53 protein-coding genes and 1 riboswitch (2 of these 54 cut by a window edge) are annotated in these 55,590 nt (G+C 73.1%); of the genes, 28 read left to right on the top strand and 25 right to left on the bottom strand.

Going from position 1 to position 55,590, the window contains the following annotated elements; translation table 11 throughout:
* A protein-coding gene (tkt, locus tag ACFYZS_RS30130; protein ID WP_389019254.1) for a transketolase crosses the window boundary here: on the bottom strand, positions 1-817 show its 5' portion. The gene continues 1,271 nt to the left of window position 1, outside the view; only the first 817 of its 2,088 coding nucleotides appear in the window; the start codon lies at positions 815-817; its stop codon lies beyond the left edge, outside the window.
* Positions 818-1,072: 255 nt separating this feature from the next.
* Between tkt and ACFYZS_RS30125 the strand changes: the two genes are divergently transcribed.
* The 3 genes from ACFYZS_RS30125 to ACFYZS_RS30115 all read left to right on the top strand — a co-directional run bounded on the left by ACFYZS_RS30125 (position 1,073) and on the right by ACFYZS_RS30115 (position 3,638).
* Positions 1,073-2,020, top strand: coding sequence for a heme o synthase (locus tag ACFYZS_RS30125; RefSeq protein ID WP_382991370.1), 948 nt, complete (start codon positions 1,073-1,075; stop codon positions 2,018-2,020).
* Positions 2,021-2,059: 39 nt separating this feature from the next.
* A complete protein-coding gene (locus tag ACFYZS_RS30120) occupies positions 2,060-2,404 on the top strand; it encodes a hypothetical protein (RefSeq protein ID WP_389019252.1) in 345 nt (114 codons plus the stop codon).
* Positions 2,405-2,510: 106 nt separating this feature from the next.
* The gene (locus tag ACFYZS_RS30115) at positions 2,511-3,638 is read left to right on the top strand and encodes an amidohydrolase family protein (RefSeq protein WP_389019249.1); all 1,128 of its coding nucleotides are present in this window, start codon (positions 2,511-2,513) and stop codon (positions 3,636-3,638) included.
* 30 nt (positions 3,639-3,668) lie between these two features.
* Here ACFYZS_RS30115 and ACFYZS_RS30110 read toward each other — a convergent pair whose 3' ends face one another.
* The 4 genes from ACFYZS_RS30110 to ACFYZS_RS30095 all read right to left on the bottom strand — a co-directional run bounded on the left by ACFYZS_RS30110 (position 3,669) and on the right by ACFYZS_RS30095 (position 7,586).
* Positions 3,669-4,658: a heme A synthase gene (locus ACFYZS_RS30110; RefSeq protein ID WP_389019247.1), complete on the bottom strand. Its 990-nt coding sequence runs from the start codon at positions 4,656-4,658 to the stop codon at positions 3,669-3,671.
* Between the two features lie 4 nt (positions 4,659-4,662).
* On the bottom strand, positions 4,663-5,811 hold the full coding sequence (locus ACFYZS_RS30105; RefSeq protein ID WP_389019244.1) for a hypothetical protein: 1,149 nt from the start codon (positions 5,809-5,811) through the stop codon (positions 4,663-4,665).
* Between the two features lie 84 nt (positions 5,812-5,895).
* A complete protein-coding gene (locus ACFYZS_RS30100) occupies positions 5,896-6,663 on the bottom strand; it encodes an ABC transporter permease (protein ID WP_389019241.1) in 768 nt (255 codons plus the stop codon).
* Positions 6,660-7,586 (bottom strand): ABC transporter ATP-binding protein, encoded by a 927-nt coding sequence (locus ACFYZS_RS30095; RefSeq protein WP_389019238.1) that lies wholly within the window; start codon positions 7,584-7,586, stop codon positions 6,660-6,662. Before ACFYZS_RS30095 ends, ACFYZS_RS30100 begins: the two co-directional genes overlap by 4 nt.
* Positions 7,587-8,002: 416 nt before the next feature.
* Between ACFYZS_RS30095 and ACFYZS_RS30090 the strand changes: the two genes are divergently transcribed.
* The 9 genes from ACFYZS_RS30090 (at position 8,003) to ACFYZS_RS30050 (ending at position 16,165) form a co-directional block, all read left to right on the top strand.
* A complete protein-coding gene (locus ACFYZS_RS30090) occupies positions 8,003-8,746 on the top strand; it encodes a metalloregulator ArsR/SmtB family transcription factor (RefSeq protein ID WP_030160379.1) in 744 nt (247 codons plus the stop codon).
* Positions 8,743-10,158: a Fe-S cluster assembly protein SufB gene (sufB, locus tag ACFYZS_RS30085; protein ID WP_376009596.1), complete on the top strand. Its 1,416-nt coding sequence runs from the start codon at positions 8,743-8,745 to the stop codon at positions 10,156-10,158. Before ACFYZS_RS30090 ends, sufB begins: the two co-directional genes overlap by 4 nt.
* A gap of 77 nt (positions 10,159-10,235) precedes the next feature.
* Entirely contained in the window at positions 10,236-11,414 is a 1,179-nt protein-coding gene (gene sufD / locus ACFYZS_RS30080; protein ID WP_389019234.1) for a Fe-S cluster assembly protein SufD, read from the top strand.
* Positions 11,414-11,731 (top strand): bifunctional 3-phenylpropionate/cinnamic acid dioxygenase ferredoxin subunit, encoded by a 318-nt coding sequence (locus tag ACFYZS_RS30075; RefSeq protein WP_030858990.1) that lies wholly within the window; start codon positions 11,414-11,416, stop codon positions 11,729-11,731. The genes sufD and ACFYZS_RS30075 overlap by 1 nt, the downstream gene beginning before the upstream one ends.
* A 7-nt stretch (positions 11,732-11,738) precedes the next feature.
* Positions 11,739-12,503 (top strand): Fe-S cluster assembly ATPase SufC, encoded by a 765-nt coding sequence (sufC, locus tag ACFYZS_RS30070; RefSeq protein ID WP_048476703.1) that lies wholly within the window; start codon positions 11,739-11,741, stop codon positions 12,501-12,503.
* Complete coding sequence (locus tag ACFYZS_RS30065) at positions 12,500-13,756, top strand: cysteine desulfurase (protein ID WP_030858993.1); 1,257 nt, start codon at positions 12,500-12,502, stop codon at positions 13,754-13,756. Before sufC ends, ACFYZS_RS30065 begins: the two co-directional genes overlap by 4 nt.
* 22 nt (positions 13,757-13,778) lie before the next feature.
* Positions 13,779-14,240 carry a Fe-S cluster assembly sulfur transfer protein SufU gene (gene sufU / locus ACFYZS_RS30060; RefSeq protein ID WP_030292254.1) on the top strand — a complete coding sequence of 154 codons (462 nt, stop codon included), beginning with the start codon at positions 13,779-13,781 and terminating at the stop codon, positions 14,238-14,240.
* Entirely contained in the window at positions 14,237-14,584 is a 348-nt protein-coding gene (locus ACFYZS_RS30055) for a metal-sulfur cluster assembly factor (RefSeq protein ID WP_030160393.1), read from the top strand. The genes sufU and ACFYZS_RS30055 overlap by 4 nt, the downstream gene beginning before the upstream one ends.
* A gap of 210 nt (positions 14,585-14,794) precedes the next feature.
* On the top strand, positions 14,795-16,165 hold the full coding sequence (locus tag ACFYZS_RS30050; protein ID WP_389019230.1) for a DUF3616 domain-containing protein: 1,371 nt from the start codon (positions 14,795-14,797) through the stop codon (positions 16,163-16,165).
* 54 nt (positions 16,166-16,219) lie between these two features.
* On the opposite strand, the gene ACFYZS_RS30045 is transcribed toward ACFYZS_RS30050, so the two are convergent.
* A complete protein-coding gene (locus ACFYZS_RS30045; protein WP_389019227.1) occupies positions 16,220-17,095 on the bottom strand; it encodes a winged helix-turn-helix transcriptional regulator in 876 nt (291 codons plus the stop codon).
* Positions 17,096-17,180: 85 nt separating this feature from the next.
* Here ACFYZS_RS30045 and ACFYZS_RS30040 point away from each other — a divergent pair, with 85 nt between their 5' ends.
* Positions 17,181-18,455, top strand: coding sequence for an MFS transporter (locus ACFYZS_RS30040; protein WP_389019224.1), 1,275 nt, complete (start codon positions 17,181-17,183; stop codon positions 18,453-18,455).
* Between the two features lie 9 nt (positions 18,456-18,464).
* The gene (gene dapD / locus ACFYZS_RS30035) at positions 18,465-19,445 is read left to right on the top strand and encodes a 2,3,4,5-tetrahydropyridine-2,6-dicarboxylate N-succinyltransferase (protein WP_389019221.1); all 981 of its coding nucleotides are present in this window, start codon (positions 18,465-18,467) and stop codon (positions 19,443-19,445) included.
* A gap of 129 nt (positions 19,446-19,574) precedes the next feature.
* Here dapD and ACFYZS_RS30030 read toward each other — a convergent pair whose 3' ends face one another.
* The 3 genes from ACFYZS_RS30030 to ACFYZS_RS30020 form a co-directional block, all read right to left on the bottom strand.
* Positions 19,575-19,829 carry a hypothetical protein gene (locus ACFYZS_RS30030; protein ID WP_389019219.1) on the bottom strand — a complete coding sequence of 85 codons (255 nt, stop codon included), beginning with the start codon at positions 19,827-19,829 and terminating at the stop codon, positions 19,575-19,577.
* Positions 19,830-19,951: 122 nt separating this feature from the next.
* On the bottom strand, positions 19,952-20,425 hold the full coding sequence (locus tag ACFYZS_RS30025; protein WP_389019216.1) for a GNAT family N-acetyltransferase: 474 nt from the start codon (positions 20,423-20,425) through the stop codon (positions 19,952-19,954).
* 71 nt (positions 20,426-20,496) lie between these two features.
* Positions 20,497-22,338 carry an endonuclease/exonuclease/phosphatase family protein gene (locus tag ACFYZS_RS30020; RefSeq protein WP_389019498.1) on the bottom strand — a complete coding sequence of 614 codons (1,842 nt, stop codon included), beginning with the start codon at positions 22,336-22,338 and terminating at the stop codon, positions 20,497-20,499.
* 374 nt (positions 22,339-22,712) lie between these two features.
* Between ACFYZS_RS30020 and ACFYZS_RS30015 the strand changes: the two genes are divergently transcribed.
* Both ACFYZS_RS30015 and ACFYZS_RS30010 read left to right on the top strand, forming a co-directional pair.
* Complete coding sequence (locus ACFYZS_RS30015) at positions 22,713-24,221, top strand: hypothetical protein (RefSeq protein WP_389019214.1); 1,509 nt, start codon at positions 22,713-22,715, stop codon at positions 24,219-24,221.
* A 224-nt stretch (positions 24,222-24,445) separates the two neighbouring features.
* Positions 24,446-25,885, top strand: a complete 1,440-nt coding sequence (locus tag ACFYZS_RS30010) for an alkaline phosphatase PhoX (RefSeq protein ID WP_389019212.1) — start codon at positions 24,446-24,448, stop codon at positions 25,883-25,885.
* Positions 25,886-25,924: 39 nt separating this feature from the next.
* Here the strand turns inward: ACFYZS_RS30010 and ACFYZS_RS30005 are convergent, their stop codons facing one another.
* From ACFYZS_RS30005 to ACFYZS_RS29990, 4 genes are all read right to left on the bottom strand, one after another.
* Complete coding sequence (locus ACFYZS_RS30005) at positions 25,925-26,110, bottom strand: hypothetical protein (protein ID WP_389019209.1); 186 nt, start codon at positions 26,108-26,110, stop codon at positions 25,925-25,927.
* A 112-nt stretch (positions 26,111-26,222) separates the two neighbouring features.
* On the bottom strand, positions 26,223-27,467 hold the full coding sequence (locus ACFYZS_RS30000) for a TerD family protein (RefSeq protein ID WP_389019206.1): 1,245 nt from the start codon (positions 27,465-27,467) through the stop codon (positions 26,223-26,225).
* A 62-nt stretch (positions 27,468-27,529) separates the two neighbouring features.
* Positions 27,530-27,751, bottom strand: coding sequence for a hypothetical protein (locus ACFYZS_RS29995; protein WP_389019202.1), 222 nt, complete (start codon positions 27,749-27,751; stop codon positions 27,530-27,532).
* A 42-nt stretch (positions 27,752-27,793) separates the two neighbouring features.
* Entirely contained in the window at positions 27,794-29,323 is a 1,530-nt protein-coding gene (locus ACFYZS_RS29990) for an aldehyde dehydrogenase (NADP(+)) (RefSeq protein WP_389019199.1), read from the bottom strand.
* A gap of 147 nt (positions 29,324-29,470) precedes the next feature.
* Here ACFYZS_RS29990 and ACFYZS_RS29985 point away from each other — a divergent pair, with 147 nt between their 5' ends.
* The 7 genes from ACFYZS_RS29985 (at position 29,471) to ACFYZS_RS29955 (ending at position 36,157) form a co-directional block, all read left to right on the top strand.
* Entirely contained in the window at positions 29,471-30,331 is an 861-nt protein-coding gene (locus ACFYZS_RS29985; protein WP_389019197.1) for an IclR family transcriptional regulator, read from the top strand.
* A 93-nt stretch (positions 30,332-30,424) separates the two neighbouring features.
* Positions 30,425-31,372 (top strand): hypothetical protein, encoded by a 948-nt coding sequence (locus ACFYZS_RS29980; protein WP_389019194.1) that lies wholly within the window; start codon positions 30,425-30,427, stop codon positions 31,370-31,372.
* Positions 31,372-32,658 (top strand): sensor histidine kinase, encoded by a 1,287-nt coding sequence (locus ACFYZS_RS29975; protein ID WP_389019191.1) that lies wholly within the window; start codon positions 31,372-31,374, stop codon positions 32,656-32,658. The genes ACFYZS_RS29980 and ACFYZS_RS29975 overlap by 1 nt, the downstream gene beginning before the upstream one ends.
* Complete coding sequence (locus ACFYZS_RS29970) at positions 32,655-33,326, top strand: response regulator (RefSeq protein WP_389019189.1); 672 nt, start codon at positions 32,655-32,657, stop codon at positions 33,324-33,326. Before ACFYZS_RS29975 ends, ACFYZS_RS29970 begins: the two co-directional genes overlap by 4 nt.
* Before the next feature lie 62 nt (positions 33,327-33,388).
* Positions 33,389-34,837, top strand: a complete 1,449-nt coding sequence (locus tag ACFYZS_RS29965) for a peptidoglycan D,D-transpeptidase FtsI family protein (RefSeq protein ID WP_389019186.1) — start codon at positions 33,389-33,391, stop codon at positions 34,835-34,837.
* Between the two features lie 62 nt (positions 34,838-34,899).
* Entirely contained in the window at positions 34,900-35,409 is a 510-nt protein-coding gene (locus ACFYZS_RS29960) for a GNAT family N-acetyltransferase (protein ID WP_389019183.1), read from the top strand.
* A gap of 43 nt (positions 35,410-35,452) precedes the next feature.
* The gene (locus ACFYZS_RS29955; protein ID WP_389019180.1) at positions 35,453-36,157 is read left to right on the top strand and encodes a DsbA family oxidoreductase; all 705 of its coding nucleotides are present in this window, start codon (positions 35,453-35,455) and stop codon (positions 36,155-36,157) included.
* A gap of 153 nt (positions 36,158-36,310) precedes the next feature.
* Here ACFYZS_RS29955 and ACFYZS_RS29950 read toward each other — a convergent pair whose 3' ends face one another.
* Complete coding sequence (locus ACFYZS_RS29950) at positions 36,311-37,378, bottom strand: pyridoxal-phosphate-dependent aminotransferase family protein (protein ID WP_389019178.1); 1,068 nt, start codon at positions 37,376-37,378, stop codon at positions 36,311-36,313.
* 78 nt (positions 37,379-37,456) lie between these two features.
* Between ACFYZS_RS29950 and ACFYZS_RS29945 the strand changes: the two genes are divergently transcribed.
* Both ACFYZS_RS29945 and ACFYZS_RS29940 read left to right on the top strand, forming a co-directional pair.
* The gene (locus ACFYZS_RS29945) at positions 37,457-38,545 is read left to right on the top strand and encodes an amidohydrolase family protein (RefSeq protein WP_389019175.1); all 1,089 of its coding nucleotides are present in this window, start codon (positions 37,457-37,459) and stop codon (positions 38,543-38,545) included.
* A gap of 295 nt (positions 38,546-38,840) precedes the next feature.
* A complete protein-coding gene (locus tag ACFYZS_RS29940) occupies positions 38,841-39,764 on the top strand; it encodes an SCO1860 family LAETG-anchored protein (RefSeq protein WP_389019172.1) in 924 nt (307 codons plus the stop codon).
* A 28-nt stretch (positions 39,765-39,792) separates the two neighbouring features.
* On the opposite strand, the gene ACFYZS_RS29935 is transcribed toward ACFYZS_RS29940, so the two are convergent.
* Both ACFYZS_RS29935 and cobC read right to left on the bottom strand, forming a co-directional pair.
* Complete coding sequence (locus tag ACFYZS_RS29935) at positions 39,793-41,031, bottom strand: CapA family protein (RefSeq protein ID WP_389019169.1); 1,239 nt, start codon at positions 41,029-41,031, stop codon at positions 39,793-39,795.
* A 140-nt stretch (positions 41,032-41,171) separates the two neighbouring features.
* A complete protein-coding gene (cobC, locus tag ACFYZS_RS29930; protein ID WP_389019166.1) occupies positions 41,172-42,602 on the bottom strand; it encodes an Rv2231c family pyridoxal phosphate-dependent protein CobC in 1,431 nt (476 codons plus the stop codon).
* A gap of 86 nt (positions 42,603-42,688) precedes the next feature.
* Between cobC and ACFYZS_RS29925 the strand changes: the two genes are divergently transcribed.
* A complete protein-coding gene (locus tag ACFYZS_RS29925) occupies positions 42,689-43,414 on the top strand; it encodes a ZIP family metal transporter (protein WP_030163119.1) in 726 nt (241 codons plus the stop codon).
* Positions 43,415-43,416: 2 nt separating this feature from the next.
* Here ACFYZS_RS29925 and ACFYZS_RS29920 read toward each other — a convergent pair whose 3' ends face one another.
* The 7 genes from ACFYZS_RS29920 to ACFYZS_RS29890 form a co-directional block, all read right to left on the bottom strand.
* Positions 43,417-44,817: a cobyrinate a,c-diamide synthase gene (locus ACFYZS_RS29920; protein ID WP_389019163.1), complete on the bottom strand. Its 1,401-nt coding sequence runs from the start codon at positions 44,815-44,817 to the stop codon at positions 43,417-43,419.
* Positions 44,811-45,410 carry a cob(I)yrinic acid a,c-diamide adenosyltransferase gene (gene cobO / locus ACFYZS_RS29915; protein ID WP_383346876.1) on the bottom strand — a complete coding sequence of 200 codons (600 nt, stop codon included), beginning with the start codon at positions 45,408-45,410 and terminating at the stop codon, positions 44,811-44,813. Before cobO ends, ACFYZS_RS29920 begins: the two co-directional genes overlap by 7 nt.
* Positions 45,410-47,521 carry a putative cobaltochelatase gene (locus ACFYZS_RS29910; RefSeq protein WP_389019160.1) on the bottom strand — a complete coding sequence of 704 codons (2,112 nt, stop codon included), beginning with the start codon at positions 47,519-47,521 and terminating at the stop codon, positions 45,410-45,412. The genes cobO and ACFYZS_RS29910 overlap by 1 nt, the downstream gene beginning before the upstream one ends.
* Positions 47,522-47,612: 91 nt before the next feature.
* On the bottom strand, positions 47,613-49,196 hold the full coding sequence (locus ACFYZS_RS29905; RefSeq protein ID WP_389019158.1) for a cobyric acid synthase: 1,584 nt from the start codon (positions 49,194-49,196) through the stop codon (positions 47,613-47,615).
* A complete protein-coding gene (locus ACFYZS_RS29900) occupies positions 49,193-50,152 on the bottom strand; it encodes a cobalamin biosynthesis protein (RefSeq protein ID WP_389019155.1) in 960 nt (319 codons plus the stop codon). The genes ACFYZS_RS29905 and ACFYZS_RS29900 overlap by 4 nt, the downstream gene beginning before the upstream one ends.
* Positions 50,153-50,189: 37 nt before the next feature.
* A riboswitch (cobalamin riboswitch) is annotated at positions 50,190-50,341 on the bottom strand.
* A 135-nt stretch (positions 50,342-50,476) separates the two neighbouring features.
* Positions 50,477-50,698 (bottom strand): hypothetical protein, encoded by a 222-nt coding sequence (locus tag ACFYZS_RS29895; protein ID WP_389019153.1) that lies wholly within the window; start codon positions 50,696-50,698, stop codon positions 50,477-50,479.
* Between the two features lie 28 nt (positions 50,699-50,726).
* Positions 50,727-52,007 (bottom strand): anion permease, encoded by a 1,281-nt coding sequence (locus ACFYZS_RS29890; protein ID WP_389019150.1) that lies wholly within the window; start codon positions 52,005-52,007, stop codon positions 50,727-50,729.
* 355 nt (positions 52,008-52,362) lie between these two features.
* On the opposite strand from ACFYZS_RS29890, the gene ACFYZS_RS29885 reads away from it, so the two are divergent.
* Positions 52,363-53,493 carry an alpha/beta hydrolase family protein gene (locus tag ACFYZS_RS29885; protein WP_389019148.1) on the top strand — a complete coding sequence of 377 codons (1,131 nt, stop codon included), beginning with the start codon at positions 52,363-52,365 and terminating at the stop codon, positions 53,491-53,493.
* Positions 53,494-53,610: 117 nt separating this feature from the next.
* The gene (locus tag ACFYZS_RS29880; RefSeq protein WP_389019145.1) at positions 53,611-55,065 is read left to right on the top strand and encodes a hypothetical protein; all 1,455 of its coding nucleotides are present in this window, start codon (positions 53,611-53,613) and stop codon (positions 55,063-55,065) included.
* Between the two features lie 54 nt (positions 55,066-55,119).
* Here ACFYZS_RS29880 and ACFYZS_RS29875 read toward each other — a convergent pair whose 3' ends face one another.
* Together ACFYZS_RS29875 and ACFYZS_RS29870 are read right to left on the bottom strand one after the other, a co-directional pair.
* Positions 55,120-55,515 (bottom strand): VOC family protein, encoded by a 396-nt coding sequence (locus ACFYZS_RS29875; protein ID WP_389019143.1) that lies wholly within the window; start codon positions 55,513-55,515, stop codon positions 55,120-55,122.
* 60 nt (positions 55,516-55,575) lie between these two features.
* On the bottom strand, positions 55,576-55,590 hold the 3' portion of the coding sequence (locus ACFYZS_RS29870) for a neutral zinc metallopeptidase (protein WP_389019140.1). It continues 876 nt past the right edge of the window; the window shows 15 of its 891 coding nt (coding positions 877-891); the start codon falls outside the window, past its right edge — the gene reads right to left on this strand; it ends in the stop codon at positions 55,576-55,578.

Below are 55,590 nucleotides of genomic sequence, written 5' to 3'. Positions count from 1 at the left end.
CGTGCGGGGCCGGCCAGGCGATGATCGAGCGCATCGCGATGAAGGACGGGCGGCCGGTCTCGGCCTTGGCCGCGGCCAGGGCCTCGAAGAGCGCCTTCGGGTCGAGGTCGCCGTTCGGCTGCTGGGCGACGCGCTGGACGTGCCAGCCGTAGGCCTCGTACCGCTTGAGGGTGTCCTCGGAGACGGCCGTCTCGGTGTCGCCCTCGATGGAGATGTGGTTGTCGTCCCACAGCAGCACCAGGTTGCCGAGCTTCTGGTGGCCGGCCAGGGCGGACGCCTCGTGGGAGATGCCCTCCTGGAGGCAGCCGTCGCCCGCGATCGCGTAGACCATGTGGTCGAACGGGGAGGCGCCCTGGGCGGCCTCCGGGTCGAACAGGCCGCGCTCGTAGCGGGCGGCCATGGCCATGCCCACCGCGTTGGCGATGCCCTGGCCCAGCGGGCCGGTGGTGGTCTCGACGCCGGCCGTGTGGCCGTACTCCGGGTGGCCCGGAGTCTTGGAGCCCCAGGTGCGGAAGGCCTCGAGGTCGGCGAGCTCCAGGCCGAAGCCGCCGAGGTAGAGCTGGGTGTAAAGAGTGAGGGACGAGTGCCCCGCGGAAAGCACGAAACGGTCGCGGCCGACCCACTCGGGGTCAGCCGGGTCGTGCCGCATCACCTTCTGGAAGAGGGTGTACGCGGCGGGGGCCAGACTCATCGCCGTGCCGGGGTGGCCGTTGCCCACCTTCTGGACCGCGTCGGCGGCCAGGATGCGGGCGGTGTCGACGGCCCGCTGGTCGAGGTCGGTCCAGTCGAGCTCTGTAGTCGTCGGCTTGGTGCTCACCGTGGGTCAGGGCTCCTCTCCACATGTCTGTTACCCGGTGACGAACGGTGCACCGGCGCGATTCCGAGCCTACCCCCGTGACGGCGTGCAGCTATTCGAGTGCCCGCAGTCCGTCACAACGTCGGCGGCTCCGATCGGACCAACACGAGGCGACCCCCGCGCAGGGCGACGTAAGTGCAACGTCTACAGTGGCGTGGTACGTGCGAGCCTTCAGCGGACCTTTATGTCCGGAGCTTGCTGGTTTCTCTGTCAGGGGTGTGCGTGACGGCCGTCGAATCCCGTCCAGCGGGGGTGCTCGGGACGAGCCCCGTCCACCGGCCGTTCGGGGCCCGGGTCATGGCTTTCGTGGCTTTGACCAAGCCGCGGATCATCGAACTTCTGCTGATCACCACAGTGCCGGTGATGTTCCTCGCCGAGCAGGGCGTGCCCTCGCTGTGGCTGGTCCTCGCCACCTGCTTCGGCGGGTACTTGTCCGCGGGCGGCGCCAACGCGCTGAACATGTACATCGACCGCGACATCGACGCGCTGATGGACCGCACCTCGCAGCGGCCGCTGGTGACCGGCATGGTGAGCCCGCGCGAGTGCCTGGCCTTCGGCATCACGCTCGCGGTGGTCTCCACCCTGTTCTTCGGGCTGCTCGTCAACTGGCTGTCGGCCGCGCTCGCCCTCGGCGCGCTCCTCTTCTACGTCGTCGTCTACACGATGCTGCTGAAGCGGCGCACGGCGCAGAACATCGTCTGGGGCGGCATCGCGGGCTGCATGCCGGTGCTCATCGGCTGGTCGGCCGTCAAGAACGAGGTCTCCTGGGCCGCCGTCATCCTCTTCCTCGTCATCTTCTTCTGGACGCCGCCGCACTACTGGCCGCTGTCCATGAAGGTGAAGGAGGACTACGCGCGCGTCGGCGTGCCGATGCTGCCGGTGGTCGCGGGCAACCAGGCCGTGGCGCGCCAGATCGTCCTCTACAGCTGGGTGATGGTGGCGGTCTCGCTGCTGCTCACCCCGCTGGGGTACACCGGCTGGTTCTACACCGCGGTCGCGCTGGCGGCCGGCGGCTGGTGGCTGTGGGAGGCGCACGCGCTGCACGCGCGGGCCAAGGCGGGCGTGACGGGCGCGAAGCTCAAGGAGATGCGCCTGTTCCACTGGTCGATCACGTACGTGTCGCTGCTGTTCGTGGCGGTGGCCGTGGACCCCTTCCTCCGCTGACGCTTCCTCCGATGATTACCCGCCGGTAGCATGCTGTCCATGGCAGACACCACGGCGGACACCGCAGACAAGAAGCAGGACCGGAAGGCCGCGAAGCTGGCCCGTCAGATCGGCGCGTTCGCCAAGCACCACGGCGGCGCCGAGGGCCAGATCGCGCACATCGGCCAGGCCGGCACCCGGATCGTCCTCGTCGGCACGGACGGCGGCTGGGGCGACCTGGTGGCCCCGACGTACTCGGTGGCCCAGCTGGCCGCCGAGAAGGCCGGCCTGACCCTCCACGAGGAGTTCGACGGCGAGTTCGCCGCGCGTGTCAAGACCGGCCCGTACGAGTGGTCGCGGATGGCCGGCATCCAGCTCGGCGGGGCGGCGAACCCGGCCGCCTGACCGTGGCGGTGGCCGCTCGGTCAACAGCGCGAGCAACACCTCACACCCCGCTCACCCGTTAGGACGTGTGGAAGCCCCTTCCTCACGTCCGCAACGGGATGCCCGGATGATCGAAACGCCGCCCCTGGTGGACCAGTACTGCCACGGAGTGCTCCGTACGGAGCTGGGCCTCGGCACCTTCGAGGCCCAGCTGATCCGCTCGGCCGGCCCGCCCGCCGCCGGGACCACCTTCTTCGACACCCAGACCGGTTTCGCGGTGCGCCGCTGGTGCCCGCCGCTGCTCGGGCTGGAGCCGCACTGCGCCCCCGCCCGGTACCTGGCCCGGCGCCGCGAGCTGGGCGTGGTCGAGTCCGGGCGCAGGCTGCTGCGGGGCTCCGGAGTCGCCGCCTACCTGGTCGACACGGGAGTGCCCGGCGACCTCACCGTCCCCAAGGAGCTGGCGCTCGCCGGGGACGCCGCCGCCTTCGAGGTCGTACGGCTGGAGCTGCTCGCCGAGCAGGTCGCCGACACCTCCGGCACGGTCCCGGCCTTCCTCGCCAACCTCGCCGAGGCCGTCCACCACGCCGCCGCCGGGGCCGTGGCCTTCACCTGCGGCGCGGACGCGGGGTACCCCGCGGTGCTCGGGCGGGCCCCCGAGCCGCCCGGTCCGGGCGAGGTGCGGGGGGCGGCCGGCCGGTGGCTGGCCCGGCGCGCCAAGGGCGGGGCCGTACGGGACCCCGTACTCCTGCGCCACCTGCTGTGGAGCGCGGTGGCGACCGGGCTGCCGCTCCAGCTGCACACCGGGGCGGGAGCGGGGGAGCCGGGGCAGCGGCCGGAGCAGGCCGATCCGGCGCTGCTGACGGAGTTCGTACGGGCCACCGCTGGGCTCGGGACCCGGCTGGTGCTGCTCGGCGGATACCCCTACCACCGGCACGCCGCCCAGCTGGCGGCGGCCTTCCCGCACGTCCACGCCGATCTGGGCGCGGCGCTCGGGCAGAGCGGTGCGCGGGCGGCGGGGGTGCTGGCCGAGGTCCTGGAGCTGGCCCCCTTCGGCAAGCTGCTGTTCTCCAGCGGCGGGCGCCGGCTGCCCGAGCTGCACGCGGTGGGCGCCCTGGTGTTCCGGGAGGCGCTGGGCCGGGTGCTGGGCGGCTGGGTCGGCGAGGGGGCCTGGTCCTGGCGGGACGCCGAACGGGTGGCGGCGATGGTCGCGGCGGGCAATGCCCGCCGCGTCTACCGGCTGGACGAGCGCGGGTGAGGGGGGCGGGGCCGGGCCCGCCCCGCCGGCTCAGACCGAGGAGAGCTGCGGGTCGCCCTGCGCCGGGATCTCCGCCTGCGCCGCGGGCCGCTCCCGCAGGGCGAGGGCCACGCGGAGCACCGCGATCCACACCAGGCAGGAGCCGAGCATGTGCGCGGCGACCAGGGCCTCGGGCACGTGGGTGAAGTACTGGACGTAGCCGATGCCGCCCTGCGCGAGCAGGACGATCAGCAGGTCACGGGCGCGGGCCCGGGTGTCGGTCGGGGCGTCCACCACGCGCAGCACCAGCCACATGGCGACGGCGAGCGCGCACACCACCCAGGCCGAGATCGCGTGGACGTGGGCGGTGGCCGCCCAGTCGAACGGCATCCGCTTGATCTCGCTGCTGTCGCCCGCGTGCGGACCGGAACCGGTGACCACCGTGCCCGCCGCGATCAGCACCAGGGTGGTCGCGACCAGCGCCCAGGAGAGCTTGCGCACCGGACCGGGGACGCGCGGCTTCGGAGCGGTGTCGCCCTCGCGGGTGCGCTGCCAGGTGACCGTCGTGACGGTGATCAGCGAGGTGGCGAGCAGGAAGTGCCCGGCCACGCTGTACGGGTTGAGCCCCGTCAGGACGGTGATGCCGCCGAGGACCGCGTTGCCCATCACGATGAAGAACTGGAGCCAGCCGAGCTTCGTCAGCGAACGGCGCCACGGCTTGGCCGAGCGGGCCGCGATGATGCACCAGCCAACGGCCGCGCAGAGCACGTACGTCAGCATGCGGTTGCCGAACTCGATGGCCCCGTGGAAGCCCTGTTCCTGGGTCACGATCAGGCTGTCGTCGGTGCACTTGGGCCACGTGTCGCAGCCGAGACCGGATCCGGTCAGCCGCACCGCGCCGCCGGTGACGACGATGAGCACGCTCATGACGAGCGCGGCCAGCGCGGCCCGCCGGACGATCCGGGGCGACGGGGTCCAGCGGTCGGAGATGAAGGCGAGAGGGGTCAACACGGCCCTTATCGTACGCGGCGCCTTGTGCAAACTTTCACGAGGGGGTGTCCGGAGGTCCGGCCGCGGCCGGGTCGGGCCCGACGGCCGCGCGGAACCGGGCCCCCGCCGGGTCGCCTTCCTCGTGCCACCAGACGCGGACGCGCCAAGGGACGCCGTCCCCGGGGTAGTCGGCGGAGGACATGAACCCCCGTATCAATTCGGCGCCTATGTCCTCTGCTGTCCTGTTTCTTACTTCTGTTGCACTGCGCCACGGATGTTCCTGTACGTTCCACAGCCCGTCGGGGCCGCGCACCTCGAAGCGCCACACCGCGAGCCAGGGCGTCACCTCCAGCATCGTGGCCACCTGTTCGGCGCCGAGGCGCAGCCGGGAGGCGATCTCGGACTCGGCCACGCCCTGGATCCGGGCCGCCACCACGGCCTGGGGCAGCAGGGGTTCGGGCAGCAGGCCCCGCGCGCGCAGGCTCACCAGGGAGTCGAAGGACAGGAAGCGCAGCCGCAGTTCGAGCTGGCGGCCGATGTGGTCGAGGGCCTCCTCCGCCTCCTGCGCCTCCTCGGCACCGGGCGCCGCGCGCAGCAGCCGGCGGAAACCGCCCTCCGCGTCCACCGCCCACGCCACCGCCTCCTCGGCGGAGCCCAGCTCCGCGAGGCGGTCCCCGAGGAACACCTTGGCCTGCGCGAGACCGCGCCGGTTGACCGGATCCTGCTGGTCCAGGCCCGCCCACACCTCCACCGCCGCCCGGGTCGCGTCCAGGGCGCGCTCGCCGGCCGCCCGCTCCATCGGGCTCGGGCCCGGCTCGGCCCGGGGGCCGAGCGGATAGCGGGGCAGCCGTACCTCGTCGCTGAGCGGCCAGGACAGCCAGACGCCCTGGTTGATCAGGCCCCGGGCGTACCAGCGGGCGTACTCCGGGGCGTGCCCGGCCGCCTGCCGCGCATGCCGCAGCCCCTCCTCGACGGCCGAGAGGGCGCCGGCCCGGTCACCGCCGGCGAAGCGGCGGGCCGCCAGGTCGCCCAGGCGCAGGCCGAGCCGCGCCGCACACTCCGGATCGGTCCGCGCCGGTTCGCGCAGCGCGCCGATCAGCTCCGTCAGCAGTGCCTCGGCCTCGGCCGGCGCCGCCCGTGCGGCCCCCGACCGGACCTGTGCCCATCGGGCGTCCAGCCGTAGAGCGTCTTCCCGTTGCGCCATGTCCGCCCCCCGGCGTCCTGGTGTGCACCGCCCCCTCGGGGCGGCGCCCATCCTCCTGCCAGGCCAACGTCCGGGGGAAGGGATTCACTCCCAGCGGAACAGCTTCGCCGCGGCCCCGAGGCCGAGGACGGCCCAGGCGGCGAGCACGGCCACGTCGCCCCACGGCAGCCCCGCCCCGTGCTGGAGCACCTCGCGCAGCCCGTCGGACAGCGCCGAGATCGGCAGCAGCCCCAGTACGGACTGCACGGCTTGGGGGAACTTCTCCATCGGCACGATCACCCCGCCGCCGACCAGCAGCAGCAGGAACACCAGGTTGGCGGCGGCCAGTGTGGCCTCGGCCTTGAGCGTGCCCGCCATCAGCAGCCCGAGCCCGGAGAAGGCGGCGGTGCCCAGCAGGACCAGCGCGGCCACCGCGAGCGGGTTCCCGTGCGGGGACCAGCCCAGCGCGAAGGCGATCGCCGTCAGCAGCGCGATCTGGAGCACCTCGGTGACCAGCACCGACAGCGTCTTGGCCGCCATCAGCGCCCAGCGCGGCAGCGGCGAGGCGCCGAGCCGCTTGAGCACCCCGTAGCGGCGGTCGAAGCCGGTGGCGATGGCCTGCCCGGTGAAGGCGGTGGACATCACGGCCAGCGCCAGGATGCCCGGCGCGAGGAAGTCCACGGACTTCTCGGCGTTCGTGTCCACGATGTCCACGGCGGAGAAGAGGACCAGCAGCAGCGCCGGGATGATCACGGTCAGCAGCAGCTGCTCCCCGTTGCGCAGCAGCATCCGGGTCTCCAGCGCCGTCTGCGCCAGGATCATCCGGGACACGGGTGCGGCCCCCGGCGCGGGGGTGAACGTACCGGCGCTCATGCGCGCAGCTCCTTACCGGTGAGCTCCAGGAAGACGTCTTCGAGGCTGTGCCGCTCCACCGACAGGCTGCTCGGCATCACCCCGTGCTGGGCGCACCAGGAGGCGACGGTGGCCAGCAGCTGCGGGTCCACGTCGCCGGTGACCCGGTAGACGCCGGCGGTGAGCTCGGCGGCCTCGGTGCCGTCCGGCAGCGCCTTGAGCAGCGAGCCGAGGTCGAGGGCGGGGCGGCCGGTGAAGCGCAGGGTGTTCTCGGCGCCGCCGCGGCACAGCTGCTCGGGGCTGCCGTGGGCGATGACCCGGCCGGAGTCGACGATGGCGACCTCGTCCGCGAGCTGCTCGGCCTCGTCCATGTGGTGCGTGGTGAGGACGACGCCGACCCCGTCGGCGCGCAGCTCCCGTACGAGGTCCCAGGTCGCCCGGCGGGCCTGCGGGTCGAGCCCCGCCGTCGGCTCGTCCAGGAAGACCAGCTCGGGGCGGCCGACCACGGCCATGGCCAGGGCCAGGCGCTGCTGCTGGCCGCCGGACAGGCGCCGGTAGGCGGTACGGCCGCAGCCGCCCAGCCCGAGCCGCTCGACCAGGACGTCCACGTCGAGGGGGTGGGCGTACAGCTTGGCCATGTGGCGCAGCATCTCGACGGCGCGGGCGCCGGAGTAGACCCCGCCGGACTGGAGCATCACGCCGATGCGCGGGCGCAGCGCCTCGGCCTGGGCGACCGGGTCGAGGCCGAGGACGCGGACGGTGCCGGCGTCGGGGCGGAGGTAGCCCTCGCAGATCTCCACGGTGGTGGTCTTGCCCGCGCCGTTGGGGCCGAGGACCGCGGTGACCGAGGCCTTGCGGACGGTGAGGTCGAGGCCGTCCACGGCCGTTTTGGGGCCGTACCGCTTCACCAGTCCGCGGATCTCCACGGCGGGGTCGTTGCTCATGCGGGTGAGTCTACGGAGCCGGGAAGGGGGTCCTTGGCCCCGGGTGGACGGGGCCAAGATCTTGGTGCTCTGGCCTGCCGGTGGCCGTTTTCACGGCCGCCGATTCGAACACCGTGTCGCGAACGCGGCTCTTTCCGTCGTGCGGTCCTGGATGGCCCAGCCGGTTTCGGTGACCTTTTCCGCGACGTGAGGTTCACCGTCCCCGGAACCGTCGTCGGCGGAGGATGGCTGGTGGGAGCGGTGTACTGGTCCATCCGAGGGGCCCTGCGGGATCGCGGATCATTCCCTTCCGGTTAACTCTGCGTAGACAAATTAGGTAACCCTTAGTGATAGAGGCCACCAGGAGTGGCCTCGGTCACGGCTTGTCGGGGCTCGACTAATTACGCAACAATGGCGTTGTGAAATACGGCGAACGGATGATCGAGACCCCCCAGGGGGAACTCGCTACCGGGGAGCGGTCAACCCGCAACCGGGTCGCGCGGTCGATCCTGGACCACGGTCCCTCGACCGTCGCCGACCTCGCAGCGCGTCTCGGCCTCACCCAGGCCGCCGTCCGCCGCCACCTCGACACGCTCGTCGCCGACGACGTGGTCGAACCCCGTGAGCAGCGCGTCTACGGTGCGCGCACCCGGGGCCGGCCCGCCAAGGTGTTCGCGCTGACCGACTGCGGCCGCGACGCGTTCGACCAGTCCTACGACTCGCTCGCCGCCGACGCACTGCGCTGGATCGCGCAGGCCGCCGGCGGAGGCGAGCAGGGAGAGGCGGCCGTCGCCGCCTTCGCCAGGGCGCGGATGGACGCACAGGCCGAGACCTACCGGGAAAGCCTGGACGCCGCCGCCCCCGCGGAACGCACCGAGGCCCTTGCCAAGGCGTTGACCGCGGACGGGTACGCTGCTACGGCGAAGAGCGCTCCCGGTCCGCACAGCGGTGAACAGCTCTGCCAGCACCACTGCCCGGTCGCCCATGTCGCCGAGCAGTTCCCGCAGCTCTGCGAGGCGGAGACCGAGGTCTTCTCCCGCCTGCTCGGGACGCATGTGCAGCGCCTCGCCACGATCGCCCACGGCGACGGGGTGTGCACCACTTTCATCCCGCGAGGCGCGGGCACCACACAGAACGACACATCAGCATCTGCCAGCACGGCCGGGAGGAACCCCGCATGACCACGGAGACTGCTCACCCTGAGCTTGAGGGTCTGGGCAACTACGAGTACGGCTGGGCCGACTCCGACGCGGCCGGCTCGGCTGCCAAGCGAGGCCTGTCGGAGGACGTCGTCCGCGACATCTCGGCGAAGAAGAACGAGCCCGAGTGGATGCTGAAGCTCCGCCTCAAGGGCCTGAAGCTCTTCGACAAGAAGCCCATGCCGACCTGGGGCTCCGACCTCTCCGGCATCGACTTCGACAACATCAAGTACTTCGTGCGCTCCACCGAGAAGCAGGCCGCTTCGTGGGAGGACCTGCCCGAGGACATCAAGAACACGTACGACAAGCTCGGCATCCCGGAGGCGGAGAAGCAGCGCCTCGTCGCCGGTGTCGCGGCCCAGTACGAGTCCGAGGTCGTCTACCACCAGATCCGCGAGGACCTGGAGGAGCAGGGCGTCATCTTCCTCGACACGGACACCGCGCTCAAGGAGCACCCGGAGCTCTTCCAGGAGTACTTCGGCACGGTCATCCCGGTCGGCGACAACAAGTTCGCGTCGCTGAACACCGCCGTGTGGTCGGGCGGCTCGTTCATCTACGTGCCCAAGGGCGTCAAGGTCGACATCCCGCTCCAGGCCTACTTCCGCATCAACACGGAGAACATGGGCCAGTTCGAGCGGACGCTGATCATCGTCGACGAGGACGCCTACGTCCACTACGTCGAGGGCTGCACCGCCCCGATCTACTCCTCGGACTCGCTGCACAGCGCCGTGGTCGAGATCATCGTGAAGAAGGGCGGCCGCTGCCGCTACACGACGATCCAGAACTGGTCGAACAACGTCTACAACCTGGTCACCAAGCGCGCCGTGGCGTACGAGGGCGCGACCATGGAGTGGATCGACGGCAACATCGGTTCCAAGGTCACCATGAAGTACCCGGCCGTCTACCTGATGGGCGAGCACGCCAAGGGCGAGACCCTCTCCATCGCCTTCGCGGGCGAGGGCCAGCACCAGGACGCCGGCTCCAAGATGGTCCACATGGCGCCGAACACCTCCTCGAACATCGTCTCCAAGTCGGTGGCGCGAGGCGGCGGCCGCACCTCGTACCGCGGTCTGGTCGAGATCGGCGAGGGCGCCCACGGCTCCAAGTCGAACGTGCTCTGCGACGCGCTCCTGGTCGACACGATCTCCCGCTCGGACACGTACCCGTACGTGGACGTCCGCGAGGACGACGTCTCCATGGGCCACGAGGCGACCGTCTCCAAGGTCTCGGACGACCAGCTCTTCTACCTGATGAGCCGCGGCATGACCGAGTTCGAGGCCATGGCCATGATCGTGCGCGGGTTCGTCGAGCCGATCGCGCGCGAGCTGCCCATGGAGTACGCGCTGGAGCTCAACCGGCTGATCGAGCTGCAGATGGAGGGCTCGGTCGGCTGATCGCCGACCGCCCCGGATCCGCAGCAATTCTTTGACGTAGACCGTGTTCTTTTAAGAGAGCGAGCAAGACGACAGCCATGGCTGAGGCTCAGAACATTCCGGCCGGTTCGACCACGGCCGGCGCGATCGCGGTGGCCGCCGAGTCCACCGTCGCCACCCGGATGAGCGCACCCCCGTCCTTCGACGTGGCGGACTTCCCCGTCCCCCACGGCCGCGAGGAGGAGTGGCGGTTCACCCCGCTGGCGCGCCTGCGTGGTCTGCACGACGGCACCGCGGTCGCAGACGGCACGATGAAGGCCCAGATCGACGCGCCCGAGGGCGTCACCGTCGAGTCGGTGGAGCGCGGCGACGCGCGCATCGGCAAGGCCGGCACCCCCGTGGACCGGATCGCCGCCCAGGCGTTCTCGTCCTTCGCCAAGGCCACGGTCGTCACCGTGCCCAAGGAGGCCGTCCTGACCGAGCCGGTGCGCGTCTCGCTGCACGGCGAGGGCGGCACGACCTTCGGCCACACCGTCTTCGACGTACAGGCCTTCGCCGAGGCCGTCATCGTCATCGACCACACCGGTGACGGCGTGCGCGCCGCCAACGTCGACTTCCTCGTCGGCGACGGAGCCAAGCTCACCGTCGTCTCCGTGCAGGACTGGGACGACACCGCCGTCCACTGCTCCCAGCACAACGCGCTGATCGGCCGCGACGCGAGCTTCAAGTCGATCGTGGTCACCTTCGGCGGCGACCTTGTACGCCTGCACCCGCGGATCAGCTACGCGGGCCCCGGCGGCGAGGCCGAGCTCCTCGGCCTGTACTTCACGGACGCCGACCAGCACCAGGAGCACCGCCTCCTGGTCACGCACGACGCCCCGCACTGCAAGTCGCACGTGGTCTACAAGGGCGCGCTGCAGGGCGAGGGCGCCCACGCCGTCTGGATCGGCGACGTCCTCATCGAGAAGAGCGCCGAGGGCACCGACACCTACGAGATGAACCGCAACCTCGTCCTGACGGACGGCGCGCGGGTCGACTCGGTGCCGAACCTGGAGATCGAGACCGGCGAGATCGTCGGCGCCGGCCACGCCTCCGCGACCGGCCGTTTCGACGACGAGCAGCTCTTCTACCTCCAGGCCCGCGGCATCCCGGCCGACGAGGCCCGGCGCCTGGTCGTGCGCGGCTTCTTCGCCGAGCTCGTCCAGCAGATCGGTGTCGACGACATCGAGGAGCGCCTGCTCGCCAAGATCGAGACCGAGCTCGAGGCGTCCGTCTGATGACCTACGTCAAGGCCTGCGCGCTGAGCGAGCTGGAGGAGAACACCCCGAAGCGGGTGGAACTCGACGGCACGCCGGTGTCCATCGTCTCCACCGAGGGGGAGGTGTTCGCGATCAACGACATCTGCTCGCACGCGAACGTCTCGCTCTCGGAGGGCGAGGTCGAGGACTGCATGATCGAGTGCTGGCTGCACGGGTCCTCGTTCGACCTGCGCACCGGCAAGCCGTCCGGTCTGCCCGCGACCCGCCCGGTTCCCGTATACCCCGTAAAGATCGAAGGGGGCGACGTGCTCGTCTCCCTCACCCAGGAGTCCTGAGGTATCCATGGCAACGCTTGAAATCCACGACCTGCACGTCTCCGTCGAGGCCGAGAACGGCGCCCGCGAGATCCTCAAGGGTGTCGACCTCACCGTCAAGGCCGGCGAGACGCACGCCATCATGGGTCCGAACGGCTCCGGCAAGTCCACGCTGGCGTACTCGCTCGCCGGTCACCCGAAGTACACCATCACCGGTGGCACCGTGACCCTCGACGGCGAAGACGTCCTGGAGATGTCCGTCGACGAGCGCGCCCGCGCCGGCGTCTTCCTCGCCATGCAGTACCCGGTCGAGGTCCCCGGCGTCTCGGTCTCCAACTTCCTGCGCACCTCCGCCACCGCCATCCGCGGCGAGGCCCCCAAGCTGCGCACCTGGGTGAAGGAGGTCAAGTCCGCGATGGAGCAGCTCCAGATGGACCCGGCCTTCGCCGAGCGCAACGTCAACGAGGGCTTCTCCGGCGGTGAGAAGAAGCGCCACGAGATCCTCCAGCTGGAGCTCCTCAAGCCGAAGATCGCGATCCTCGACGAGACCGACTCCGGCCTCGACGTCGACGCCCTGCGCATCGTCTCCGAGGGCGTCAACCGCGTCCGCGAGACCGGTGAGGTCGGCACCCTGCTGATCACCCACTACACGCGCATCCTGCGCTACATCAAGCCCGACTTCGTTCACGTGTTCGCGAACGGCCGCATCGCCGAGTCCGGTGGCGCCGAGCTGGCGGACCAGCTGGAGGCCGAGGGCTACGACAAGTACGTGAAGGGTGGCGCAACCGCGTGACACAGCTGCCTGGCCTCCTCGACATCGAGGCGATCCGCAAGGACTTCCCCCTTCTGGATCGTGTGGTCCACGACGGGAAGAAGATCGTTTATCTGGACAACGCGGCGACTTCGCAGAAGCCGCGCCAGGTGCTCGACGCGCTGAACGAGTACTACGAGCAGCACAACGCCAACGTCCACCGCGGCGTGCACGTGCTCGCCGAGGAGGCCACGGCGCTGTACGAGGGCGCTCGCGACAAGGTCGCCGCCTTCATCAACGCGCCGAGCCGCGACGAGGTGATCTTCACCAAGAACGCCTCGGAGTCGCTCAACCTGGTCGCGAACATGCTCGGCTGGGCGGACGAGCCCTACCGGGTCGACCGCGAGACCGAGATCGCCATCACGGAGATGGAGCACCACTCCAACATCGTCCCGTGGCAGCTGCTCTCGCAGCGCACCGGTGCGAAGCTGAAGTGGTTCGGCCTCACCGACGACGGCCGGCTCGACCTGTCCAACATCGAAGAGGTCATCACGGAGAAGACGAAGATCGTCTCCTTCACGCTGGTCTCCAACATCATGGGCACGATCAACCCGGTCGAGGCGATCGTCCGGCGCGCGCAGGAGGTCGGCGCGCTGGTGCTGATCGACGCCTCGCAGGCCGCTCCGCACATGCCGCTGGACGTGCAGGCGCTCGGCGCCGACTTCGTGGCCTTCACCGGCCACAAGATGTGCGGCCCGACCGGCATCGGCGTGCTCTGGGGCCGCCAGGAGCTCCTGGAGGACCTGCCTCCGTTCCTCGGCGGCGGCGAGATGATCGAGACCGTGTCGATGCACGCCTCGACCTACGCCCCGGCGCCCCACAAGTTCGAGGCGGGTACGCCCCCGATCGCCCAGGCCGTCGGCCTCGGCGCGGCCGTGGACTACCTCACCGCGATCGGCATGGACAAGATCGCCGCGCATGAGCACGCGATCACCGAGTACGCGGTGAAGCGCCTCCTGGAGGTCCCCGACCTGCGGATCATCGGCCCCACCACGGCCGAGGACCGCGGCGCCGCGATCTCCTTCACGCTCGGTGACATCCACCCCCACGACGTGGGCCAGGTCCTGGACGAGCAGGGCATCGCGGTCCGCGTGGGACACCACTGCGCGCGCCCGGTCTGCCTGCGCTACGGAATTCCCGCGACCACGCGAGCGTCTTTCTACCTGTACTCCTCTCCGGCCGACGTCGACGCGCTGATCGACGGGCTGGAGCACGTACGGAACTTCTTCGGCTGACGAGGGCGACGAGGACGACGCAGTGAAGCTGGATTCGATGTACCAGGAACTGATCCTGGACCACTACAAGCACCCGCACGGGCGTGGCCTGCGCGACGGCGATGCCGAGGTGCACCACGTCAACCCGACGTGCGGCGACGAGATCACGCTGCGCGTGAAGTACGACGGCGAGACGCTCACCGACGTCTCGTACGAGGGCCAGGGCTGCTCCATCAGCCAGGCCAGCGCGTCCGTGCTGAACGAGCTGCTCGTCGGCAAGGAGCTGGCCGAGGCGCAGAAGATCCAGGGCGTTTTCCTGGAGATGATGCAGTCGAAGGGCAAGATCGAGCCCGACGAGGCCATGGAGGAGGTGCTGGAGGACGCGGTCGCGTTCGTCGGCGTCTCCAAGTACCCGGCTCGCGTGAAGTGTGCTCTGCTGAGCTGGATGGCCTGGAAGGACGCGACCGCCCAAGCACTGGGCGACGCGGAGAGGAAGACGGCATGACCGAGAACGCGACGCCCGCCGAGGCGTCGATCAAGCCGGCCACCGAGGAAGAGGTCCGCGAGGCCCTCTACGACGTGGTCGACCCCGAGCTGGGCATCGACGTCGTCAACCTGGGCCTGATCTACGGCATCCACATCGACGACGCGAACATCGCCACCCTCGACATGACGCTGACCTCGGCGGCCTGCCCGCTGACGGACGTCATCGAGGACCAGGCGAAGTCGGCGACGGACGGCATCGTGAGCGAGCTCCGGATCAACTGGGTCTGGATGCCGCCGTGGGGCCCGGACAAGATCACGGACGACGGCCGCGAGCAGCTGCGCGCGCTCGGCTTCAACGTCTGAGCCACCCGCTTCACGAAGGGCCCCCGGCACCGCGCCGGGGGCCCTTCGCGTGCTCCGGGGAGCTTCCGGGAGCTCCCGGGAGGCCCTCCGTGTTCGTCCGGCGGACGATTGACGTGCACCGGATGTTGGCCACGGTGGCCGAACCTGCTCGACGGCCGTCACGGCGTGACGTGGTTCGCGCCCGGCTCGACTCCTGGGGACGGGACACCGATGAAGAAGCAGCTTGGTATCGCAGGGATCGCGGCGCTGGTCGTCGCCGGCACGGTCACGGTCGTGCCCGCACAGGCCGTGACGTACGGGACGCCGACGATCAGCCTGTCCGCCTCGTACCTGTCCGGCGCCGTCGGCGCGTACGGAGACCCGGTGGTCGGCGTGACCGTGGGGCAGAGCGGCGCCGACGCGTCCGCGCTGACGGTCAGCGCCTCAGCGTCGAGCAAGTCCTCGGTCGCGGGGACCGGCGACGTGACCGTCACCGGGACCGGGGCGGTGCGCCAGCTGGCCGTCGCCGCCCGCGGCCGCGGCTACACCAACCTCACGGTCAAGGTGACGGGGCTGGGCGGCAAGAGCGCCACCAAGACCCTGTCGTACGCGGCCTCCGCCGCCGTGCAGAACCCGGCCGACGCCCGCTACTTCACCGGCGCCTCCGACTCCTCGGCCGCCGTGGACGTCGGCGGCGGCTACACGGTCGTCGCCGACGACGAGAGCAACGTGCTGCGCCTGTACGACCGTTCCCGCTCGGCGGCCCCGGTCCGCACCTGGGACTTCAGCTCGCAGCTCGGCGTCACCAAGGAGGTGGACATCGAGGGGGCGACCCTGATCGGGAACACCATCTACTGGACCGGCTCGCTCGGCAACAACAAGGACGGTGAGTACAAGGCGCCCCGGAACACGGTGTTCACCACCACGGTGAGCGGCTCCGGCTCCGCGACGCAGCTCGCGTACGGGCGCTCGTACAAGAAGCTCCGCGACGACCTGGTGGCCTGGGACACCGCGAACGGGAACCGCTACGGCTTCGCGGCCGGCACGGCCGCCGGCGAGGCGCCCAAGCAGATCGACGGCTTCAACGTGGAGGGCCTGGAGTTCGCTCCGGGCTCGACGACCACCGCCTACCTGGGCTTCCGGGCCCCGCTGGCGCCGGCGGTACCGGGCGGCAAGGCGCTGGTCGTGCCGGTGACCAACTTCGACAAGGTGCTCTCCAGCGGCGCCAAGGCCACCTTCGGGGCGGGCATCGAGCTCGACCTCGGCGGCCTCGCGATCCGCGACATCCGCAAGAACGCGGCGAACCAGTACCTGATCCTGGCCGGCTCCTGGGCCGCGGACGACAACTCGGACCCGTACGCCCTCTACCAGTGGGACGGCGTCGCCGGCCACGCCCCGGTCAAGCGGGCCGACCTGCCGACGACGGACCCGGGCGGCTGGGAGGCCATCGTGGACGTACCCGACCTGTCGGCGGCGGGCGCGCGGGTCCAGCTGATCACGGACAGCGGCTCGGCCGACCTGTACGGGGACGGCACCGAGGCCAAGGACCTGACGCACCCGGAATGGAAGAAGTCCCGCGCGGCCTGGTTCACCCTGAACTGACGCTCCCGAGGGTCCGGTCCCGAAGGGCCGGCCCTGAAGGCCCGGCCCCCCGGGTCAGCCGGCGTCGCGGACGGCGCTCAGCGCCGCCGCGACGCCGGCTTCGATGTCCCGGATCGGATAGAACACCTCGCGCACCACGCGCTCCCGGTCCACCACCAGGGTCAGCCGCTTCAGCCGGCTCACCCCCGCCGCCCGGAAGGTCGGCAACCGCAGCGCCGCCGTCAGCGACAGCTCGGCGTCCGAGAGCAGCGGGAACCGCAGCCCCTCCGCCTCCGCGAACTCCCGCTGCTCGTCGGGCCGCTGGGTCGACACCCCGTGCACCGTCGCCCCGGCCGCCGCGAACTCCGCCAGCTGGTCCCGGTACGTGCACGACTCGAACGTGCAGCCCCTGGCCCCGGGGATCCCCGCCCACCCCGGCGGGTAGGACTCGGCCCGGGCGTACGCGCCGGGGAAGCAGTACAGGACCGTGAACGGCGTGTCCGCCACCGGATCCCGCACCTCCCCGAAGCGGTCCGGCAGCACCAGCTCCGGCAGCCGCGTGCCGCGCAGCGCGTGCACCCGTTCGGCCTCCCGCGAGGACTCCTCCGTCGTCGCCGTCATCTCGCCTTCCCCCAGGACCCAGGTGTCTCCCCAGTCCTGGAGGGCCACCAGGACCGGCAGCAGCCCCCGCCCGCGCGGGGTCAGCCGGTATTCGTGCCGCACCGGGCGCTCCTGGTACGGCTCGCGCGTCAGCACCCCGGCTTCGACCAGCAGTTTCAGCCGCTCGGCCAGCACCTTCCGGGACACCCCCAGCTCGCGCTGGAACGCGTCGAAGCGGTGCACGCCGCGTGCGGCGTCGCGCACGATCAGCAGCGTCCACCAGTCGCCCACCACGTCGAGGGCCTGGGCGATGGCGCAGTCCGCGTCGTCGAGGTGCGTGCGCTGGGCCATGGGCACTCCTTTGTCCGTTGACCCAAGGCTGTCATGCTGACATAGTCCGTTCCCAAAGGGAACTAACCAGGGTTCGGGGGCGGACATGGCAATGGCGCAAGGCTTCAAGGACGTGCCGCGCGTGGTGTGGCTGCTGGCGGCCGGGGTGTTCGTCAACGCCGTCGTCAGCTTCACCTTCGTCTTCGTCTTCCTGTACCTGACCGGCCCGCGCGGCCTCGGCGCCGCCCAGGCGGGCCTGGTCACCGGCATCGGCGGCATCGGCCTCGTCGCCGGGAACTTCACCGGCGGCTGGTACGGGGACCGCTTCGGCCACCGCCGCGTGCTGCTCGCCGCCTCCACCGCCGGCGGCCTCGCCCTGATGTCCTTCCCGCTGCTGTCCACCGCCGGGCTCTACGCGGCCCTGCCGCTGGCCCAGTACGCCTCCGGCGTGGTCCGGGCGGCGAACTCCGCGCTGGTCGCCGTCACCGTCCCCGAGGGGGCCCGGCGGCAGGCCTTCGCCGTCGTACGCTGCGTCTCCAACGGAGGCTTCACCCTCGGCCCGCCGCTGGGGGCCCTGCTCGCGACCGGGCTCTCGTACGACTGGCTCTTCGTCGCCGACGGCCTCGGCACCCTGTTCTTCGCCCTCTGGACCGCGCGGGTCGTCCCGGCCCGCGGGGCCTCCCGCAGCGCCTCCCGCCCTGCCGCCGCGGCCCCGGACGGGGGTCTGGGCCGAGGCGTGTGGGAGGAGCTGCGGGCCAGGCCCGCCGTACTCGTCCTGCTCGGGGCGATCCTGGTGACCGACCTCGTCTACCGCCAGCAGTACTCGGCCTTCCCCGTGTACCTCGCCGACCACGGGCTCGACATCCGCGCCTTCGGCTTCGTCATCGCCCTCAACGGGGGCGTCATCCTGCTGCTGGAGCTCCCGGCCGCCGTCGCGCTGCGCGCCCGCCCGCCGCTGCCCGTCATCGGCACCGGCATCGTGCTCGTCGGGGCCGGGTACGCGGCGCTGCTCACCGGGGTGGGGGTCGCCGCCGCCGTGGCGATGATGGTGCTGCTCAGCCTCGGCGAGATCCTGTACAAGACCACTGCGACCGCGTACGTCGCCGACCAGGCGCCCGAGCACGCCATCGGGCGGTTCCAGAGCCTGTACGCGGGGGTCTCGGTCAGCGGGGTCGTCCTCGGGCCGCCGCTCGGCGGAGCCCTCTACGCGGCCGCGCCCGGGCTGCTGTGGCCGCTGTGCGCGGCGCTGGCGGCGGGCGCGGGCGGCGCGGTGCTGTGGGCGGCGCGGCGGGAAGGGCGGAGCGCCGCGCCGGACGGGGAGCGACACGCGGCGCGACCGGCACATGAGACCGGTTCGCAACCTCGGGCCGTCGCCGGTTAGGTTTCGGGCATGACTGCTACGCGTACCACCGGCGCCGTCGCCGCCGGACTTGCCACCATCGCCTCCGACGGCACCGTCCTCGACACCTGGTTCCCCGCCCCCGAGCTGGTCGCCGAGCCCGGGCCGGCCGGCACCGAGCGCCTCACCGCCGATCAGGCCGTGCAGCTGCTGGGCGCCGCCGCGGCCAAGGCGATCCGCCTGGACGCGGTCCGCGACGTCGAGGTCGTAGCCGTCCGCACCGTGATCTCCTCCCTGGAGGACAAGCCGCTCGACGCGCACGACGCGTACCTGCGCCTGCACCTGCTCAGCCACCGCCTGGTCAAGCCGCACGGCCAGAGCCTGGACGGCGTCTTCGGCCTGCTGGCCAACGTCGCCTGGACCTCGCTGGGCCCGGTCGCCGTGGACCAGGTGGAGGCCGTACGGCTGAACGCGCGCGCCGAGGGCCTGTACCTCCAGGTCACCTCGATCGACAAGTTCCCGCGGATGACGGACTACGTCGCCCCCAAGGGCGTGCGCATCGCCGACGCGGACCGGGTCCGCCTGGGCGCGCACCTCGCCGAGGGCACCACCGTCATGCACGAGGGCTTCGTCAACTTCAACGCCGGCACCCTCGGCACCTCGATGATCGAGGGCCGCATCTCGGCCGGCGTCGTGGTCGGCGACGGCTCCGACATCGGCGGCGGCGCGTCGACGATGGGCACCCTCTCGGGCGGCGGCAAGCAGATCATCTCGATCGGCGAGCGCTGCCTGATCGGCGCCGAGGCCGGCGTGGGCATCGCGCTGGGCGACGAGTGCATCGTCGAGGCCGGCCTGTACGTGACCGCGGGCACCCGCGTCACCCTCCCGGACGGCCAGATCGTCAAGGCCCTGGAGCTCTCGGGCGCCGGCAACATCCTCTTCCGCCGCAACTCGGTCACGGGAACGGTCGAGGCCCGCCCGAACAACGCGGTCTGGGGCGGCCTGAACGAGGTCCTGCACTCCCACAACTGATCCCGGGCCGCAGCCGTCCCGGAACAGCCGCGACGCCCTCGTCTCCCCGGAAGGGGGCGGCGAGGGCGTCGTGTTCTTCTCCTGGTCCCGGAAGCGTCCTCCCGCCCCGAGCGCGGGGGGACGCGGGGGTCAGTGGAGGGCGATGGTGCGGATCAGGCCCGCGAAGGCCTCTTCCTCCGCCTCGGTCAGTTCGACCGACTCCATCGGGTGCGCGGCGGCGCTGCGCTGCGCCGGGATGACCGCGACGCCCTCGTACGCGCCGGGCTCCGGCTGCCGGAAGCGGGAGTCCCACAGCATGTGCCCGAGGCCGAGCACCCACACGAGAGCGGCCACGAGCAGGACGGCCAGGCCGATTTCCTGGGCGAGGGAGATGGAGGGGAACACGCGGTCCTCCGGGGGATACGGGGGGACATGGTCGAGCGTGGGGCCACTCAACACCACAACCCGGGGCGAATGGGTGGTGATGTGGCGAGCATCACGCCAGGGGCGAAAGTCCCGACTTCTCCCTACGTGTCCTGCGGCGCCCCCGCCCGGTGCGCCGCCAGGCTCAGCTTGAAGCCCTCGTGGCTGCGCGCGAAGCCCAGCCGTTCGTAGAACCGGTGGGCCTCCGCCCGCCGCTTGTTGCTGGTCAGCTGGACGAGACCGCAACCGCGCCCGCGCGCCCGCTCCACCGCCAGCCGCATCAGCTCCGCGCCGAGCCCGTCGCCCCGCCGGTCCGGCCGGATCCGTACCGCCTCCACCAGCGCCCGCTCCCGCCCGCCCTGGCCGAGGCCCGGGACGTACGTCAGCTGGAGGCAGCCGACCACCGCGCCGGCCGCCCCGGGCTCGCAGAGGACCAGCATCTCGTTGCGGGCGTCCTCCTCGATCGCGGCGAAGGCCCGCTCGTGCGCCTCGCCGACCTCGGCCCGCTCCTCGCCGGCGTCCGCCAACAGGGCCAGTACGACGGGCAGGTCCTCACGGGTGGCAGTGCGGAAGATCATGGCCGGAAGTGTCGCAGGGCCCCCGGGCGGAACGGCGTCCGGGGGCCCTGCCGGTCAGTGGCGCGCCGCCGTTACGGGCGGAAGCGCAGCACCTGCGGGTCGTGGTCGCTGTTCTGCGCCGAGAACTCCGCGTTGATGTGCACGCTGTCGTACGTGAAGTTCTTGATCGCCGGGCTGGTCAGGATCTGGTCCAGCACCTGCGCGTTGCCCTGGTACACGTACGAGTAGCGCTCCGCCTTCGGCAGCGACTTGATCGCCGAGTACAGCGCCCCGCCGTCCTCCAGCGCCTGCGCGGTCGCCGAGAACTCGAAGTCGTTGATGTCGCCGACGGCGAGGACGTTCGCGTGCTTGTCCGCCGCCAGGAGCTGCTTGACGAAGCCGTTCACGGCCTGCGCCTGGAGCAGCCGCTTGGCCTCCGAGGAGCGCACCGGCGGCTGGTGGACCGAGGTCAGGCCCTCGTCGCCGCCCTTGGAGCCGAAGTGGTTGGCGATCACGAAGACCGTCTTGCCCTTGAAGACGAACTCGCCGGCCAGCGGCTTGCGGCTGTCGGCCCACGCCGGGTTCGCGGGGTCGATCCGGCCGGGGGAGTGGGTCAGGGCGGCCTTGCCGTCCACCTGCGTCACACCGGTCGGGGTCAGCGCGTCGCCCGCCGCGCGGTCCGTGAAGGAGACGCGGGCCGGGTTGAACAGGAACACCTGGCGGATGTTGCCGCCGGGCTCGCCACCGTCCTTGTTGTTCTCCGGGTTGACGGTGCGCCACTGGTACGCCGGGCCCCCGGCCGCCACGATGGCCGCGGTGAACTTCTTGATGGTCTCCTCGGCGGAGACGGTCTCGTCCTTCTTGGCGCCGTTGTCGTCCTGGATCTCCTCCAGGGCGAGGATGTCGGGCGAGGCGAGGTTCGTGACGACGGCCTTCGCCAGGTTGTCGAACTTCTCCTGCGGGTCGCTCGGGTCGAGGTTCTCCACGTTGTACGTGGCCACCGCGAGCTCGTTCGCCGCCTGCGCCTTGGTCTTCTCGGGGGCGAGGGTGCCCGCCTTGACCGTGCCGAGGGTGCGGGCCACCAGGGTGTAGCCGCCGAACTGGTTGAAGTCGAGCGGGCCCTCGGTGGTGCCGGTCAGCTTGTCGCCGACGTTGGCCACCGGGAAGGGCTGCTGGGCGATCGGCGCCAGCTGCTGGATCTGCAGGCGGCCGGTGTTCTGGGACTCGTACGAGCCGTAGAGCGTGCCGCCGCGCTTGGCGGTGTTCTCCCAGCCCTTCACCGTGACCCACAGCTCCGAGTACGGGTCGGTGGCGCCGACCACGCGCGAGGTGCCGATCTTCACGTTCATGCCCTCGAGGGACTCGTAGAAGTCCAGGGCGTAGCGCGAGGGCTCCAGGGTCAGGCCGTTGATGCTGCCGGCGGCGGCCGGGTCGCCCGTCGGGGCGTACTCGGCGGGCACGTTGTACTCGTTGATCGCGGTGGCCTCGGGCAGCGCGTTGCCCGAGGAGACCACGGTCACGGCGGGCTTGGAGATCTGGGTGACCGACTGGTTGCCGGAGGAGACGCCGCCGGGGATGTACTCGCCGACCACGCCGGAGACCTTGACCGCGTCGCCGACGGCGACGGTCGGGGCGGAGCTGGTGAAGACGAAGACGCCCTCGCTGGTCGCGTCGTTGTCGTCGGCGTCCGGGTCCTGCATCCAGAAGCCGCGCGAGCCGTACGTGCGCACGCCCGTCACGATGCCGGCGACATCGGCGACCTGCTTGCCGTTGAGCGGCGATATGCGGGTGGTGCCCTGGATGTCGTGGATGCGTATCGGCTCGGCGGACGCGGCGCCTTCGGCGGCGTCGGCGGTGCCCGCGAGCAGGCCGGTGGCCAGGGCGGTGGCGACGAGTGCCGAGACGGCGGCGGAACGGGGATGCGAGGAGCGCATGGTCAAGAACTCCGGTGTGTGGAAGGCGAAAGCGAAAGGGGTGTTGCGTGTTTTTGGCGGGATTTGTGCGGCGCTCCGCGGCCGGGCCGCGGGAGATCCGCAGGAATCCCGGAGGTTCCCCATAGATCTACGCGCGTCAATTTCCTGTGTGACCAGGGAAGTTGTCAAGGTCTCCAGGGGATACGGAAGCTGACTGTGGGATGAACCAAAGGAGATGGCCCCCCGGGAGCGCCCGATATGCGTCTACGCTGGTGCGCCGGACGGCCGTCCCGCGGCGGCCGGACCAGCGCCCCGGACCAGCCCCGGGGCAGCCGAACCACCGTCCCGCGGGGCCGTGCCCCATCGCCCCACAGCGTTCGCGAGGAGACCGTCCCATGTCCGCAGAGCCGCACCCCACGCTGCCGCCGGTACGGCTGCCCTCCGATGCGGAACTGGCCCGCGACGCCCTCGGCGCCCCGCTGTTCGCCCGCGCCGTACGGCTCGCCCGCTGGGCCGGACCGCACACCCGCGTGGAGATCGGCGGCGAACTCGCCGCCGCGCAGCTGCCCGAGGCCGCCGCCGTGCTCGGCCTCGACCCCGCCGACGAGGAAGGGCCGGTGCTCGCGAGCCAGGCCTGGCGGGTGGCCGTGGACACCGGCCTCGTCGACGTGGCCGACCCCGGCGACGGCGACGAGGACGGCGACGAGGAGTCCGGCACCGCCGTACCCGGCGAGGACCTGGCCCTGGTCACCGGCGGCACGCCCGGCGAGGTGCTCGACCTGTGGCTGGCGGCCCTGGACACGGTCCTCGCGGACGCGGCCGTGCCCGATCTGGACGACCTCGTCGACGCGCTGGACGCGGGCGGCGAGATCGACTTCGACCGGCTGGACTGGAACCCGGGCCGCGAGGCGGACTTCCTCGACGGGGTCCTCGCCAACCTGTACCTGCTCACCGCCTCCGGGCGCGGCGCTGCGGACGGGCCGATTCCGCTGCCGGTGCTCGCCGCCTCGATGGTCGTCCCCGAGGACATGGGCGAGCCGACCGACGCCGTGCTGGAGCAGGTCTCGGACGCGATGATGCGCCTCGACGACCAGTTCCGGCAGCTGGAGCCGATCGGGCTCGTCGAGTTCCGGCCCGTGGACGAGGCGCTGATGGCGGAGGCGGACGACGAGGAGTTCGCCGCGGCCGGCTCGGCCGGCGCTCCGGGCGCCGGTGCGGGCTCCGGCGGAGTCGACGACGAGGACGTCTCCCGGTACGGCCTGGTGCGGCTGACCCCGCTCGGCATGTACGGGATCCGCGCCCGCCTGCTGGAGGCCGGGGTCACCGCCCCCGCCGTCGGCGAACTGGCCGACAAGGGCGCCGACGCCCTGCTCGACGCGGTCGCCGGATACCCCGAGGGCGCGGCCCAGGCCGAGATCGAGCAGTGGCTGGCCGGCCGCGAACTGCAGGGCGCGGTCGCCGAACTGCTGGCCGCGGCCCGCGGCTCCGACGAGGGCGGCCCGCTGCGCCGGCTGCGCTGCCAGCAGGCCCTCGCCCCGGCCGGTCCGGAGGCCGAGCAGGCGGTCCGCGCGGTGCTGGACGACGCGGAGCTCGGCGGGCTGGCCCGGGTCTGGCTCTCCGAGCGCGGGGTGGCCGACGTACCGGCGCCGGACGAGGCCATGGTGTTCTGGCTGACCGTCGACACGATCGCGGCGCAGCTCGCGGCGGACGGGGAGACGGAGGAACTGCCGCTGCTGATGCGGTCGCTGACCGAGCACCACACGGGCTTCTTCGACCAGGTGTGGCGGGTGGACCACCCGGCGACGACGTACGTGCTGGAGACGATGGGCCGGATGCATCCGGACAGGAAGGCCGCCAAGGAGGCCCGCAAGGCCGCCTTCAAGGCCCGCTCGCGCCGGGCCTGACGGGGCGGGTCCCCGGGGCTGAAGCGGCGGCCGGGGCGGGGTGGTACGCGGGGTGGTACGGCGGCCGGAACGCGCCGTTCCTGAGCGGGAGTCGGCCATTGCGGCCACCGGCAAGGGGTCGGCTCCGCGTCGAGGGTAGTTCAGCCGCCGTTCACGTGCGGGCGGGAGCGTGTGCGCCGACGACCGCACGACAGGCGCACCACCTCCCCACCCCTGGAGACCCGATGCCGCTCAGCCGTAGAGACTTCACCGCCCGCACCGTCATCGCCGGCGCGGGAGTCGCGCTCACCGGGACGGTCGGCGCACTCGCCACCGCCCCGGGAGCGCTGGCGGCGGACGACAGCACCGGCCGCGACGAGCACGGCCGTCCCTGCGAGCCCGGCTACGGCCCGCTCCTCGCGGACCCGGCCGGACTGCTCGCCCTCCCCGCCGGGTTCAGCTACCGCGTGATCACCCACAGCGGGGTCACCACCCTCGACTCGGGCGAGTCCACCCCCTCCAACCACGACGGCACGGCCGCCTTCGAGGGCCACCGCGGGGTCACCCTCCTCGTCAACAACCACGAGCTCAAGGGCAAGCGGACGGACTGGGCGCACCCCGTCCCGCTCACCGAGGGCCTCGTCTACGACCCGGGCGCGGCCGGCGGATGCACGGTCGTCGAGGTCCGGCGCGGCGGCGAGGTCGCCGAATGGGTGGGCGTCGCCGGTACGTCCACCAACTGCGCGGGCGGCGCCACCCCCTGGGACACCTGGCTGACCTGCGAGGAGACCGAGGACCTCGCCGGCAAGAACGGCATGACCAAGGACCACGGGTACGTGTTCGAGGTCGACCCGCACGACCGGCGCGCCAACCGCGACCCGAAGCCGGTCAAGGCCTTCGGCCGGTACGCCCACGAGGCCGTGGTCATCGACCCGCGCCACGGCCACGCCTACCTGACCGAGGACGCCTCCGGCCCCAACGGGCTGCTCTACCGCTGGACCCCGCCGAGCGGCTTCCGGCACGGGCGCGGCAAGCTCCGCACCCTCGCCGCCGACGCGGGCGTGCTCGCCGCCGCCAAGTGCTTCGACAGCGCGGGCCGGTTCGTCGACGACCTCTCGCGCGCGACGAAGATCGGCACCGTCTACGGGGTCGACTGGGTGACCGTCCCGGACCGCGACGCGCGGACCGTGTCGGTGCGCAAGCAGTTCGGGGAGGGTGCGGTGACCCGCGCCCGCAAGCTGGAGGGCATGTGGTGGGCCGACGGGGGCACGTACTTCGTCTCCTCGTACGCCCGTGAGGAGAGCCCGGGCGCGGCCCACGACGGCCAGGTGTGGTTCTACGACCCGAAGCGGCGCACGATCCGGCTGACGGTGGTGCTCGGGGTGAACGCAGACCCGGCCAAGGACGGCTCCTACGACGGCCCCGACAACATCACGGTCTCGCCGTACGGCGGTCTGGTCATCGCGGAGGACGGCAGCGGCCTGCAGCACCTGTTCGGCGCGACCGAGTCGGGGCGCACCTATCCGTTGGCGCGCAACGAGCTGAACATGGGGACGGCTCAGGAGCCGGAGTACTCCGAGTTCACCGGTGTCTGCTTCTCGCCGGACGGGCGCACGCTGTACGCCAACATCCAGGACCCGGGCATCATGCTGGCCATCACCGGCCCCTGGCGCCGCGCGCACTGACGCCCGGTTTCACCGATCGACGGCTGCGCCGCCGCCCCTTCACTGGGCGGCGGCGACCTCGGCGACATCGGCGCGGCTGGCGGCGGCCCATTCCTCCAGAAGGAACTCGTACGCTTCGGAGGGCCACTCGTCGTCCACCCGGGTCTCGACGAGGTGCCGTATCGCCTCGTTCGCCTCTGCGGCGGACGGGCGGGCGGGACCCGCGGGCCGGAGTGTGCTGTACATGCTTTCAAGGCTACGGGCGGGCACTGACAGTCACCCACCTATTAAGGGTGGAATCCGTCACCTCGGTGCGGCGGTCGACGGCCCCCGTCGCTCCATGTGCCCGCCCACCTGCTCAGAGTGCTTGGGAGCCGGGCTTGACCATCCCGCGCACTGTGCGCGACTTCACAAACTCTCCGATGGCCGTCATCTCCCATTCGCCCGAGAACTGGCGAATCAGTTTGGCCATCATGACCCCGGTCTGCGGTTCGGCACTGGTGAGGTCGAAGCGCACCAGCTCCTCCCCGCTCGCCGCGTCGATCAGGCGGCAGTACGCCTTGGCGACCTCGGTGAACTTCTGGCCGGAGAAGGAGTTGACCGTGAAGACGAGGCCCGTGGCCTCGGCGGGCAGCCGCCCGAGGTCCACGACGATCACCTCGTCGTCCCCGGCGCCCTCGCCGGTGAGGTTGTCCCCCGAGTGCTTGACGGCGCCGCCCAGGATGGACAGCTTGCCGAAGTAGCAGCTGTCGATGTGGTTGCGCTGCGGGCCGTACGCGATGACGGAGGCGTCGAGGTCGATGTCCCGGCCGCGGAACGCCGGCTCCCAGCCCAGGCCCATCTTCACCTGGGAGAGCAGCGGGCGGCCGTTCTTGACCAGGGACACGGTCTGGTTCTTCTGGAGGCTGACCCGGCCCTTGTCGAGGTTGATCTTCCCGGTGCCGGCGGCGGCCTGCGGCGCGGCGGCGGGCGGGGCGGCCTGCGGGGCCGCGGGGAACGACGGGGCCGCCGGGGGCGCGGGGGGAGCAGGCGCCGCCGGGGCGCTCGGCCAGGACGAAGCGGAGGGCGCGGCCGGGGCCTGCGGGGCGGCCGCGGGCGGCGCGGCGGGCTCCTCGTCCACGGAGACCCCGAAGTCGGTGGCGATGCCGGCGAGGCCGTTCGCGTACCCCTGGCCGACCGCGCGCACCTTCCACACGCCGCCGCGCTGGTAGACCTCGACGACCACGAGCGCCGTCTCGGTGCCCAGCTGCGGCGGGGTGAAGGTGGCGATCACCGCGCCGGTCTCGGCGTGCCGCACGGTGGCGGTGGGCTCGATGCCCTGGAAGGTCTGGCCCGCGGCGTCGGGGCTGGCCGTGACCACGATCCGCTCGATGCCCGGCGGCAGGGCGCCCGTGTCCACGGTGATCGAATCCGGCGCCGCACCGCCGCCGGACCGGTAGCTGACACCGGGCCCGGACGGCTGGTTGTAGAAGATGAAGTCGGCGTCGGAGCGCACCTTGCCGTCCGCCGCGAGGAGCAGTCCCGACACGTCGAGCCGCACCGGGGCAGCCACGTCCACCGTCACGCGGACGGTGTTGAGCGGCAGGTTGGAACCTGGGGTCATAGCGGTCATGCCCGGAGAACGACCGGAGGTGCTTTGCCGTTCCCTTACCCTCGTGGCGGATTTCAGCGCCTGTTGCGGGGGTGGTTCTTCGCCGTGCGCTCGTTGCCGAACTTGTACGCCCCCGTCCAGCGGGCCATCACGAGCTGCTCGTCGCCGGACCCCACCTCGGCGAGGAACTTCTCGGCCCGGCCGCCGCGCAGGGTGCTCGCGGAGCGCCCCTGGTGGGTGATGACCACGCTCCCGTCGGCGCGCTGTTCGTACGTGAATCCGTGAGGTCTCGGCATGACCGGCAGCCTGCCCCCGCGGCGCGGGGGCAGGCAAGGCAATTACGGAGCCGCGGGCGTGACCCGGCGCGGCAGCCCCAGCGGGTTCGCCTCGCGCAGCTCCGCCGGGAGCAGCGGGTCCGGCACCGACTGGTAGACCACCGGCCGCAGCCAGCGCTCGACGGCGGTCCCGCCGACCGAGGTGGAGTGCGAGGTCGCCGCCGGGTACGGGCCGCCGTGGTGCTGGGCCGGGGCCACCGCGACCCCGGTCGGCCAGCCGTTGACCAGGATCCGCCCGGCCAGAGCCGTCACCTGCGCGATCAGCTCCGCCGCCGGGCCCGGGCCGCCGTCGGCCTCGGCCGCGGAGAGCTGGAGCGTGGCGCTCAGGTTCCCGGGGAGCAGGCCGAGCACCGACCCCGCCTCGCTCTGGTCCGCGTACCGGACGACCACGGTCACCGGTCCGAAGCACTCCTCCAGCAGCACCTCGTACGCGCCGCCCTCCAGCAGGTTTCCGGCGGACACGGTCAGGTATCCCGCGCCGACGGTGTGCTCGCCGCCGGAGCCCGGGGTGACGGGCGCGTCGACGCCGGGCAGCGCGGCGCGCTCGCGTACGCCGGAGACGAAGTTCTCCCGCATCCGGTGGTCGAGCAGGACGCCCGGCTCGGTCTCGCCGAGGGCCTTCGTCAGCGCGCCGGTGAGCCGGTCGCCGTCGGCGCCCTCGGGGACGAGGACCAGGCCCGGCTTGACGCAGAACTGGCCGACCCCGAGGGTGACCGAGCCCGCCAGCCCGGCGGCGATCTCCTCGGCGCGCTCGGCGGCGGCCGCGGGCGTGACCACGACGGGGTTGAGGGAGCCGAGTTCGCCGTGGAACGGGATGGGCACGGGCCGGGCGGCGGCCGCGTCGAACAGCGCCCGGCCGCCCCGGATGGAACCGGTGAATCCGGCGGCGGAGACGAGCGGGTGGCGGATCAGCTCCAGGCCCGCGTCGAACCCGTGGACGACGGCGACCACTTCGGCCGGCAGCCCGGCCGCCACGGCCGCCCGGCGCAGCAGCGAGGCGCACAGCTCGGAGGTGGCCGGGTGGTCGGGGTGCGCCTTGACGACCACCGGGCAGCCGGCGGCCAGCGCGCTCGCGGTGTCCCCGCCGGGGACGGAGAACGCGAGCGGGAAGTTGGAGGCGGCGTACACCGCGACCACGCCCAGCGGCACCTTGTAGCGCCGCAGCTCGGGGCGCGGCGGGACGGCGCCGGCGTCGGGGCGGTCGATGCGGATGTCGAGGTAGGAGCCCTCGTCCACGGCGTCGGCGAAGGCGCGCAGCTGGCCGGTGGTGCGGGCGAGTTCGCCGGTGAGCCGGCCCGGGCCGAGGGCGGTCTCGGCGTCGGCGGCCTCGATGACGTGGGCCGCGGCCTCGTCGAGCAGTTCGGCGGCCGCGCGCAGGAAGGCCGCGCGGGCGGTGCGGTCGGCGAGTGCGCCGCGGGCCGCGTGGGCGGCGCGTACGGCTTCGTCCACTTCCCCGGACGTGGCTTCGACGGCGACTTGTTCGCGCTGCTTCCCGGTGCGGGGGTCCACACTCCAGACTGGTGTTGCTGCCATGGCGCACTGCCTCCTGGATCTACGCTGACCCGCGCGGTGGCGTTCAGTATTCTGAACGCCGTTCCGATGGATGGATGATCACATCCGTTCCGGACTCTATTTCCGGGTCTTCCGCGTTGACAAGGGACAAGAGGGGCAAGAAGGCGAATGACCACAGGTGAACCGGGCGGATCCGGCGCGGAATCGGAATCAGAACCCGAACCGGTAGCAGGGGCGGGGACGGGACCGGGAGCGGGGGCGGGACCGGGGGCGGGGACGCCGGCCGCCGTCAAATCGGCCGTCCGTACGGTCGTGCTGCTGGAGCACTTCGCGGCGCGGCCCGGACTGCACAGCCTGGCCGACATCCAGCACGACCTCTCGCTGCCCAAGTCCAGCCTCTACATGCTGCTGCGCACGCTGGTGAACCTGGGGTGGGTGGAGACGGACGCGACCGGCACGCGGTACGGCATCGGCGTACGGGCCCTGCTGGTCGGCAGTTCGTACATCGACGGGGACGAGGTGGTCGCCGCGGCCCGGCCCACCCTGGACCGGCTCTCCGACGACACCACCGAGACCATCCACCTGGCCCGGATGGACGGCACGAGCGTGGTCTACCTGTCCACCCGCCCGTCCCAGCACTACCTGCGGCCGTTCACGCGCGTCGGGCGGCGCCTGCCCGTGCACTCGACGGCGCTGGGCAAGGCGCTGCTGGCGACCCACTCCGACGATGAAGTGCGGGCGCTGCTGCCGCGGCGGCTGGAGGCGGTCACCGAGCACACGATCACCGACCGGGAGCAGCTCGTGGAGGAGCTGGCGCTGGTGCGGGAGCAGGGCTACGCGGTGGACCGGGAGGAGAACACGCTCGGGCTGCGGTGCTTCGGGGTGGCGGTGCCGTACCGGACGCCGGCCCGGGACGCGGTGAGCTGCTCGGTGCCGGTGGCCCGGCTGACGGCGGACCACGAACAGCGCATCAAGGCGGCGCTGTTCGAGGCGCGGGACCGACTGTCGGTGGCGACCCGGCGGATGTGAGCCGGTGGACGGGGAGGTTCCTCCCCCGGGCGGGGGAGAGGGTTCCCCAATGCGGGGGAGGTGGCGGGGCGGCGGACACGGGACCGTTGGGTCATGACCACACAAGCCGTTCACCTGGGGGCCGGACGCAAGGCCCTGGGGGCGGTGGCGCTGGCCGCCACCGTGCCCTATCTCGTGCTCAAGTCCGCCTGGCTGTCGGGGAGCCGGGTCGGGATTCCCGACGACAGCCCGCTGCTGGATGCGGGGACGTTCCTCACCGTGGCCAACGCGGTGACCCTGGCCATGGACGCGAGCGTGATCGTGCTCGTCCTGGTCCTCACCAGACCCTGGGGGATGCGGGTCCCTCCCTGGCTGCTCACGGTCCCCGCCTTCACCGCCACCGGGCTGCTCACCCCGATCCTGATCGCGTTCCCGGTCCAACTGCTCATACGGGCGGCGGGTCCGGGCGGGTCGGCGCCCGCCGGGGAGGCGGCGCGGCCCTTCCTCGACTCCTGGGTGTTCACCGTCGTCTACACCGGCTTCTCCGTCCAAGGACTCGCCCTGGCCGGGCTGTTCGTGCCCTATGCGCGCGAGCGCTGGGGACGGCGCTGGCAGGGCGTGCTGGGCCGCGGGCTCCCGTCACCCACGGGGGTGGTGGCGGGAGCCGCGGCGGCGCTCGGCCCGGTGATCGCGGCCGTCCACGTGTACTGGGCCTTCGGCGGGACCGCCGGGCTGGGGGAGGAGCGGGCCGCCCACACGGCGACCGCGGGCGTGGTGTCCGGGGTGCACGCGATGTGCGCGCTCGCCGCCGCCGCGGGGGCGCTGCTGCTGGTCCGGGGCGGCAGCCGGGCCGCGTGGTGGCCGCTGGCCCTCACCTGGATCGGCTCGGCGGCGGCCCTGTGCTGGGGGCTGTGGCCGTGGGCCGCCTCCCTGGGCCCGCAGCTCGACGGAGGCGAACAGCCGTCCGCGGCCGTCCAGTTGATCTACGCTGGACAGATGATCACCGGAATATGCGCCGCCGCCGTGCTGGCCCGGTTCCTCACCTCTCGCCGCGAGGAGTGATGCGGACGGCGGCGTCCCGGCTGCTGGGGGCCCGGGCCCGGCTGCGGTGGGTCCACCTGGTCCTCGGCGGGGCCCTGCTGATGCCGTACTTCCTCCTCGCCCAGGTGGTGGTCGGCGTCTGGGCCGGCCAGGGCGGCTTCTTCAGCTCCGTGCCGCTGACCTTCGCCTCGTACGGGCTGGCCCTGCCACTGGTCGCGGCGACCGCCGTGTTCGGGCTCGTCCGGCCGCTGTCGGCCGCCGCCGCACGGGCCCTGTGCGGGGTGCCGGGCGGGAGGCTGGCCGAGGGGCCGGCCCGGTCCTGGGCGGCGCGGGGGCGGACCTCGGCCTGGTGGACCCTGCACCTGGGGCTCGGCGCGGTGGTCAGCGGGATCAGCCTCGCGGTACCGCCCATGGCGGTGGTGCTGATCGCGCTGCCGTTCGTGAGCGGGCCGCGGGCCGAAGAGCTGGGACTGGGCCGGCTCGGCACGGATGCCGCGCCGTACGTCGCCCCGCTGCTCGGGACCGGGCTGCTGGCCGGGCTGGTCCTGTGCGCCGCCGGGGCCGGGGCGCTGCTGGCCCGGGCGGCGCCCGTGCTGCTCGGCCCGACCGCGGCGGACCGGCTGGCCGCGGCCGAGGAGCGGGCCGCCGACCTGGCCGTGCGCAACCGGCTGGCCCGGGAGCTGCACGACGCGGTCGGGCACGCCCTGAGCGCCGTCACCCTCCAGGCGGTCGCCGCCCGGCGGGTGCTCGACAGCGACCCCGCGTTCGTGCGGGAGGCGCTGGCCGCGATCGAGGACACCACCCGGCGGACGGTGGGCGAGCTCGACGCCGTGCTCGGCCTGCTGCGGGACGGGGACCCGGCCCGGCCCGGGGGCGCGCCCGCCCCGACCCTCGCCGCCGACCTCGACGGACTGCTGGCCCGGACCCGCGCCGCCGGGACCGCCGTCACCGCCCGCCAGGACCCCGGACCGGCCGGGAGCTGGGAGCAGCTCCCGGCGATCGCCTCCCGCGAGGCGTACCGGATCGTCCAGGAGGGCCTGAGCAACGCCCTGCGCCACGGCACGGGCCCCGTCGAGCTGCGGATCGCCGTACGGGGCACGGCGGACGGAACCCTTCGTGAACTGGAGATCACCATGACCAATCCGCCGGGCCCCGCGGCGGAGCCGCAGCCCCGTACCACCGGGGGCCGCGGGCTGCACGGCGCCGCCGAGCGGGCCGCCCTGCTCGGCGGCCGCCTCGAAGCCGGCCCGCACCGGGGGCTGTGGCGGCTGCGGGCCGTCCTCCCGCTCGGCGGAGGCTCCCGATGACCGCCCAGAGCCCGCCACCGCTGCGCATCGTGCTCGCCGACGACGAGCGGATGGTCCGCACCGCCCTGCGGGTCATCCTCGAAGCGGAACCCGATCTGGAGGTCGTCGGCGAGGCGGCCACCGGCGCCGAGGCCGTCCCGCTGGTGCGCTCCCTGGCCCCCGACGTGGTGCTGATGGACGTCCGGATGCCCGAGATCGACGGCATCCGGGCCACCGGGCAGATCATCGCCACGATGCCGCGGCCGCCCCGGATCGTGGTCGTCACCACCTTCGAGAACGACGCGTACGTCTACGACGCGCTGCGCGCGGGCGCCTGCGGGTTCCTCCTGAAGCGGGCCCGTCCCGACGAGCTGATCGGCGCGGTCCGCCTGGTCGCCCGCGGCGACAGCCTGCTCTTCCCGGCGGCCGTCCGCGCCCTGGCCTCCTCGCACGCCCCCGGCGGCCGGGGCCCCGCCGCCCCCTGGGTGGCGCGGCTCACCGACCGGGAGGCCGGCGTGCTGCGCCTGATGGCCACGGGGCTGTCCAACCACGAGATCAGCAAGCGCCTCGGGGTCGGGCCCCAGACGGTCAAGAGCCATGTCGCCGCGGTCCTCGCCAAGACCGGGTCGCGCGACCGCACCCAGGCGGTCATCGCGGCCTATGAGGGCGGCTTCATGAAGAAAGGCTGAGAACCCGGCCACAATCGGGGCAGAGCGGAACGCATGAGGGCCTTGGGACGTCCTTCTGGGGGATGAACAAGACGATCAGGCGTGCGTCGGTCTTCTGTCTGCTCCTGGTGCTGGCCCTTTTGGTGCGGGTCACCTGGGTGCAGGCCTACCAAGGCCAGGCCCTCGCAGACAACGAGAACAACCGGCGGAACCTCATCGGGCAGTACGAGAACCCGCTGGGCAACATCATCGTGGGCGGGGAGGCGATCACCGGCTCGGTGAAGACGGACGGCAAGGACTTCGGCTACAAGCGCACGTACGTCAACGGCCCGCTCTACGCGCCGCTGACCGGCTACAGCTCGCAGGCCTTCGGCACGAGCATGCTGGAGGGCGTCTACAAGAAGATCCTCAACGGGTCCGACGACCGGCTCAAGACGGTGATGGACATGCTCACCAACAAGCGGGCCTCGCCGGGCAACGTGCTGACCACCGTCGACAAGGACGTCCAGAAGGCCGCGTACGACGCCCTCCAGGGCAAGCAGGGCGCCGCCGTCGCCATCGACCCGGCGACCGGCGAGATCCTCGCCATCGTGAACAACCCCTCCTTCGACCCGGGCAGCATCGCCGGGGCCAACGACAAGGAGGCCTGGGAGAAGCTGATCGAGGACAAGGGCAAGGCCCTGGAGAACGTGGCCCTGCGCAAGCCGCAGGCGCCCGGCTCCACCTTCAAGCTGGTCACCCTCGCCGCGGCCATCGAGAACGGGCTGGTCACCAACCTCGACACGCCGACCGGCACCCCGGACCCGTACACGATCCCCGGGACCCGGACCCTGCTGCCCAGCGAGGCGGGCTCCGCGGCCTGCAACAACGTCTCGGCGCGCACCGCGCTGCGGCTGTCGTGCAACAACGTCTTCGCCGAGCTGGCGCACCGGCTCGGCCAGGACAAGATGCGGGCGATGGCCGAGAAGCTCGGTTTCAACACCGAGATCGCGACGCCCGTCACCGCCCGGCCGGCGAGCAAGTACCCGACGAACAAGATGTCCGTCGACCAGGTCGCGCAGACGGGTATCGGCCAGTTCGACGTGCAGGCCACCCCGCTCCAGATGGCGATGGTGACCGCCGCGATCGAGAACGGCGGCAAGCTCGTCGCCCCGCACTCGGTCTCCGAGGTCACCGACGCGAACGGCAACGTGCTGGAGAGCTTCAAGAACCCGAAGTCCGAACAGGTCATGAAGGCCAAGACCGCGTCGATGCTCCAGGACGCCATGCGGACGGTCGCCACCGAGGGCGGCGGCAAGCCCGCACAGGTGGCCGGCGCCGAGGTGGGCGGCAAGACCGGCACCGCGCAGCGCGGCGTGAACAACAGCCTGCCGCCGCTGGCGTGGTTCACCTCGTACGGCAAGCTCGGCGGCAAGCAGATCGCGGTTGCCATCGTGATCGAGAACTCGGACACCGACCGCTCCGAGATCGGCGGCGGCAAGCTCGCCGCCCCCATCGCCCAGAAGATGATGGAGGCGTGGCTGAAGAAGTAGCCGCGCCGCTCGCTCCACGACGCGCCGGGAACCGACATGGCTCCCGGCGCGTTTCCCTTCCCATGATCAGGACCGCGCACCCCGCAGACCTCGACGCCATAGCCGCCCTGCACACCCGCGCCCGGGCCACCTACTACCGCGGCCGCGTCCCCCAGGAGGCGTACGCCGGCGAAGCCGAACTCGCGCGGACCCGCGCGGGCTGGTCGCTGGCGGTGGCCCGGGCCGCCGACGAGGGCGGGGTGCTGTGCGCCGAGCAGGACGGGGAGCTCACGGGGGTCGCCGCCTTCCGGACCACGGACGGCGAGACGACGCTCACCCAGCTGCACGTGGACCCGGCCCACTGGCGCCGGGGCACCGGGGCCGCCCTGCACGCCGCCTGCGTCGACGCGTGGCGGCGGGCCGGTGTCGGCCGGGTCCGGCTGGAGGTCTACGCACACAACCTCCGGGCCCAGGCCTTCTACGCCCGGCAGGGGTGGCGGAGCGATCCGGCCGGTGCGGGGCGGTCCGGCTCGCACCTGACGCTGTGGCTCACCGTCGGGTCCGGGGAATGCGACGCCCCGGCAGGTGGTTGAAGCCGAAACCGCCCCATCCCGGAACAAGGAGAGAAAAAGGATCATGCGCGTCGAGATCTGGAGCGACATCGCCTGCCCCTGGTGCTACATCGGCAAGGCCCGGTTCACGAAGGGGCTGGCCGAGTTCGCGCACCGCGACGAGGTGGAGGTCGTCTTCCGGTCCTTCGAGCTCGACCCGAACAGCCCCAAGGGCACGGTGGCTCCGGTCCTGGAGATGCTCGCCAAGAAGTACGGCCGGACCCTCGACGAGGCGCGCGCCATGGAGGAGCACGTCGCCGCGAGCGCACGGGCCGAGGGGCTGACGTACCGCACCGACGGGCGCGACCACGGCAACACCTTCGACATCCACCGCCTGCTGCACCTGGCCGCCGCCCGCGGCCGCCAGGAGGAGCTGCTCGACCTCGCCTACCGCGCCAACTTCGCGGAGGAGCGGTCGGTGTTCGACGCCGAGGTGCTGGTCGCCCTCGCCGTCGAGGCCGGCCTGGACGAGGCGGAGGCCCGTACGGTCCTCGCGGACGGCACCGCCTACGCGGCCGAGGTGCGGGCGGACGAGCGCGAGGCGGCGGAACTCGGCGCGAGCGCCGTGCCGTTCTTCGTCCTCGACCGACGCTACGGGATCTCCGGCGGCCAGCCCGCCGAGGTCTTCACCCAGGCCCTGGAACAGGCCTGGGCCGGCCGCGAGGTCCCCGAGCAGGCCACCGCCGACGCCTGCGACCCGGCCGGCGCCTGCCCGGCCCCCCAGGCCTGACGGCCGGCGCCCGGGTCTGACGGTCGCTCCCGGACCTGACGGTCGATCCCGGGTCTGACGGTCGCTCCCGGACCTGACGCCCGGACCTGACGCCCGGGCGGCCCCGGGCCGCTCCACGGGGCGCCCGGCGGCCGGCCGGTCCGGGGGCTCCGGTCAGTACAGGGTTTCCGACCAGGCGGCTTCCGCGGCGGCCGCGGCGTCGGCGGGATCCGTTCCCAGGGCCGTGGCCAGAGCCGTCAGGGACGTGAGGACCGCCTCCAGGGACGCCGCCTGGCCGTAGTGGTTGACGCGGATCATCTCCCCGGCCGCCGAAACGGGGGCCGCGGGGGCGGCGGCCAGGGCCTTGGACGCCACCAGCGCGGCCTGCGGGACGCGGAGCGTGGTGGCCACCGGGGCCGCCTCCTCGGGGCGGGTGACGTACGGGGCGACGCCCAGCGCCTGCGCGCCCGCGCGGGTGGCCGCCGCGGCGGCGCTGTGGCGGGCCATCACCACCGGCAGGCCCTCGGTCGCGATCCGGTCCAGGCAGGCCTCCAGCGCCAGCATCTCCAGCTGCGCCGGGGCGTGCGGCAGCGCCGTGCGGCCCGCGTCGATCCAGCGCTCCTTCCAGTCCAAGAGGGAGAGGTAGGAGCGGCGCGGGGCCGCCGGGTTCTGCGCGAAGCGGTCCCAGGCGCGGTCCGAGACCGACACCGCCGAGACCCCCGCCGGGCCGCCCATCGCCTTCTGGGCGCCGATCACGCACAGGTCCACGCCCCACGCGTCCGGCAGCAGCGGTTCCGCCCCCACCGAGGCCACCGCGTCCAGCATGAACAGCGCCCCGTGGGCCCGTACCGCCTCGCCGATCTCCGCCACCGGGTTGGTGTTCCCGGTCGCCGCCTCCGCGTGGACCAGCGAGACGAAGTCGATTCCCGGGTGCTCGGCCAGTGCCCGGGCCACCTGCTCGGCCGTCACCGCCGTGTCGAAGGGCACCGCCAGGTCCACGACGCCCGCCCCGCAGTCGCGCAGCCAGTTGCCGAAGGTGTTCCCGTACGGGCCGGTCACCACGTTCAGCGCCGTCGAACCGGGCCGCGCCCCCGAGCGGATGCACCCCTCCAGCGGCAGCAGCGCCTCGCCCTGCGTGATCACCACTTCCTGCCGGGTGGAGAGGAGGTCCGCGACCCCCCGCTCGATCGACGCGAAGCGCTCCGCCGTGAGCGGCGGGAGGTCCAGCAGGGGGTGGGTCACGGTGGTGCTCTCTCTTCGTCCGCTGCGTCCGGGGTCTACCCGCACGAGCGTACCGAGACCGCACGTACAGTGCGGAACATGACCGATGACGTGCTGCATGTGAAGGGGCGTGTGCTCGTCGGACCCGACGACGCGCGCGACGAGCTCTGGGTGGTCGGCGGCCGGATCTCGTACCAACGCCCGCACGGGGCCCGCGAGATCACCACCGTGTCCGGCTGGGCCCTGCCCGGTCTGGTCGACGCGCACTGCCACGTGGGGCTCGACGCCCACGGCCCGGTCGACGCGGAGACCGCCGAACGCCAGGCCCTGACCGACCGCGACGCCGGCACCCTGCTCATCCGCGACGCCGGATCCCCCTCCGACACCCGCTGGATCGACGACCGCGAGGACCTGCCGAAGATCATCCGGGCCGGCCGGCACATCGCCCGCCCGCGCCGCTACATCCGCAACTTCGCCCACGAGATCGAGCCGGCCGACCTCGTCGCCTACGTGGGCCGCGAGGCGCGGCGCGGCGACGGATGGGTGAAGCTGGTGGGCGACTGGATCGACCGCGAGGTCGGGGACCTCGCGCCCTGCTGGCCGCGGGCCGAGGTCGAGGCGGCCATCGCCGAGGCGCACCGGCTCGGCGCCCGGGTCACCGCGCACTGCTTCGCCGAGGACTCGCTGCGCGACCTGGTCGAGGCGGGCATCGACTGCATCGAGCACGCCACCGGGCTCACGGAGGACACCATTCCGCTGTTCGCGGAGCGCGGGGTGGCGATCGTCCCGACGCTCGTGAACATCGCGACGTTCCCGAAGATGGCGGCGGGCGGCGAGGCCAAGTTCCCTCGCTGGTCGGCGCACATGAAGCGGCTGCACGAGCGCCGGTACGACACCGTACGGGCCGCCTACGACGCGGGCATCGGCGTGTACGTCGGCACCGACGCGGGGGGTTCCCTGCCGCACGGCCTGGTCGCGGCCGAGGTCGCGGAGCTGGTGCGGGCCGGGATCCCGGCCCTGGAGGCCCTTTCGGCGACGACGTGGGCGGCGCGCGAGTGGCTCGGCAGGCCGGGCCTGTCCGAGGGGGCGCCGGCGGACCTGGTGGTCTACGACGCCGACCCGCGGGCCGACGTACGGGCGCTGGCGCAGCCGCGGCGGGTCGTCGTGAACGGCAAGGTCCGCGCCTGAGCGTCGTGTTGACGTGCCGCGTGACGCCGGTGTCCCGGTGGTCGTTGTGAACGGCCGCCCGGGGCATCGGCGTCGGCGTTTTCCCCGCGACGATGTGGCGAAAAAGAACTCCCGTTCCTTGTGAGGCGCAGTTAATCGAATACATGCATGGAAACCACCCTTTGGAATGAACTCACGTCAGGTTGTCGCCCGTTCACTCTCCGTGCGTAAAGATTCCCAGGGTTAGAGGCCGTCGGCGCGCGATGTCCCCCATTGGCGGCGCGACGGCTCCCATCTCCCCGGGGGTTCCACCACCGTGAACAGCAACACCTTCCGCATGCCCGCAGCCGTCCTGATCGCCACGGGAGCGGTCGCCCTGCTCACCGCCCCGCCCGCCTCCGCCACCGGAGGAAGCGGCTCCACCGGCGCCGGCGAGGGCAAGGCCGGTGCGGTCGTCCTGCGCGCCGGACTCGACGTGGGCCTGCTCGACAAGACGGTCCACCTGCCGCTGACGACCACCCTCAACGAGGTCAGCGCCCCCGCGGCGGCGCAGAAGACCGCCCTGGCCGTGACCCTGGACGGCGTCGAGGGTGGGCAGCCGGTGAGCGTGCTGCGCGCCGACGTGGCCACTTCCAAGGCCACCGCCGACAAGAACCGCGCCGAGGCGGAGGCCAACCTGGCCAACGCCAAGGTGCACGTGCCGGGGCTGCCGGCGCTCTCCCTGATCCAGGTGGAGAAGGTCACGTCCAAGGCCGTGTGCGAGGCGGGCAAGAAGCCCGTGGCCAGCTCGAACGTGCTCGGGTCGGTGACCGTGCTCGGCAAGAGGGTCACGCTCTCGGCCGGCGGTCCGACCAAGGTCGAGATCCCCAAGGTCGGGATGGTCAGCCTGGAGCTCTCCGGCACTCAGACCAGCTCCACCACGGCCGCCGCGGCCGCGCTCCGGCTGAAGGTGTCCGTGAACCCGCTGGACCTCAACGTGGCGCAGGTCGAGGGCGAGGTCGTGCTCGCCGAGGCGCACTGCGAGTCCCCGGCCGGGGCGCCGGCCCCCGAACCCTCGCCGAAGTCCGACATCAATCCGCAGACGGGAGCCTCCGGCACCGGCGCCGGCATCTCCAACACGGCCAACCTGGCCGAGACCGGAGGCAGTTCGGCGACCCCGTACGTGGCGGGCGGTGCGCTGGTCCTGCTCGGCATCGGCGCGGCCGCACTGGTCGTGACCCGGCGCGGCCGCGCCTCGTAGCCGCTGCGGTGGGCGGCCCCGCGAGTGCTCAGCGGGTGGCGCGCTCCAGGCCCTGCTTGTCCGCTCCGCGCGACAGCACGGCCTCGCCGACCTGCTTGTCGACGGCGGCGTACGCGGACTTCGCGGCGGCCCCGAGCCCGGAGTCGGTGGCGGCGCAGGAGGTGCACACGACGCGGAACGGCGGGTTCATGTCCGAGTACTGCGTGAGGTACTCGGCCTTGGTCACGTCCCAGCGGCCGGGGTGGGCGGCCGCCGGGGTGAAGGTGAAGCGCGGGATCGAGGACATGTTGCCGCGCGCCTTGTCGGCCTCGTAGAAGCTGGCGATCTGGTCGCCCATGCCGAAGACGACCCACGTGCCGTTGATCTTCTCGTAGGGCTGCGGCACGTGGTTGTGCGTCCCGAGGATCAGATCGATGTCGGGGAGCCCGTCCGGGCCGCGCGAGGCGGTCAGCGCCTGCGCCAGCTCGCGCTGCTGCTGGTCGGGCGCCGTCTGCCATTCGGTGCCCCAGTGGACGCTGAGGAGGACGACGTTCGCGCCGGCCGCCCGCGCCGCGCGGGCGTCGGCGATGATCCGGTTCTGGTCGATCAGGTTGACGGACCAGGGCTTGCCGGCCGGGACCGGGATTCCGTTCGTGCCGTACGTGTAGTCCAGCTGGGCGACCTTGGCGCCGCCGGCGGAGAGCACCGCCGGGGCCTTGGCCTCATCGGCGCTGCGGGCCGAGCCGACGTGCTTGATGCCGACCCGGTCGAGGTGCTCCAGGGTGCGGACGAGGCCGTCGTAGCCGTCGTCCAGGGTGTGGTTCGAGCCGGTCGAGCAGCTGTCGTACCCGGCGTCCTTCAGGGCGTCGGCCAGCTGGTGCGGGGCCTTGAAGGCGGGATAGCCGGTGTAGGGGCCGCCGGGCCGGCCGTACGGTATCTCGTGGTGGCATATCGCCAGGTCGGCGGCGGCCACCAGGGGCTTGACCCCCGCGAGTATCTTCCGGAAGTCGTGGCTCTCGCCGCTGCCCCGGGCGTCGTCCGCGGCCCGCTGGACGATCGACGGGTACGGGATGATGTCGCCGGTCGCCACCAGCGTGAAGGGCTTGGCTCCGGCGGGGGCCGTGGGACTCGCCTTGCCCTGGCCCGTCCTGCCCTGCCCCGGCTTGGCCTGGAGCCGCTGCTCGCCGGCGTCCTCGCCGTGCGCGAGCAGGCTCGGCAGGGCGAGGATGCCGCCGGCTATGGCCGCCACCGCGGCCGCGGCCACGGCTGTCGTGGCTGATGTCTTCATTCCGGACCCCCCGGGGCTTCCCTGCTGATGCGGAGATCATCGCCTACCTCCCTCCGCCCCGCCAACGGAGCCCGAGCGTCCGGATAGCTGCCCCGCCCCACGGGCGGGAACGGGTGCGATCCGCCCCGATCATGGCGCCGTCAGCGCGCCGTCAGCGCCAGGGCGTGGTCCAGGGCCTGGAGGAGACGGCCCGTCGTGGCCCGGTCGCGGACCGCCAGCCGCAGCCAGGACGGGTCCAGCCCCGGGAAGGTGTCCCCGCGGCGGACCGCGAAGCCGAGGGCGCGCAGCCGGGTGCGGACCTCCGCGCCGCCCGCCACCTGGATCAGGACGAACGGGCCCTGCGCCACCCCCGACACGCTGATCTCCTCGAACTCCGCGAGCCCCGCCAGCAGATGCGCCCGGTCCACCGCGATCTGCCGGGCCGCGGCCTCCGCCTCCGCCAGCGCCGCCGGGGTCACGCACGCCTCCGCCGCCACCAGGGCAGGCGTGGACACCGGCCACAGCGGCTGCGCCGCCGCCAGCTTCGCGATCACCTGCGGCTCGGCCAGGACGTAGCCGATCCGCAGCCCCGCCAGCCCCCACGTCTTGGTCAGGCTCCGCAGCACCACCAGACCCGGCACGTCCGTCCGCCCGGCCAGCGCCTCCCGCTCGCCCGGAACCGCGTCCATGAACGCCTCGTCCACGACCAGGATCCGGCCCGGCCGGGCCAGCGCCGTCAGCACCGCCGCCGGGTGCAGGACCGACGTCGGGTTGGTCGGATTGCCGACCACCACCAGGTCCGCGTCCTCGGGCACCGCCTCCGGGTCCAGCCGGAACCCGTCCGCCGCCCGCAGCACCACGCGCTCCACCGTGTGGCCCGCGTCGCGCAGCGCCGCCTCCGGCTCCGTGAACTGCGGGTGCACCACCACTGGCCGCCGCGCGCCCAGGGCCCGCGCGATCAGTACGAACGCCTCCGCGGCCCCCGCCGTCAGCAGCACCCGATCGGTCGGCAGCCCGTGCCGGGCCGCCACCGCCGCGCGGGCCGACCGCCCGTCGGGGTACGCGCAGAGGCCGTCGAGCGAAGCCGCGATGCGCTGCTTGAGCCAGTCCGGCGGGGTGTTCGCCCGTACGTTGACCGCGAGGTCCACCAGCGCGCTGCCGTCGCCGCGCACCTCCGCGTCCCCGTGATGGCGCAGGTCGTGCGGGAGCGCCGTGGCCACGGCGCAGGTCGCGGCCACCGACCGGCGCTTGGGCACGAGCAGCTCCCCGCCGCCCGCGAGCGCCGCGGCCTCCGCCACCGAGGAGGTCCCGGCGGCGTCACGGACCGCGTCGGAGGGGTGCGGCACGGGGATGCCGGCCAGCTCCTCGGCGGGATAGCTGAGCAGGGGAACGCCGAAACGTTCCGCCGCGCCCGCTATCCCCGCCTCGCCCGCCTTCGACTCCACCGTGGCCAGCGCCTTCACCGCCCCGGCGGCCAGCCCGGCCCCGCGCAGCGTCTCCTCGACGAGGGCGCAGACCTCCGCCACGGACACCCCCGCGCGTCCGCCGACCCCGACCACCAGCTGCGTCGCGTACTCGCCCACCGGGATCATGCCCCCTTCGTAGTCGTCAATGGTTCGTGGCCCGCCGCCCGCGCGCACACGTGCGCGCCGGGCGAGGAGTCGGTATTCAGGGGCACATGGCCGTGATCGTGGCGTTGGGCGCGTTCCTGATGACCCTGGCGGGCGGTTGGACGGCGCAACGCGTCACCGACCGCCGCCACCTCGTGCTGGGCCTGGCCGGCGGGCTGATGCTCGGCGTCGTGGGCCTCGACCTGCTGCCCGAGTCGCTGCACGCGGCCGGCCGCAAGGTGTTCGGCGTCCCGCTCGCCCTGCTGCTCTTCGTGGCCGGGTTCCTGATCGCGCACGTCGTGGAACGCCTGCTGGCGGTGCGCCAGGCCGCGCACGGCGCCGAGAACGGGGGCCGGGTCCCCGAGGTCGGACTGACCGCGGCCTCGGCGATGGTCGGCCACAGCTTCGCCGACGGCGTGGCCCTGGGCGCGGCCTTCCAGGTCGGCGGCGGGATGGGCGTGGCCGTGTCGCTGGCCGTCATCACGCACGACTTCGCCGACGGCTTCAACACGTACACGCTCACCCGGCTCTACGGGAACGCCCGCCGCAAGGCCCTGATGATGCTCTTCGCGGACGCCGTTGCCCCGGTGCTGGGCGCGGTGTCCACTTTGCTGTTCACCCTTCCGGAGGAACCGCTGGGGGCGTACCTCGGCTTCTTCGGCGGAGCCCTGCTGTACCTCGCGGCCGCCGAGATCCTGCCGGAGGCGCACCACAAGCACCCCGCCCTGTCCACGCTGATGTGCACGGTGGGCGGGGTGGCCGGGATCTGGCTGGTGGTGGGCCTCGCGGACTGAACTCACCTGGCCCGCGCCGCGGCTTCCGCGAACCGGAGGGCCACGGAGGGCTCCGCCGCCCAGTGCGTGTGCAGGTAGCTGGCGTGCACGCCCCGCTGTACGAAGCCCTCGACCCGGCGCTCGGGGTGCGTGAACCCCCACGCGGGGGCCGCGCCGGCGCCGGGCTCGATCACCGTGCGGTGGAACTCGTGGCCGCGCAGCCGGGTGCCGGTGGCGGCGAGGGGGCTGTCCGAGACCGCGACGGCCTCGCGGTAGCCGAGGGTCAGGCGCTCCGACATGCGCGCGTCGGCGTCCAGGACCCCGCACATCGGCTTGCCGTCCAGCGAGCGGGCGAGGTACAGCAGCCCGGCGCACTCGGCGGCGACGGGCCCGCCGGTCTCCGCGAAGACCGCGACGGCCTTGCGCAGCGGCGCGTTGGCGGCGAGCTCCGGGGCGTACACCTCGGGGAACCCGCCGCCGATGACCAGGCCGTCGGTGCCGTCGGGCAGGGCCTCGTCCCGCAGCGGGTCGAAGGTGACGACTTCGGCCCCGGCGGCGGTGAGCAGCTCGGCGTGCTCGGCGTAGGAGAACGTGAACGCCGGCCCGCCCGCGACGGCGATGACCGGTCGCGGGCCGCTGACCCGGGCGTCGAGCGCCGGCGGGGCCGCGCCACGACGGCTCAGGGCGAGTTCCGGCGACCAGGCTTCGCAGGCCAGCGGCGGGGCCGATCGGGCCAGCTCCATCAGGGCCTCCAGGTCGCACCCCGCCCGGACCTGCTCGGCCAGGGCCGCGACCGAGGACAGCGCGTCGGCGCGCCGCTCCGCGACCGGGACCAGCCCCAGGTGCCGCGAGGGCGCGGCCACCTGCGGGGCCCGCCGCAGGACGCCGAGCACCGGCATCCCGGCCTCCTCCAGCGCCTCGCGCAGCATCGCCTCGTGCCGGTCGGACCCGACCTTGTTCAGGATCACGCCCCCCAGCCGCACCTGCGGGTCGAACGACGCGAAGCCGTGCACCAGCGCCGCCACCGACCGAGACTGCGACGAGGCGTCGACCACCAGCACCACCGGGGCCCGCAGCACCTTCGCGACCTGCGCCGTCGACGCCAGCTCACCCCGCCCCGCGGCCCCGTCGTACAGGCCCATCACGCCCTCGACGATCGCGAGATCGCACCCCGAGGCCCCGTGCGCGAACAGCGGAGCGACCAGCTCCGGCCCGCACATGAACGCGTCCAGGTTGCGCCCGGGCCGGCCCGTGGCCAGCGCGTGGTAGCCGGGGTCGATGTAGTCGGGCCCGGCCTTGTGCGGGGACACGGCGAGGCCGCGCTCCGAGAAGGCCGCCATCAGGCCCGTGGCGACGGTGGTCTTGCCGCTGCCGGAGGACGGCGCGGCAATGACCAGCCGGGGGATGTGGAGCGAAGTCACCACTCGATGCCCTTCTGGCCCTTCTGGCCGGCGTCCATCGGATGCTTGACCTTGGTCATCTCCGTGACCAGGTCCGCGAACTCCACCAGCTTCTCCGGTGCGTTGCGCCCCGTGATCACCACGTGCTGGGTGCCGGGGCGGCCCCGCAGCACCTCGATGACCTCGTCGACGTCGATCCAGCCCCAGTGCATCGGGTACGCGAACTCGTCCAGCACGTACAGCTTGTGCGTCTCGGCGGCCAGATCGCGCTTGACCTGCTCCCAGCCTTCCTTGGCCGCCTGCTCGTTGTCGAGCTGCGCGTCCCGCTGGACCCAGGACCAGCCCTCGCCCATCTTGTGCCAGACGACCGAGCCGCCCTCGCCGGAGGCCCCGAGCACCTTCAGCGCGTTCTCCTCGCCGACCTTCCACTTCGCCGACTTGACGAACTGGAACACCCCGATCGGCCAGCCCTGGTTCCAGGCGCGCAGCGCCAGCCCGAAGGCCGCCGTCGACTTGCCCTTGCCGGGGCCGGTGTGGACGAAGACGAGCGGGCGGTTGCGGCGCTGGCGCGTCGTGAGTCCGTCGTCCGGAACGACGGTCGGCTGTCCCTGCGGCATTACGCGGCCCTCCTGTGGGTGTCTGATGCGGTACGTACGTTCTTCACGAGCCCGGCCAGCGAGTCGGCCCGCAGCCCGTCGAGCGTGACGGCGGGCCCGCCGAGGTCGCCGGCCAGCACGCCGGCCAGCCCCAGCCGGACCGGCCCCGACTCGCAGTCCACGACCACCGACGCGACGCCCTCGGCCTGGAGCAGCCGGGCGCTGCGGCCCGCGAGCCGGCGCGGGTCCCCGCCGTCGGTACCGGCGGATCCGGTCGAACCGGCCGAGGTGGCCCGCCCGTCGGTGACGACCACGAGCAGCGGGCGGCGGCTGGGATCGCGCAGCCGCTCGATCCGCAGCACCTCGTGGGCCTTGAGCAGGCCGGCGGCGAGCGGGGTGCGCCCGCCCGTCGGCAGCTGTTCGAGCCGGACCGCGGCCGCGTCCACCGAGGAGGTGGGCGGCAGCGCCAGCTCGGCGCCGGAGCCGCGGAAGGTGATCAGGCCGACCTTGTCCCGGCGCTGGTAGGCGTCCAGCAGCAGCGACAGCACCGCGCCCTTGACCGCGCTCATGCGCTGCCGGGCCGCCATCGAGCCGGAGGCGTCGACCACGAAGAGGACCAGGTTGCCCTCGCGGCCCTCCCGGGTGGCCTGGCGCAGGTCGTCCTTGCGGACGACGAGCCCGCGCCCGGTGCGCCCGCGCGCCTTCTGGTGCGGGGCGGCGGCCTGGACGGTCGCCGCGAGGTGCAGCTTCGTCAGCTGGCCGCGGGGGCGCTGGGCGCCGGTGGTCCGGCCGTGCGCGGTGCGGGCGCGCGAGCGCCGCCCGGACGCGCCCTCGCCGAGGCCGGGGACGCTGAGCATCTTGGTCCGGAACGGCTCGGCGGCCCGTACGGCGGCCTGCTCGGGCGCGGCGCCGTCCTGCGAGGCGGGCTGGGGGGCGGGGGAGTCGGGGGTCTCGGGGGCGTCGTCCGGGGCGGGGGCCTCGGGCGCGTCGGGCGCCTCGGGTCCGCCCTGCGGGGGGACACCGCCGCCCCCGCCGTCGGGGCCGCCGTCCTCCGGGCCTCCGTCGTCCGGACCCTCGGGCTCCGGGTCCGGCTCCGGGTCGGGCTCGTCCTGCGGCTCCTCGTCGGGGAACCGGTCCAGGATCTCGTCGAGCTTGTCCTCGTCGAGGCCCGGCGCGTCGAAGGGGTTGCGGCGCCGCCGGTGGGGGAGCGCCAGCAGCGCGGCCTGCCGTACGTCCTCCTTGCGCACGTCGCTCCGCCCGGCCCAGGCGGCCAGCGCGGTCGCGGTGCGGGCCATCACGATGTCGGCGCGCATGCCGTCGACCTCGAAGCCGGCGCAGGTCGCGGCGATCTGCAGCAGGGAGGCGTCGCCGAGGCGGACCTTCGGGAGCAGGGCGCGGGCGGCCACGACGCGGGCGCGGACGTCCCGCTCGTCACCGGCCCAGCGGTCGGCGAAGGCGGCCGGGTCGTCCTCGTACGCGAGCCGGCGGCGCACCACCTCCACGCGCTGGGCGGGCTCGCGGGAGGCGGCCACCTCGACGGTGAGCCCGAACCGGTCCAGGAGCTGCGGGCGGAGCTCGCCCTCCTCGGGGTTCATGGTGCCGACGAGCAGGAAGCGGGCGGCGTGGCGTACGGAGACGCCCTCGCGCTCGACGTAGGAGGCGCCCATCGCGGCGGCGTCGAGGAGGAGGTCGATGAGGTGGTCGTGGAGGAGGTTGACCTCGTCGACGTACAGGATCCCGCGGTGCGCGTCGGCGAGCAGGCCGGGCTCGAAGGCCTTCACGCCCTCGGCGAGGGCCCGTTCGATGTCGAGTGCGCCGACGAGCCGGTCCTCGGAGGCGCCGACGGGCAGCTCGACCATGCGCGCGGGCCGGGCGGCCCCGGGACCGGGCTCGTGGGGGCCGTCGGGGCAGGCGGGGTCGGGGGCGCCGGGAGCGCAGGAGAACCGGCAGCCGGGGACGACGTCCACCTGCGGCAGCAGCGCGGACAGCGCGCGGACGGCGGTGGACTTGGCGGTCCCCTTCTCGCCGCGCACGAGGACGCCGCCGACCGCTGGGCTCACGGCGTTGAGCAGGAGCGCCAGCCGCAGGTCGGTCTGGCCGACGACTGCGGTGAACGGGTAGGGCGTGCTCATGCGATGCCTTTCCTTGTACGGGTACGGGTACGCGCGTGCGGGAGGGTGCGGTCGTACGGGGCGGGGAAGGGCGCCCGCGGGCCCCGGGCCGTCACGGCGCGCCCGGGGGGAGGAAGGGGAGGCCCGTGGGGGCGCCGCCCTCGATCAGGCGGAGCAGGGCATCGGTGTCCGCGTGCTCGGCGATCAGATCGCCCAGCAGGTCCAGCTGCTCCTCCCGCAGGGAGGCGAACGAGGTGTCCGGGGAAGGGACGAAGCGGCGGCCGGCAGCCGAGGCCACCTCCCGCAGGAACGCCCGCCGGAAGCCGTCCGACTCCAGCGAGCCGTGCCAGTGCGTGCCCCACACCGAACCGACCCGGCAGCCGTCCAGGAACGGCTCCCCGCCGAGCACCTCGGCCACCCCGTGGTGGATCTCGTACCCGTCGACCGCCTCGCCGAGCGCGGTCCCGGAGGGCCGCTCCAGGGTCTTCTCGCGTTCGAAGCGGATCCGCACCGGCAGCAGGCCCAGCCCGTCCACCGAGCCCGCCCGCGACTCGACCTCGTCCTCGATGTGCTCGCCGAGCACCTGGAAGCCGCCGCAGATGCCCAGCACGGGCCGGCCCTCCGCGGCCCGGCGCAGCAGCGCGTCCGCGAGGCCGCGCTCGCGCAGCCACTCCAGCGCCTTCACGGTGCCGCGCGTGCCCGGCACCACGACCAGGTCCGCGTCGGCCAGTTCCTCGGCCCGGTCCACGAACCGCACCACCACGCCCGGCTCCGCCGCCAGCGCGTCCACGTCCGTGAAGTTCGACATCAGCGGTACCGCGCACACCGCGACCCGCAGCACGTCCTCGCCGACCGGCGGAGCCACCACCGACTCGCGCACCGCCCCCCGCAGGGAGACCCGGAGCCCGTCCTCCTCGTCGATGCCCAGCCCGTGCCGGAAGGGGAGGACGCCGAACGTCGCGCGCCCGGTCAGGTCGCGCAGCATCTCCATGCCGGGCTCCAGCAGGGACACGTCGCCGCGGAACTTGTTGACCATGTATCCGGCGATCAGCGACTGGTCCTCCGGTGACAGCAGCGCCGTCGTCCCGAAGAACGAGGCGAAGACCCCGCCCCGGTCGATGTCCCCGACCACGACCACCGGGAACCGCGCGGCCCGCGCGATGCCCATGTTCACGATGTCCGTCCGGCGCAGGTTGATCTCGGCCGGACTGCCCGCCCCCTCGCAGATCACGGCGTCATACGTGCCCCGCAGCTGCTCCAGGCAGTCCGTGACGACGCCGAGCAACTGCTCCTGCCGCCCACCGTGCAGCGCCTTCCCGGGGGACACGGCGCCTGACTGCGGCTGCGCCGCGGGCCCGGACCCCCCGAAGAACCCGCGCGCACTCATCTCGCCCACCGGCTTGCCCAGCAGCACCACCTGGCTGCTCTGGTCGCTGCCGGGCTTGAGCAGCACCGGGTTCATCAGCGCCGTCGGCTCCACGCGCGCCGCCTGCGCCTGCATCGCCTGCGCGCGCCCGATCTCGGCGCCCTCTCGCGTCACGAACGAGTTCAGCGACATGTTCTGCGCCTTGAAGGGCGCCACCTTCACGCCCTGCCGGGCCAGCCAGCGGCAGATGCCCGCCGTGACCACGCTCTTGCCCGCGTCCGACGTGGTGCCCGCGACGAGGAGTCCTCCGCCGAGCCTGCCGCCGCTCATGCGCGTCCCTTCCGTATGCCGTACGACACCGCACAGCGCAGTGCCACACACGCCCCCAGCGCCAGCCACGTCACCTGACGTGACAGCCGCACCGCGCGTTCGATGTCCGCGACCTCGACCGGCCGCCCCTCCTCGCCGTTCAGCACGGCCCGGTGCTCGACCCGGCCCCCGTACGCCAGGGTCCCGCCCAGCCGTACGCCGAGCGCCCCCGCGAAGGAGGCCTCCACGGGCCCGGCGTTCGGGCTCGGGTGCTTGGCCGCGTCCGCGCGCCAGGCCCGTACGGCCCCCCGCCGGTCGGGCCCGGCCGCTGCGGCGGCCAGCGCGGTCAGCCGGGCGCCCGGCCAGCCCGCGAGGTCGTCGAGCCGGGCGGAGGCCCAGCCGTAGCGCAGGTAGCGCGGGGACTTGTGGCCGACCATCGCGTCGAGGGTGTTCACGGCGCGGAAGGCGAGCAGCCCCGGGACACCGGCGGCGGCGCCCCACACCAGGGCCCCGACCACCGCGTCGGAGGTGTTCTCGGCGACCGACTCCACGACGGCGCGGGCCATCTGCTGCTCGTCCAGGGCCTGCGGATCGCGCCCGCACAGGTGCGGCAGCCGCTCACGGGCCACCTCGGCGTCCCCGGCGGCGAGCGCGCCGCCGATGGCGCGGGCCTCCCGGCCCAGCGAGGTGCCGCCGACGACGGCCCAGGTGGCCGCCGCGGTCAGGGCGATACGGGCGGCCGCGGGCCGGGAGCGCACGGCGCGAGCGCCCAGCGCGCCGACGGCGGCCGCGCCCCCGGCGCACAGGAGGGTGTGTACGACGCCCCGGCCGCGGTCGTCGCGCCACAGGGCGCGCTCGACGGCGGCGGCGGCTCGTCCGAAGGCGGCCACGGGGTGCCCGCGGCGCGGATCACCGAGGATCCGGTCGCCTATCAGGCCCGCCGCGGCGCCGTACGCGAAGACGCGATCGGCACGCATGGTGCAGGTATGTCCTCACTCAGGGTCCGCGCCCTGGTTCGACGTGTCCGGCGGTGGGAGTTCCTGGCTCCCGGGGCGCACGAGCCGCGTGCTCCCCGGTGACAGTGGCGGGACCGCGCCGGATTCGCACCGGACTTCCTCTCCATGCCGCCGTATTGGCTCGGGCAGTCCACCACGCACCGCGAAGGCCCGTCAACTCGCCGTTGACCTGCGGCGGGGCGGGCGGACGGCACACGTCACAGGCGTACGAAAGCTCCCCCCGGGAAACCCCGGGGGGAGCTTTCGTACACCGTGCCCGAATCGATCGGATCGCGCCGACCCGGATCAGGTGACGATCAGGTAGATCCCGTACGCGACGGCCCCCGCGACGAGCGCGAAGCAGGCGTAGGCACCGCTGCGGGCGAGGGTGGCGGCGCCGCCCTGCTCGGTGGCGGCCTCGTGCTTGGAGAGGCCCACCAGGCCCAGCGTGAACAGGGCCACGAGGGCGACGGTGGCGGAGAGGCTGACCCCGAAGACGGAGCCGAGTGCTGCCCAGTCGATCTTCATACTGCGGATTCCTCTGTCGTTCTCGGGGTCAGACCGCGGCGGCGGGGGCCGCCGGCGTGGTCGGGGCGGCCGCCGGGATGGTGGCCTTCAGGGCCTCGTCCGTGACCGCGGCGGTCGTACCGGCCGCGGCCTCGGCGGCCACCGTCGGCGGGACGGTGACGGCGGCCATGGCCGTGGTGACGACACCCGGCTCCTCGGCGGCGGCCTGCTGCACCTCGTTGACGTTGCTGTGGTCGACGACCTGGCGGCGCGAGATGACCCAGATGGCGACGCAGGAGGCGACGAGGAAGAGCGCGACGGCGGCGACGCCGACGTCACCGGTGCGCATGACCAGCTCGGCGCCGGAGGCGACCACGGCGGCGGCCGGCAGGGTCAGGCCCCAGGCGATGAACATGCGGGTGGCGGTGGACCAGCGGACCACGCCGCCCTTGCGGCCCAGACCCGCACCCATGACGGCGCCGGAGCACGCGTGGGTGGTGGAGAGGGAGAAGCCGAGGGTGGAGGAGGCCAGGATGACGCTCGCGGCCGAGGTCTGGGCGGCGAAGCCCTGCTGCGGCTGGAGGTCGGTCAGGCCGCTGCCCATGGTGCGGATGATGCGCCAGCCACCCAGGTAGGTGCCCATCGCGATCGCCATGCCGGCGGAGACGATGACCCAGACCGGCGGGTTGGAGCCGGGCGCGAGCGCGCCGCCGGCGACCAGCGCCAGGGTGATGATGCCCATCGTCTTCTGCGCGTCGTTGGTGCCGTGCGCGAGGGAGACGAGACCGGCCGAGGCGATCTGACCGGCCTTGTAGCCCTTGGCGGACGTCTTCTTGCCGACGTTCCCGCCCAGCTTGTACGTGATCTTGGCAGCCAGCATCGCGGCCGCACCGGCCACGATCGGCGCGGCGACCGCGGGGAGCAGCACCTTGGTGACGAGCGTGCCGCCGTTGACGGCGCCGAGGCCGGCAGAGGCGACGGCCGCGCCGACCAGGCCGCCCATCAGGGCGTGCGAGGAGCTGGAGGGGAGGCCGACCAGCCAGGTGACGAGGTTCCAGAGGATCGCGCCGACCAGGGCCGCGAAGATCACTTCTGGCTGGATGCCCTCTTCGTTGACCAGGCCCTTGGAGATCGTCTTGGCGACCTCCACGGACATGAACGCGCCGACGAGGTTGAGCACGGCGGACATGGCCACCGCCGTCTTGGGCTTGAGGGCGCCGGTCGAGATGGTGGTGGCCATCGCGTTGGCCGTGTCGTGGAAACCGTTCGTGAAGTCGAACACGAGAGCGGTGATGATCACGATCCCGAGGAGAAGCGTTATGTGCTCCATTTACCCAGGCTTCTGTTTGACGTCAGTGGCTCGGCGACCGTAGGCAACCTGGATGAACGGAAGGTGAACTGACTCCGGCGGAGCGGTGTACTGGCCCGTCGTGCCATCGGGACCTTCATCCCCATTTTGTGGCTGATACGGCGATTGATGCACGTCAACGCCCGGTAACCCGGCGGCTCGGGAAGGGGCCGAAGGGCCCCGGGGCCGCCCCGGAGGGGTTCGGGGGGAGATGCAGATCACTTGGAACCGGCAGACCCGCCGGACCGCCCGGTCATCCCTTCCCGCCCCCTCCCGGCCCCAATCGGAGCATTCCGCTCCAGTGGCCCGCCGGCCCTCCCGCCTCGACACTGGAGCCGTGCCTTCCGCCACAGCGACGGCCGCGGCCGTCGCGACCACTCTCGTCGGGGCCGGCGCCGCCGCGGTCGCCGCCGGCCGGTACGCCGCCGACGCCGCCCTGCGCCACGACCCCGGCCGCCCCCTGCCCGGCGGGCCGCGGCTCAGCGTCCACTCCAGCGGCTCCGGGCGGATCACGCTGACCCGCTCGCTGGCCTCCCTGCGCCCGGGTACGTACGGGCTCGGTGCACCCGGGGTGCACGCCGTGGTCGGACCCGTCCTCGACGGATTCGATCCCGGCCCGGACGCCGTCGTACGCCGGCTCCTCGCCGTCACCCACGGCAGCCTCGACCCCGGCACCCGGGTCACCCTCACCCCCCAGGTGTACGTGGGGAACCCCCGCACCGCCCTCGGGCTCGACCACGCCGACGTGGACGTCCCCGGAGAGCTCGGCGGGCTGCCCGCCTGGTTCGTGCCCGCCGCCCGCGACACCTGGGTGATCACCGTGCACGGGCTCGGCGCCGGCCGCGAGCACCCGATGGTGGTCATGCCCTTCCTGCACCGCCAGCGGATGCCGGTCCTCGACCTCGCCTACCGCGGCGACCTCGGGGCGCCCGCGTCACCGGACGGTCTCGGCCACCTCGGTGAATCCGAGTGGCGGGACGTGGACGCCGCCATCCGCTACGCCGTGCGCTACGGCGCCCGCAGGGTCGTCCTGCACGGCTGGTCCACCGGGGCCGCCATGGCCCTGCACGCCGCCGAGCGCTCGGCGCTCGCCGACCGGATCTCCGGGCTCGTGCTGGACTCGCCGGTCCTCGACTGGCACACCACCCTGCGCGCGCTCGTCGCGGCCCGCCGCACCCCGGCCGCGCTGGTCCCGTTCGCCGTACGGGCCGCCGAGGGGCGCGCGGGACTGCGCGCCGACCGGCTTCCGCCCGGGGCCGACCCCGCCGCGCTGCGCGTGCCCGTACTGATCTTCCACGGGCCGGACGACACCCTCGCCCCCTGGGAGCCCTCGCGCCGGCTCGCCGCCGCCCGCCCCGACCTGGTCACGCTGAGGACCGTCCGCGAGGCCCCGCACGGGGCCATGTGGAACGCGGATCCGGCCGGATACGAGGAAGCCCTGAGGCGCTTCCTCACCCCTCTTATGTGAAGGCCGTGTGCCGGACGGGACGGGGAGGGGGGATTCTCCTGGTATGTCCCCCCGTCGACTGGCGATAATGGCTGGTTCCGTTTGGGCTTTAGGCCGGTGACGGGCGAGACTGCTTCCGTGACGTCCCGAAAGCCTGATGAGCAGTTGGCTCGCGACTCCAGACTCCGACTCGTCTCCCCGCGTTCCGTCGCCGCGGCCCGCAAGGCGGTGACCGACCGACGCGCCCGTACCGCCTCCCGGCCCCCCGCGGGCACCCCGGCCACGGCCGAACTCGCGAGCCGGGCCCGGGCCTCGCTGGCCGACGCGGTACGGCTCGCCCGCTGGGCCGAACTCAACCTCGGCGCCGGCGACGGGGGCAGGCCCGCCCCGGCGGGAGCGCTGCCCGCCGCCGACGTCGAACGCGCCGCCGGTGAACTGAACCTGACACACGGACAGATCCGGGTCGGCTGGGACCGCGCCCGGCTCGCCGGCCTCGTCGAGGTGCACGGCGGCCAGGCTCGGCCCGGCTGGCGGCTGCGTGCCTGGGACCGCGACGACACCGCCGTACTGCGCGGCTGGGTCGCCCTGTTCGACGCCTGGTCGCTGGTCCATCCGGCCCCCGCCGACATCGCCCCGGCGGTCGTCGCCGAAGTGGTCGAGGCGATGCCCCAACTGCTGTCCCTGCTCCAGCTGTCCGCCGGTCCCGTGACCGTTCCGGATCTGCTGGACCTGCTCGGGCAGCGGGTCACCGAACTGCGCGACGAGCGCTGCGAGATCCCGTACGACGCCCCCGCGCGGGAGGCCTCGCCCGCAGAGGCTGCGGGCGCGGGCCCGGAGGCCGCCCCCGAGGCGAACGGCCACACGGCGCCCGTCCCGCTCGCCCGGCTGCTGCGCTGGGCGCTCGGCGGGCTCGCCGCCGTCGACGCCGTCACCCTCGGTCCCGCCCAGGCCGCCCTCACCCCGCTCGGCAGCTGGGCCGTCTGGGTCAAGCTCGAACAGATCTGCGTCGCCGCGCAGAGCCCCGCCGGGAACATCGAGCAGTCCGCCGCCGCGATGCTGCACGGCTGCGCCCGGCTCACCCCCGGACCGGCCCGCGCCGAATACCAGGCCTGGCTCGCCGCCCGGCCCGTCGGCCACGCCGTCAGCGAACTGCTGCACGCGGCCCGCGGCGAGGACGCCCTGCTGCGCGGGCTCGCCTTCGAGGCACTGCGCGTGGTCGGCGCCCCGGCCGAACCCGAGGTGCGCGCCGCCGTGCGCGACCCGGCGCTGCGGCCCTACGCCCTGCTCTGGCTGGCCGAGCACGACGGGGTCGATCCCGACGAGGCGCAGGACGTGCTCACCGCCGAGGAGACGACCTGGCTCTGGGTGGACACCGCCGCCGCCATCGCCGACCACGGCGAGGCGGACCTGCTGGCGCGCCACCTCGACTCGGCCGTCCGCACCACCGTCCCGCGGCTGCTGGACGAGGTCCGCGCGGTCGGCCACCCGCGCACCGTCCAGGTCCTGGTCGCCCTGGCGGCCGCGCACCCGGACCCGGCCCTGGCCAAAGCGGTCCGCCGGGCCGCCTTCCAGGTCCACACCGGCGGCGCGTAGCGCCCGCGGCGCCGCGCAGGGGAGGAACGGGAGAACGGGAACGCGCCGCGGGTCTCAGACCTGCGGCGCGTACGTCCCGAAGCTCCAGATGTTGCCCTCGGCGTCCCTGGCCATGTAGTCGCGGGATCCGTAGTCCTGGTCGGTGGGTTCCATGAGGATCTCCACGCCGTGCTCCGCGGCCCGCCGGTGATGGGCGTCCACGTCGTCGACCACCACGTAGACCCCCACGGGCCCGCCGTCCCCCATGGCCTTGTCGAAAACGCTGCCGGTGCCCTTGCTCCCCAGCATCACCAGCCCGTTGCCGTACGCCAGCTCCGCGTGCATCACCGCGCCGTCCTCCCCCTCGTACACGGCGATCTGGCTGAAGCCGAAGGCCTCGGTCAGCAGCTTGATCGCCGCTTTCGCGTCGCGATAGCGCAGTGTGGGACAGATGGACGGAACGCCTGCCATGACGACCACTTCCTCTCGTGACGGTGACCTGTGTCACAGCATGGCAGGCGCCGCCGACAGTCAGCGGAAGGTGTT

Origin of the sequence: Streptomyces sp. NPDC001903, assembly GCF_042891345.1 — a bacterium.
In the GTDB taxonomy this organism is placed as follows: domain Bacteria; phylum Actinomycetota; class Actinomycetes; order Streptomycetales; family Streptomycetaceae; genus Streptomyces.
The sequence above is the reverse complement of the archived record's forward strand: the minus strand, read 5'-3'. Positions and strand labels throughout refer to the sequence as shown.

Coding starts and splice junctions, on each gene's coding strand:
- ACFYZS_RS30120 (WP_389019252.1), top strand. CDS start 2,060: ATGGCAGACACCACGGCGGACACCGCAGACAAGAAGCAGGACCGGAAG.
- ACFYZS_RS30115 (WP_389019249.1), top strand. CDS start 2,511: ATGATCGAAACGCCGCCCCTGGTGGACCAGTACTGCCACGGAGTGCTC.
- ACFYZS_RS30105 (WP_389019244.1), bottom strand. CDS start 5,811: ATGGCGCAACGGGAAGACGCTCTACGGCTGGACGCCCGATGGGCACAG.
- ACFYZS_RS30100 (WP_389019241.1), bottom strand. CDS start 6,663: ATGAGCGCCGGTACGTTCACCCCCGCGCCGGGGGCCGCACCCGTGTCC.
- ACFYZS_RS30095 (WP_389019238.1), bottom strand. CDS start 7,586: ATGAGCAACGACCCCGCCGTGGAGATCCGCGGACTGGTGAAGCGGTAC.
- ACFYZS_RS30090 (WP_030160379.1), top strand. CDS start 8,003: ATGATCGAGACCCCCCAGGGGGAACTCGCTACCGGGGAGCGGTCAACC.
- sufB (WP_376009596.1), top strand. CDS start 8,743: ATGACCACGGAGACTGCTCACCCTGAGCTTGAGGGTCTGGGCAACTAC.
- sufD (WP_389019234.1), top strand. CDS start 10,236: ATGGCTGAGGCTCAGAACATTCCGGCCGGTTCGACCACGGCCGGCGCG.
- ACFYZS_RS30075 (WP_030858990.1), top strand. CDS start 11,414: ATGACCTACGTCAAGGCCTGCGCGCTGAGCGAGCTGGAGGAGAACACC.
- sufC (WP_048476703.1), top strand. CDS start 11,739: ATGGCAACGCTTGAAATCCACGACCTGCACGTCTCCGTCGAGGCCGAG.
- ACFYZS_RS30055 (WP_030160393.1), top strand. CDS start 14,237: ATGACCGAGAACGCGACGCCCGCCGAGGCGTCGATCAAGCCGGCCACC.
- ACFYZS_RS30050 (WP_389019230.1), top strand. CDS start 14,795: ATGAAGAAGCAGCTTGGTATCGCAGGGATCGCGGCGCTGGTCGTCGCC.
- ACFYZS_RS30045 (WP_389019227.1), bottom strand. CDS start 17,095: ATGGCCCAGCGCACGCACCTCGACGACGCGGACTGCGCCATCGCCCAG.
- ACFYZS_RS30040 (WP_389019224.1), top strand. CDS start 17,181: ATGGCAATGGCGCAAGGCTTCAAGGACGTGCCGCGCGTGGTGTGGCTG.
- dapD (WP_389019221.1), top strand. CDS start 18,465: ATGACTGCTACGCGTACCACCGGCGCCGTCGCCGCCGGACTTGCCACC.
- ACFYZS_RS30025 (WP_389019216.1), bottom strand. CDS start 20,425: ATGATCTTCCGCACTGCCACCCGTGAGGACCTGCCCGTCGTACTGGCC.
- ACFYZS_RS30020 (WP_389019498.1), bottom strand. CDS start 22,338: ATGCGCTCCTCGCATCCCCGTTCCGCCGCCGTCTCGGCACTCGTCGCC.
- ACFYZS_RS30015 (WP_389019214.1), top strand. CDS start 22,713: ATGTCCGCAGAGCCGCACCCCACGCTGCCGCCGGTACGGCTGCCCTCC.
- ACFYZS_RS30010 (WP_389019212.1), top strand. CDS start 24,446: ATGCCGCTCAGCCGTAGAGACTTCACCGCCCGCACCGTCATCGCCGGC.
- ACFYZS_RS30005 (WP_389019209.1), bottom strand. CDS start 26,110: ATGTACAGCACACTCCGGCCCGCGGGTCCCGCCCGCCCGTCCGCCGCA.
- ACFYZS_RS30000 (WP_389019206.1), bottom strand. CDS start 27,467: ATGACCCCAGGTTCCAACCTGCCGCTCAACACCGTCCGCGTGACGGTG.
- ACFYZS_RS29995 (WP_389019202.1), bottom strand. CDS start 27,751: ATGCCGAGACCTCACGGATTCACGTACGAACAGCGCGCCGACGGGAGC.
- ACFYZS_RS29990 (WP_389019199.1), bottom strand. CDS start 29,323: ATGGCAGCAACACCAGTCTGGAGTGTGGACCCCCGCACCGGGAAGCAG.
- ACFYZS_RS29985 (WP_389019197.1), top strand. CDS start 29,471: ATGACCACAGGTGAACCGGGCGGATCCGGCGCGGAATCGGAATCAGAA.
- ACFYZS_RS29980 (WP_389019194.1), top strand. CDS start 30,425: ATGACCACACAAGCCGTTCACCTGGGGGCCGGACGCAAGGCCCTGGGG.
- ACFYZS_RS29975 (WP_389019191.1), top strand. CDS start 31,372: ATGCGGACGGCGGCGTCCCGGCTGCTGGGGGCCCGGGCCCGGCTGCGG.
- ACFYZS_RS29970 (WP_389019189.1), top strand. CDS start 32,655: ATGACCGCCCAGAGCCCGCCACCGCTGCGCATCGTGCTCGCCGACGAC.
- ACFYZS_RS29965 (WP_389019186.1), top strand. CDS start 33,389: ATGAACAAGACGATCAGGCGTGCGTCGGTCTTCTGTCTGCTCCTGGTG.
- ACFYZS_RS29960 (WP_389019183.1), top strand. CDS start 34,900: ATGATCAGGACCGCGCACCCCGCAGACCTCGACGCCATAGCCGCCCTG.
- ACFYZS_RS29955 (WP_389019180.1), top strand. CDS start 35,453: ATGCGCGTCGAGATCTGGAGCGACATCGCCTGCCCCTGGTGCTACATC.
- ACFYZS_RS29945 (WP_389019175.1), top strand. CDS start 37,457: ATGACCGATGACGTGCTGCATGTGAAGGGGCGTGTGCTCGTCGGACCC.
- ACFYZS_RS29935 (WP_389019169.1), bottom strand. CDS start 41,031: ATGAAGACATCAGCCACGACAGCCGTGGCCGCGGCCGCGGTGGCGGCC.
- cobC (WP_389019166.1), bottom strand. CDS start 42,602: ATGATCCCGGTGGGCGAGTACGCGACGCAGCTGGTGGTCGGGGTCGGC.
- ACFYZS_RS29925 (WP_030163119.1), top strand. CDS start 42,689: ATGGCCGTGATCGTGGCGTTGGGCGCGTTCCTGATGACCCTGGCGGGC.
- cobO (WP_383346876.1), bottom strand. CDS start 45,410: ATGCCGCAGGGACAGCCGACCGTCGTTCCGGACGACGGACTCACGACG.
- ACFYZS_RS29910 (WP_389019160.1), bottom strand. CDS start 47,521: ATGAGCACGCCCTACCCGTTCACCGCAGTCGTCGGCCAGACCGACCTG.
- ACFYZS_RS29905 (WP_389019158.1), bottom strand. CDS start 49,196: ATGAGCGGCGGCAGGCTCGGCGGAGGACTCCTCGTCGCGGGCACCACG.
- ACFYZS_RS29900 (WP_389019155.1), bottom strand. CDS start 50,152: ATGCGTGCCGATCGCGTCTTCGCGTACGGCGCCGCGGCGGGCCTGATA.
- ACFYZS_RS29895 (WP_389019153.1), bottom strand. CDS start 50,698: ATGAAGATCGACTGGGCAGCACTCGGCTCCGTCTTCGGGGTCAGCCTC.
- ACFYZS_RS29890 (WP_389019150.1), bottom strand. CDS start 52,007: ATGGAGCACATAACGCTTCTCCTCGGGATCGTGATCATCACCGCTCTC.
- ACFYZS_RS29875 (WP_389019143.1), bottom strand. CDS start 55,515: ATGGCAGGCGTTCCGTCCATCTGTCCCACACTGCGCTATCGCGACGCG.